Raw genomic sequence first — 50735 nt, 5'->3', positions numbered from 1 at the left:
GATTTCGCACCGTGTGTGCCGTTTAGTAGCTTGTTACCACCGAAAGAAGTGGTTTCTGCGATACGGTTTAGTTCGTCATTTAGCGCGGTCACTTCTTCTTGAATCGCAACACGTTCTGCTTTCGAGTTTGAACCGTTTGCTGATTGTAGAGACAAATCACGCATACGTTGAAGAATGTTAGTGGTCTCGTTCATTGCACCTTCAGCAGTTTGTGCAATCGAGATACCGTCGTTCGCGTTACGAACAGCCACATCCAGGCCACGGCTTTGTACGTTCAAGCGGTTCGAGATTTGAAGACCCGCAGCGTCGTCTTTCGCGCTGTTGATTTTGAAACCTGAAGACAAACGTTCCATAGAAGTTTGTTGTGCTGAGTTTGCGTTGTTTAGGTAACGCTGAGCGGTCATCGCTGATACGTTTGTGTTTACATTCACTGCCATGGTGATTTCTCCAATTGATTTTCCGATGTAGCGGTTTCCGACGTCTCGGAAAACCAAGTAGTTCTCTCAAAGTTACCTCTATTAACGACACCAAATTCAGAAGCTTTAGAAAAAAGTTTAAAAAAATAACATTGCGAGATTTAGCTAATAAAATTGAAGAAAAGTAAGAAAAAGTGCTCAAGTTTCCACAAATCGAGCCGAGAGGGCCAAATTGTATAGAAAACCAGCGAAAGGAAACAATTGAAGATAAGTTCGCAGACGATAGACGTAAGAATTAGAAAAGAAAAAGCCCCTTTTCCTTTGAGAGAACTGGGGCTAGGTTGGTCGCCAGAGCCTATGTGGAGATCAAGAGAAATGAACACATTTCCGGCATACCGAGTGCAACTTTACATTGAAAATGATTGGCAGGTGAGAGATGAGAGAGCCGCTCATTCTATTGTAAAGTTGCTTGCCAAAAGCCTGCATTCCCATCCACGTCTGAATGTATTGAGCACAGGCTAAGTAAACTACTGCAATAGTGACATTGCAGAGTTTGGCAACTGTTTCGCTTGAGCAAGAATCGATGTTCCTGCTTGTTGCAAAATTTGTGCTTTGGTCATTTGCGTGGTTTCTTTCGCAAAATCTGTATCTTTAATTCGGCTGTTCGATGCGTCAACGTTTTCTTGGATATTCGCCAAGTTGTTGATGCTGTGACTCAAACGGTTTTGCTTCGCACCTAAGTCTGCACGTTGCGAGTCTACGTATTTCAGTGCCGAATCCAGCACAGAAATCGCGTTTTGAGAACCTTGTACCGTGGTCATATCAATATCTTGTACTGACGTTCTGATAGGTTCATCACTCAGGCCAAGCTCAGATGCTAATCCACCAGAAATAGAAATCTCACCCTGAACGTTTGGATGCGCGACAAAAACTTGCAACTTGCCATCTTCACTTACAGACGCATTAATCATATCAGACTGACCATTAATGTAAGTGGCAAGCTCTTCGATGTCGTCGCCCGCTTTGGCATTAATGTTGATTTCTAGATCATCAACATTGCCGTCTTCGTCTTCACCCATACCTGGTAGCGTGATCTTCAAGTCAGATTTAGCTGGGTCAACACTCCAGTTTTTATCTTTACCGTTCTCAGATAAGAAGGTCACACCGCCCATGCGAGTATCGTCCGCACGAATGCTGGTGAGTCCCATGATCATGGCTTCACCTGAGCTCGCACCAATCTGGAATGCTGCTTCACCGAATGAGCCGTTCAATAGACGACGACCACCAAATGAAGTGGTTTCTGCAATACGGTTTAGCTCGTCAATCAATGCCATTGACTCTTCGTTGATCGCCTGACGCTCAGCTGGAGAGTTAGTACCGTTCGATGATTGAATCGCAAGGTCACGCATTCGTTGCATGACAGAGGTTGCCTCATTCATCGCACCTTCAGCGGTTTGTGCAATCGAGATACCATCGTTCGCGTTACGCATTGCGACATCTAGGCCACGAGACTGTGCAGTTAAGCGGTTAGAGATCTGTAGACCTGCCGCATCATCTTTTGCACTGTTAATCTTATGTCCTGAAGATAAGCGCTCCATCGACGTGTTTAATTCATCAGTCGCTTTGTTTAGGTAACGCTGCGCGGTCATCGCGGAGACGTTAGTACTAACTGTTACAGCCATTTTGCTCTCCTGTTGAGTTCGCAAGCTTTTGCGAAGCGGCCAGCTTTACTCTCATTTGGATAAGCACTGACCGTAAAAGTTACTTGCTAAATCTGCCTTAAACGCAGGGTTTAGAATCTCTAAATCTGTTCTGATATTTTCAATACAATTTGTGTGCCAACTTGCGTAAATTATTTAACTGCTTTTAAAAGAATCAAATAAACAATAAGTTAGCTTTATCATTAAGCTATTTCAGGTTTGTCAGACTCATCTTAGCCCAAGGGTATTGAACGCTGCCCTGTTGCCGCCCGACTTGCCTCCCGCCTCATTGCCGCTTTGGGTAAAATCGTGCCGCATGACATCTCAGACTCTCAGGTTACGCCGACTTATCGCGCTTAAGGCTTTGCACATAAGGCATCAAAATCAGACAATGTGTATGAGTGCCATACTAGATGTAGTTAAACAACGTTAGATCTTTGGTCTTACCGAATGCTTGTTGCGATGCCTGTAACGCTCGCGAGTTTTCACTGAACTCGATCACGGCTTTAGAGTAATCCAAGTCCTCAAAGTTGCTCTTCGCTTTTGCCAGAGAAAAATTAAAGTCTTCATGATTTTGCTCTTGGATATCCAGCGTACTCAATCGAGCACCGGCATCTGTACGCGCTTTATTCAAATGGATAAAAGCAGCGTGGAATTCTTCTGTCATTTGGTGCAATTTGGCGGTCGCCGACGTATCCGAAACCGATTTGTCTGACCATGCCATTGCATCCTTGAAGGTATCGAAAATGCTGAACTCTGCCCGCTTTTCGATCTCAATGCTGTCACCAGGCGTAATTTGGCCTTTTACGTGCACTTTCAGGCCTTTGTATTCAATCCCTTTCTCTGGAGAAAACTCATCGGCATCCACTACTTTGCCGTTACGCTCTAATTGGTAACCAAATTTGCCGTTATTCATATCGACAAATGTCACGCGATACGCCGCATCATCCTTCGTATCAACGTTAGTGGCTTTGTTTAGCAACAGCTCAGAGCCGTTTTGTAGATCGTAATTCGGCTGATAATCGCCAAATGGGTTTGGTATCTCCATAAACAGCTTGCTGCCAGGATCGTTCATTGGCATCTCGAGCATGCTAGAGACTTTCATTTTGCGCTGATAATCGTCCCCAGCGTATTGAACACTACCGTCTTTATCGCGATAGAATGGTTGGCTTTTTGGCTTAGTACCCGCAAACACGTAGTTACCAGATTCATCTTGCGAGTTCACTAAGTTAAGGAAGTTGTTCGCAATCTCTTCTAACTCACGCTTCTTTGCTTGTCGGTCTTCAGCAGAAAAGGCACCGTTAATCATCTCCATCGTTAAGCGCTTCGACTCGTCGGCAAAATTCTCCGCATTGGCGATATTAACTTCGTGGTTTTCTAGACGATTACGCACCAACACTATCGAGCTAAGATATTGTTGTAGCTGTTCTTGTTGCTGACTAATGTTTTGGATGTAATGCGCAGCGAGGGGGTCGTCACTAGGTTTCAGTAACTTTTTCCCTGAAGCAAGTTGCTCTTGGTTGTGGTGAACCTTATTCTCTTGACGACGCAGATCATTTTGTACGGACTGATAGTTATGGAAACTAGAAATTCGGGTTAGCACTTATCTCTTCTCCTTACCTCAGTTGTAAAATGGTATTGAAGGTATCATTCGCCGCTTGCATCACACGTGATGAAGCCATGTACGCTTGTTGAAACTTCATCATGTTGGCCGCTTCTTCATCGAGGTTAACGCCAGAAATAGAAGCAACGCGCTCTTGCGCCGCTTCATGCTCTAAACGAGCGACGGAGGCTAAACGGTTTGCTGTAGAAGATTTCAGTCCAACTTCAGTATTGAGGTTATGATAAACATCGATCAAGGTACTGGATTTTCCATCCATCATCTTGTCTGTTTGGATCTTCTGCATTTTTCTCAAGTTGCCGTTACCACCTTCAGAAGGCACCAAGTTTGCGGTGAATTTATCATTCATCAGTGCGCCTTCGCTCAACTCAAACACGGTTGCATCGCCGTTTTTATACAGCGGATGGCTTTTCGGCACTGAGATTTCAATCATCGGGTTATCTTTATCTAACGGGTATGAGTATTTGTCCGATAGTAAATTACCCTTGTTATCCGTGATCTTTAACCACGGCTTATCATGCTTCTCGTCGGCTGGTTGTACGGTAACCTCAAACTCTTTAACATCCCCCGCCTCACGAATTTTAAACTTGGCGTTACCTTGGGCAAAAGTGGTTGAGGCTTCATAACTTTGTGCGGCAATAGCTTTTGCGTCATTGGTTTCCATCTTTATGATGGCTGCACCACTTCTCGTTGGGCGGAGCAATACGCGCTCACCGGCGCCAAGGCCTTCACCAATTTGCACTTTCATACCATCCAGAACAAACGACGAATCCGAACGGTCGATGTTCAACGACATTTGCTCACCTTTCGGTGTTGTCACGCTGTATTGGTCGCCATCAAAACGCAGCGAATATTCACCACCTTTGATCGCGGAAATGTCCTCGATGTAAACCGCAACATCAGCTTGTGAGTCAGGCGCAGCAAAAACTCGAGATTTTGCCACCAGCTCAGAGTTCACGTCGGTAAATACGTCTTTACCTATCTTGCCGTTGAGATCCAGACCTTGAGATTGCAGCTGATTAATTTTGTAGGAAAAGCCCGTCGCTAAACGGCCCATTTCATCTTGCAGTTGTGGGATGTGTTTGTCGCGCATTTCAAGTAAAGCGCCGATTTTGCCATCCATATCATCAGACTTGATCGCTTTAATGCCATTCCCTTCCACCATTGCTAATCGTCTTTGATGAACATCCGGATAGCCATCGATCATTTTGAGCTGGCTTGCTTCCGTGCCAGAAACAAGAGTGTGTCCATTGCCGATATGAACATTAAACCCTTCCGCATTTTTGCGTGGGGTTACGGTAACTTTGGTGTACTCTGACAGCTCAGTAACCAGCTTTTCATGCTGATCCATCAGGTCATTATGTGGACCGGGAGTACGCATCATCAGTCGATGAATATCGCGAATTTCCAACGCAAGTTGGTTAACGCGCTCAATGCCCATATCCAATTTTTTATTGGTGACATCAGATTGCAGTCGCACGGTTTCGTGGAAATCATTTAATGTATCAGAGAAGATTTTCGCCTTTTCCAATACCACTTTTCGTGCCCCTAAATCGTTCGGGGTATCTGCCATGGTTTTTACCGCATCGAACCACTCATTCAGGTTCTCAGGAATTTTCTTCGATGCCACAGAGCTCAACATACTAGAGAGCATATCAAGATTGTCTTGGGTATCCGTTTTGTTGGCATTGTTGGTCGACGACAGGTTCAGTTCATTCACGGCAAACTGATCCCACGAGCGGCGAACATTTTCCACATGCACACCCATGCCGTAGGTAGAACCACCAAACATGCGCGGATCATTCGTGCCTTGGATAACAGACTGACGGCTATAACCCTCTGTATTAACATTAGAAATGTTATGACCAGTGGTGTTTAATTGTCTCTGAGCAGTAAGCACACTTTGAGTACCTACATTCAGAAGATCTGACGCCATACATGCCCCCGAAAACGAAATATAAATCGGCAAAACCGATCACCTAGACACATTAAAAGCAAAAGATGTGCCAAGTGATAGAAAGGCGTAGATGTTCAGATAAAGTGAAGGCTTGCACTATGGCAAGCCTTCGAGAACGTCATAAATTGTCGCAGAGACATTACATACTTTCGATTTTATCCTTCACCTGCAGGACTTTATCTGCGTAATTCGGATCGGTCGCGTAACCCGCACTGTGGATACCGCGAATAAACAACTCTGAATTCCCGCGTTTCTGCAATGCTGTCTCGTAACGTGGGTTGTCATTCAAAAATCGTACAAAGTCATTAAAGCTGTCTTCGTAACTTGAGTAGGAGCGAAACGCTGCCGTCTCTTTCACTGGCGTGTTATCGTGGAACTCTAAAGTTTGAGTCGTCACTTTGTCACCCTGCCAGCTTCGATCTGCTTTGATATTAAATAAGTTGTTGCTGCTGCCACGCGCGTTCTTCACGACCTTTTGTCCCCACCCCGTTTCCAAAGCGGCTTGCGCAAGTAGCAGAGATGGCTCGACTCCTAGGGCTTTCGCAGCTTTCTCCGCGTATGGCTTCATCGAGTTAACAAAGGATTCTGGTGAATCGAATCGAGTGGGTTCATTGCTTGGTCGAGATAGTTGACCAGATTCAATCAAGCGCTGTTCAATCTCGCGCGCTTTTTTCGGGTCAACACGACGATATTCCGCAGCATTGTTTGCCGCATCACGCATAGCCGTTTCTTTTTTGTCGTTCCCTTGCCCAGCCGTTAATTGCTTAACAATCATATCGGCCAGTCCCATTGAACCAGACGAACTCAATTCACTCGCCATCTGTTCATCCAACATTTGTCGGTAGAACTTCTCGTTTTGGCTGTTCATCATGTTGGACTCAAAGCCCTCATTGGCTTCACGCATGGATTTCAACATCATGGAGGTGAAGATCGATTCGAACTGACGAGCAGCCGCATGCAATGCTTCTTGCTCGCCATCTTTTCCCTCTTTCACTGCTTTTTGACGCAGAGTGTCCAGAGAACTGATGTCATGGATAAAACCAATGTCGTTAGGATTGTTCATTATACCTACCTCCTAACCATTAAATGATGATCAACTGGCCTTCAATGGCACCGGCTTGCTTCAATGCTTGTAAAATTGCCATCAAGTCCGAAGGCGCAGCCCCGACTTGGTTCACGGCACGGACCAAATCATCCAACGTTAAGCCTGGTTCGAACTTAAACATTTTGCCTTGCTCTTCGCTGACTTCGATATCCGAGTCTGGTACGACTACGGTTTGCCCACCAGAAAAGCCGTTAGGTTGGCTAACATTCAGGTTTTCTTTGATCGCAACCGTCATGCCGCCGTGCGTTACTGCTGCTGGTTTAAGACGCACATGCTTACCAACTACGATGGTGCCCGTGCGAGAGTTAACGATGATTTTGGCTGCACCATCTGCTGGGTCAAACTCTAGGTTTTCGATTGCCGATAAGAACGCAACACGCTGGCTGACGTCACGAGGAGCACGCACGCGCACAGATGTCGCGTCAACAGCGCTCGCCATTTGTGGGCCGAGGAAGTTGTTTACAGCATCCGCCATACGTTGAGCCGTTGTGAAGTCTGACTCAAGCAAGTTGAACGTGATGTAATCACCACGACCAAATGGGTTTGGAATTTCTCGCTCTACTGTCGCACCACTAGAGATAAGACCAACGGTTGGATTGTTACCTACGATTTTAGAACCGTCAGCGCCTTCAGCACTGAAGCCGCTCACTACTAAGTTACCTTGAGCAACCGCGTAAACTTGACCGTCGAGACCTTTGAGGAACGTTTGCAGCAAGGTGCCACCACGCAAACTTTTAGCACTTCCGATGGAAGAGACAGTCACGTCCACTTGCTGACCCGGTTTAGAGAAAGGCGGCAATTCTGCCGTAACCATGACTGCGGCAACGTTTTTAATTTTTGGCTTTGTGCCTGGCGGCATCTGAATGCCGAAGTTTTGCAGCATGGCGGCGAAACTTTGCTCTGTAAACGGGTTCGCTTCACCCGTACCAGGTAAGCCTGAAACCAAACCATAACCCACGAGTTGGTTGCTTCGTACACCTGCCACTTGCGCGACGTCTTTGATACGTGCGGCTTGGGCTACGGTAGAAAACAGAGCAACGCTCATCAGTACTAAAAGGAGTTTTTTCATGCTTACTTATCTCTTGCAGTCAAATTGCCGTCAGCACGGCGTGTTATAGCGCTACATTAAAGAATCGTGCCAAGAAGCCTGGCTCTTGCATATCTTGTTGCAAACCAGTCCCTGAGTATTGAATTCTTGCGTTAGAAACGCGATTTGATGCAATGGTGTTGTCGAAATTAATATCATCCGGACGAATAGTGCCACTTAAACGTATGTACTCATCACCCGTATTTAGCGTCATCCACTTCTCACCGCGGATCACGAGGTTGCCGTTTGCCAGTACTTCGATCACCTCAACAGTGATGTAACCACTGATGCTATTGCTCTGCTTTGCAGAAGAGTCACCTGCAAATGAGTTGGAGTTGTTTAAGTCATAAGAGAAATTATATTTTCCGCCAATTTTCAGCTCTTCTCCGCCCACTTGAAGCGGGTCCATTTGCGCTTCATTGGTTTTCGATAAATCGGCATTTGCGCTTTTCGTCGCACTGGTTGTCTCATCCAGTGTTACGGTAATAATGTCGCCAATACCACGTGGTTTAGAATCGTCGTATAGATCGGTAATGTGCTCGGCGCTAAACAACGAACCTGTTGCAGCAGCGTAATGCTCAGGCTTGTTTTTCGGATGAATTGGAGCCCAAGCAGGGTCGCCAGCAACCGGATCACTTCTACCACGTAAAGTATCTACAATACCGCTGCTCTCTTCTTTCGATTTATCGCCTTCTACTGCGTCGACCACAGTGGTTGCTTGTGTCACTTCATCCGTTTCAATCGGTTCCAACATGGCACAGCCCGACATCGTAGCAATCAAAGCGAGTAGGCAAATACGTTTCATCGTGAGCTCCTCAAATCTTGCTCTTAATCGTTACAATTGCTGGTTAACGAAGCTCATCATTTTATCGACTGACGAGATCACTTTTGAGTTCATTTCGTAAACGCGCTGGGCTTCGATCATGTTGACCAACTCTTCTGTTACATTCACGTTGGACGCTTCCAGCATGGATTGACGAATTTCCCCCAAACCGTCCAAACCAGGAACACCCTCTTGTGGATCGCCACTGGCACCCGTTGGTAAGTAAAGGTTCTGACCAATTGGCTCTAGGCCACCCGGGTTAACAAAATCTGTAATGGTTAGCTGACCAACGACTTGGTTGTCTTGCTGACCTCGGACGCGAACCGACACTTCACCATCCGTACCGACAGTAATAGAAATCGCATCTTCTGGAATCACAATTTCAGGCTCTACAGGGTAGCCAGAACCCGACGTGACTAACGTGCCTTCACCATTTAGCGTGAACTGACCGTTACGGGTATAACCGATGTTGCCGTCCGGCAATGTCACTTGAAAAAAGCCGTCGCCTTCCACCATCATGTCCAGTGCGTTGGTCGTTGTCTGTGCATTGCCGTGCGTGTGCACTTTTTGCGTCGCAACCACTTTAGAACCCGCACCTAGCATCAAGCCACTTGGCAGTTCCGTGTTCTGAGATGACTGGCCGCCAGGCTGGTTGATGTTCTGATAGAACAGATCTTCGAATACTGCACGGCTCTTTTTGTAGCCGACAGTAGAGGCGTTCGCCAAGTTGTTCGAAATCGTGGCAATGTTGGTTTGTTGGGCGTCTAGACCTGTTTTACTTACCCATAGTGCTGGATGCATAGTGAACCTCTAACTCTGTTAACTCATACGAAGCAGTGAATCTGAAGATTTATCCATTTCTTCAGCTGTGCTCATCATCTTGACTTGCATTTCAAACTGACGTTGTAAGTCAATCAATGCGGTCATTTCACCTACGGCATTCACGTTACTGCCTTCTATCGCTCCCGTCTGGAGGCTAACAGTCGCGTCTGCTTCGTAAGGTTGGTTTGGAGTTTTATGGCGAAATAAGCCATTGGTGTCTTTAAACAAGCTTTGATCATTAGGCTTAACAAGCTTAATGCGATCAACCGCTTGGAATTCTTCTGCCGGGGCACCTTGAGGAAGTACAGAGATGGTGCCATCCCGACCGATTTCAATTTTGGAGAGAGGAATAGGCAAAGTAATCGGCGCGTCGTTTTCACCCAGCACCAAATGACCACTTGCGTTGGTAAGCATGCCATTTTGATCGACTTTTAGGTTGCCGTTACGGGTCAACCCTTCTTTCCCTGTGTGATCGAGTACCGATATCCAACCGCTGCCTTCAATCGTCACATCCAGATCACGCCCTGTTGTAATCACGCTACCTTGAGCAAAGTTATGCCCTGGACGCTCTGTCATGCTGAACACACGTGAAGGATGGCCTTCACCATAAGCCTGCATTGAGCGAGCCTGTGCTAAATCAGCCCGAAATCCGGTCGTGCTTACGTTAGCCAAGTTATTAGCGCGCAATTGTAGTGCCTGCATATTTTGCTTGGCGCCACTCATTGCGAGAAACAGTGCGCGATCCATAAATTACTCCAAAAAATCTCTCTGTACACGGAGTAAAAGCAATAGTTATGCCAAAACAAAAATAGGCTTATCAATCAATACCTTGAATTAACAATCAACAATTAAAAGAGGTCAATAGGGGCAGAAAACTGTAACGAGAGGCAAGGTTTTGATCCATACGGCGGCAACAGCGGCAAATCGTAGATCAAAGCATGCTTAGCCTGAGTGAGGTGTATTCAGGCTAAGCATCAGATGAATGTCATGATGAAAGTGAACAAAGCGGTAATTACTAAGAAGCAATCACACGCCATTGCTTACTCAAGCAGAGTATCGAATGACCCAGCTAGTGCTCTAGCGGATCTGTAAGATATTCTGTTGTAGTTGGTTGTGTACTTCGAGCGAACGTGAGTTTGCTTGGAAGTTACGCTGAGCAGAGATCAGGTCCACCAACTCCTGCGTCATATCAATGTTTGACTGTTCCAGCATACCGTTATTGATGGTGCCGAAAGAGCCTTTATTTGATTCACCCCAGATCTTGTCACCAGAGAACTGCGTTGAATCCCATTGAGTGCCGCCTTTCTTATCCAGACCTTGCTCGTTTGGAACACGTACGAGAGCAACACGACCCAATGTAACGTTTTCACCGTTTGAGTAAGTTCCCAATACGCTGCCGTTTTCATCGAAGTCAACTTTGGTTAGGAAGCCCGTCGTTGCACCGTCTTCGTCAAACTTAGTCAGTTCGAACGGAGCCGCAAACTGTGTTGCTGAGCCTAAGCCGAAGTTAAGCGTCTGCGCAGGATCGGCACCATTCATATCGACTGGTGTCGTGTTCGTCGCCGGATCGCCCAGAGCCACAGAAGTGATTGGCTGACCATTGTTCAAGCTCGCCAACGTACCATCGTTGTTGAACTTCATGGTATGCCCCACATGACCTGTTGGCGTTTGCGCATCACCAGCCGCAACATTTAAAGGCTTTTCACCTTCTTTATCTGTCACGGTGTAGTAAGTGTTCCATGTATTTGGCTGAGTCTGATCTTTCAAGTAATACGTCGTTAGCTTGTAAGACTGACCCATCGAGTCATAAATTGTCGAAGAGGTTGAACGGTTGTATGTATCTGGGTCTGAAAAATCAAACTGCGTTGGATCTTTCAAATCGCCGTTCGCTGGCAAGTTCACACCCACTTCAATGTTTGCTGTTTGTTTTGGCTTACCAAATTCAGCAGGAATATTGATGGGTTGTGGCTCGTATGAAGAAACCTCACCAGAGCTTGGGTCCACTTGGTAACCTAATAAGAACTCGTCGTTCGCGGTCACCATGTAGTTTTCTTTATTTAAGTGAAATGCACCATTACGTGTCAGTTCATTCTGTTGTGGAGTTAGACGCTCTTTCGCTACAGCGAAAAAACCTGTCCCCGAAACACGCAAATCCATTGGGTTGTTGGTGTAAATGCTAGAGCCTTCATGGAACTGCTGTGCCACTTGGCTTGCTTGCGCACCACCACCCGGTGTGGTTTTTGCGTTAGTAAATAAAGAGTTAGAGTAGACATCAGCAAACTCAGCACGGGACTCTTTAAAGCCGTAAGTGTTGGCGTTCGCAATGTTGTTACTGGTGGTGTTCAAATCCAGTTGGGCGGCGGACAAACCGCTTAAAGATACATATGACATTCCAAAATCTCCTAATCTAGCGAGCTATGACTACGCTTTGCCGACTTCCAATACTTCTGCAAGTCGAACTGGCGATTCAAAACCAGCCAGATTGAGTAATACGTTTCCGTCACCTTTGCCAAGCAATACGCTGTTTACGTTGGCATACGTCGATACTGGGAACTCTTGCGACTCCCCTTCAACTAAGCCAGACGCTTTCACTTTGTATTTGCCAGCTGGCAGTGGATTTCCGCTTTCATCTTTACCGTCCCAAAGCACACGCGTGTCGCCGGCTGGTTTCGCCCCTACCTCAAAGGTACGAACCAGTTGGCCAGCTTCATCCTCTACACGAACAAACAGATTATCGATAGATTGTGAAAGCTTAACCATTGCCGCCATTGGTGCGTCGTCCTGCTTCACACCTGCTGCTCCTGGGACCAATACGTCACGCCCTACCAAAGAGGAAGCTTGTAACGCTTGATTTGATGTCATTGACGAATTCAAACTCTCAAACTGAGTGTTCATCTTGCCAATGCCATCAACGGTCGCAAATGAAGCCATTTGCGCAATCATCTGGTCATTACTTACCGGCTTAAAAGGGTCTTGCTGAGACAGTTGCTTCGTGAGCAATGATAAGAAGTCTTCCTGTTTTAGATCCTGCTTACCCGTGCTCTCTTCCGCTTTCTTGTTACTCTCTTGTAGACTTTTAAGCTGGTCGATATAGGACAAGCCGCTTTGACCAACGTTGTTAATTCCGGCCATACGCTACCCCCTTATCCTTATTGACCCATCTGCAGCGTACGCAGCAGCATTTGTTTACTAGAATCAGCGACCTGTACATTAGTTTGGTATGCACGAGAAGCTGAAATCATGTTTGCCATTTCTTCCATTACATTGACGTTAGGCTTGTAGATGTAGCCTTCTTCGTTTGCTAGGGGATGGTCTGGGTTGTACTCCGCATTCAGCGGTTTATCACTTTCTACAATACCCATCACTTTCACTGGCACCGTATCACCGCCACGCATGGCGTTACTTAACTCTGCACCAAACACTGCATGACGCGCTTTGTAAGTGTCTTTCGCAGAGCTGCTGACACTGTCGGCGTTCGCCAAGTTGCTTGAGGTAGTATTCAGACGAACGGATTCAGCGCTCATTGCGGAACCTGTCACATTGAAAACGTTAAATAAGCTCATCTAAATTATTCCCCTTTGATTGCTTTGGTTAAGTTCTTGAATTTGCTGCCTAGAAAGTCGAGTGATGCTTGGTGTCTGATTTGGTTTTGCATAAACAAGTTACGCTCTAAATCCAAGTCTACCGTGTTGCCATCTCCCGTATCTGGTTGCGTAGGAAGACGATATAACTTGTCCCCAACCAACGTTGTAGTGGCAGGAATATGCCGACCATCTGTGCGACTAAGACCAATGCTTGCCCCAGATGTTGCCGCTTGCAATTCCTTCGCAAAGTCTAAACCTCTTGCTTTGTAACCAGGCGTGTTTGCTTGTGCGATATTGGTGGAAATCACCTCTGCATTGCGCTCACGTACGCCCACCGTGTGCTGGTGGATCCCTAGTGCATTGTCAAAAGATATAGCCATGTTTGCCTCTACAATTAAGAACTGACCGTGATTGATAACCAAAAAGCAATTAGCATGCCAAAACCTAAAGCATTACACCAACCTAGTGGTTACCGTGAATTGAAATAGCAATAAGTGAGCCAAAGTAACTGGAATGTCATGTCGTATCACTTTGTTCACTTAATAAAGATACACCGTGTTGAGGGCACAAGGCAAAAACGCGCTTCAACTAATTGAGTGATACATGAAACGCTCGGCGCAGAAAGGTAACAAACAAAAAAGCCTGACACGAAGTCAGGCTTTTCTATCAATGAAGAGATACCGCTATTTAAGCTTGTAAATGATGCCCGGATTACAGCGCACCATTTCAAATTTATCAGTCAGACCAGTTAGCGACTCTGATGCCCCTAACAGCAAGTAGCCACCAGGGTTTAAACTGCTCGCCATTTGGTTAAGCACTTTAGATTTCATTTCTGGAGAAAAGTAAATCAATACGTTACGACAGAAAATGATGTCGAACTTACCCATCAGTGCGTAACTGTCCATCAAGTTTTGTGGACGAAAGTTCACCAAACGCTTGACGTTATCTTTGACTTTCATGCGACCACCGTCCGCATTTTCAAAGAAGGTGCGACGACGTTCTGGTGAAAGCCCGCGACCCAAAGCCAAGTTGTCGTACACCCCTGCACGACACATCTCGAGCATACTTGCCGAAATATCTGTGGCTGTAATGGACACGTTTGGTAACAAGCCCGGCTTGCGCTGTTGCGTTTCCAGGATCGTCATTGCAATAGAATACGGTTCTTGGCCCGATGAACTGGCAGCAGACCAGATCTTAATTGGGCGCTTGCTTGCCGCTACTTCTGGCAATAATTTGTCAGCTAAAACCGTGAACGGATAAGTATCTCGAAACCACAAGGTTTCGTTAGTCGTCATCGCATCCACAGCGGCGACTCGTAATTCTCGATTACGCCCTGTAACAACATCACGTAGCAAATCTGATAACGATGCGAGCTTAAACTTCGTCACTAAAGGACTCAGTCGGCTACGCACGAGGTATTGCTTGCTATCACCTAACACGATGCCACATTGCGATTCTAGAAAACGGCTAAAGTCACGATACTCTTGATCACTGATTGTAATAGCAGTCATTAATGTCTCTTTTATTGTGTTAATGCAGATTTAACCGCGTTACCCAACTCATCTGGGTTAAATTTCGCAATGAAGGTGTTGGCACCTACACGCTCAACCATAGCTTGGTTGAATACACCACTTAATGAAGAATGGAGGATAACATAAAGGTCTTTCAAATCGGCATGTCTGCGAATTTCAGCCGTTAAGGTATAGCCGTCCATTTCTGGCATTTCAATATCGGAAATAACCAACGAAATTTGATCGTAGATATTGCCTTCTTGAGCCATTTCAATCAACTTATTGTACGCTTCTTTGCCGTCTTTGACAGATACGACCTCAAAACCGATGGATGTAATCGCACGCTCTACCTGTTTACGCGCGACCGTCGAGTCATCAGCAATCAGTATGCGGCGTACAATAGGCTTTTCTTGTTCTGCTTGTGCGATTTCTTCGCCAATAGCGGAATCCATCGTTTCATCAACTGGCGCAATTTCTGCCAGGATTTTTTCAACGTCAAGGATTTCAACCAGCTCATTGTCAATGTTTGTCACGGCAGTCAAATAGTGCGCTTTACCTGCGCCGTCTGGCGGTGGCAAAATCGCTTCCCAATGCATATTGATAATACGCTCAACCGATGATACCAAAAATGCTTGGATCGTACGGTTAAATTCTGCAATAACAACAAAACATTTATCTAAATCAGTGGTTGGGCGGCCACCAATTGCCAGGCTCAAATCAATAACGGACACGGTATGGCCGCGGATATGAGCGATACCTTTAACCAGAGGGTGTAGATTTGGCATTGAAGTCAGCTTAGGGCACTGTAGTACTTCTTTCACTTTGAATACGTTAATGCCGTAGCGCTGTCGGCCCATCAGTCGAAAGGTCAATAATTCCAATCGGTTCTGACCGACGAGTTGCGTACGCTGATTCACCGAGTCAAGAATCCCCGTCATATGCTCATCTCCATCTCAAACTTTTTGTTTTTAAATGATACTCTACCACTGGCAAGCACGATACCAGGGAGACAGTATGGCGTATTTCACTTTCACTTCGACACCATTGACTATGACAATATGTAGAGCGCTAATTACAAAGTACGCTAAGTCTATCGGCATTTTGCTCAGTATGTTTAGCTTTTTTGTTCATTCAGCTTCAGATAATCAGATCGAGCAAATAAAAACAGCAGCAGAACAACATATTCTTGCTACGGTTGATCAGCCTGATGGTGGCGAGCTATCTGTTAATGCGGCAGAGATCGACTCGAGAATAAAAGCAACGGATTGCCCTGTTCCGTTAGATACATCTGCCTCTTCCACCAGCAGCACGAGAAGTAACATCAATGTGTTAGTGGAATGCCAACCGGATGACTGGAAAGTCTATGTCCCTGTGAGGATCTCTGTATCAGTACCAATGATCGTCGCTACACGAACACTAGGGAGAGGAGAAATCGTCAGCGCATCGGATGTTACCACTTCCATGATCGAGCTACAGCGCTTTCGTAAAGATGGATTTTCTAGCTACGATCAAGTGGTTGGGGCAAAGCTAAAGCGTAATGTTCGTTTAGGCGATGTCGTAGAGAGAAATGATGTTTGTGTGGTATGCCGAAATGAAAAGGTCATTATCAAAGCGGTGAATTCTGGCATGACGATCACAACGCAAGGCACAGCATTGCAGGATGGTTCAGCTGGCGATCAAGTAAGAGTGAAAAATGATAAGTCACAACGTATAATAGAAGGCATAGTGACTGACATTGCGGAAATCACTGTTAATTTTTAATACCCACTGGTAGCGTGTTTAAACTGATCAATAAAAATGCAAAAAATGACTAAAGTTATTTTTGCGCTGGTCGATAGTCTGGATACCAGTATTACGATACAAGGCAAAGGTTAAACATGGCAGGTATAGATAATATACGTTCAGGGCAAATGATGACGACAACAAGTCGCGCACCTGCACGTAACGATTCCAATGCTACCAGCACGACAGAATCAAAAAAAGCGCCAGCGCAACAAGACGCAGTATCACTCAGCCAGCAAAGTAAAGCCGTCAGTAAACTCCAGAAGGATATGGCAGCTTCTCCGGCATATGACAGCGCCAAAGTTGCAGCAATCAAAGAAGCTATCACAAACGGTTCATACAAAGTCGATCCTGAAAAATTAGCTGACAACATGATTAAGTTTGAAAACGAATTGCAAGGCAAAAGCTAACTGACTTAGGCCGAAGGTAAGTATTTTATGGCAGCATTAGTCGATCTCGTTAATTTCCAGCTAGAAAATGCTAAGGCACTTTCCGCTGTTTTACGCCAAGAAACACAAGCAATCACGGCGCGTGTCTCTACCGAGATTGAGAACATAGCCAAACAGAAGATGACGCTCATTGATCAGCTCAGAACAACTGATCAGCGAATCGCCTCTCACCCGCACGTCAATCAACTTACTGAAGATGAGCACCTAAGTCAGGTTGTTGCTCAAATCCAATCGATCGTCCTCGACTGTCAACAAGTTAACCAAGTAAATGGCGAATCGCTTAGTCGCGCACAGCTGAGTTTCAATAAACTCAATAACATGCTTCAGCGAACTCATGGCAAAGTGGGCATGACCTACAATGCCGGTGGCAAAACCCATACTATTTCGACACTTGGCACCAATATAAAAGCCTAAACGTCACTCCTGCCCCACCATCTCTAGAATGTAGATATAAAAAAGCGACTCATTGTTGCCAATCAGCCGCGGGAAAGATTATCTGGTCTTCTGAAGTAATGCGCTTAGGGCATTAGAACAAGGTTTGTTGACGCTTCTCAGGCACCTGTTGAACTTCTCCGTAATCACGTAGCTTATCCATTTTACGGATATCCAGACGCAGCTCAGTCACATAACTGTCTTCAACAAGATAACTACGCACAACTTCTGCACCACGAATTACACCATCGACGGCACCAGTGGTGCTTTCAATACCCAAACGTTGGTCTTGCAGCTCTGCACGTCCACTAACACGCATGCCATAAACTTGCTCTGCTAGCTCACGATAAGCATCAATTTTTGATGCACGCATCGCTCGTACACGCTTTTCTTCTACTGTGCGGCCTGTTTGCTCACTGACACTGGCGTAACCCACTGCCACTAAGATTTCATCTTGACGCATCTGTTGTAATGGCTGACACCCCACCAATATCAGTGTGGCAACAATAAATAATAACTTCTTCATGCTTCTATCCTATGGACGCAGAATCACAGTGTACGGCTGACGAATGGTTGGGTCTGAGCGAATCAACACACCATCTTGTGTGCGGATGCTATTTAACGTATCTAAGTCACGCCCAATACGGTCAGCCGGAAGGAAACCTTGCGCTGTCGCTACAACTACACGGCTTTGCATGCCAACCACGCGTGCATTGACAAGCACTCCGCCCTCTTGGCGCAGCATTGTTCCGGTCAGTACATACTGAATTTGCTGCTCTTGAGCTAAATCTTGCCAATCACGACTTAAAGCAAAATCGCCCTGCTGCGTCACTTGAATAGAGCCCGTAGTTTTGAAATCAACCACTTTAAACCCTCGGCGCTGAAACTGATGGATAAAACCTTCAGAGACCGAGTTACCTAACCAGTTTGTTGCATCCATATTTTGTAGATCAACAAACGAGGTAATCGCAATCGGTGTCCGCGCTGATACTGCCACATTAGAAACCATCAGGTCTTCTGTCATGCTCTCAATGAAAAAGTCCATCGTATGACGCGGACTATCCATCAGCATGAACTGGCTTCCCGAGTACGGTTCTTTACCATTGTAAATCGGTGAGTACGCGCACGATGTCAGAAGCGTCATCATCGATGCGGCGACAAGCCACTTTTTCATGGTTTGATTCTCCAGATAATCTTAGGTGATACCGTTCTTTATTAATTCCTTTCCAAGAAAGTGAATATTGGAACAGTCTTTGCTTTTCTTTGTTTGCCTAACGAAGAAAAACCCACCAAACTTCACTGAATTTGTTAAAGCAATATTTATACCCGAACGGTTGTAACCAATGAAAAAAATATTAAACAGTCTGTTTTCAATCACTTTAGTGATGCTTGTGCCTTTTAAGGTCATGGCATCTTGGTATGAAGTCACAGGCGTTGCCACCATCGTTTCTTCAGAAGAGACGGCAAGGCTCCATGCGTTGGAAGACGCGCTGTTCAAAGCCGTCAATTTTTCGGGCGCAGATATTGGCAGTATTAGCAACTTGATGCCGCTATTAGAAGAAAGCCGCAACGAATACCAGTTTACCAATCATGAAGTCCGTTACATTTTGGTCGAGTCTGAACGCAAACGTCGCGGTAAAGTCGAGGTAAAAATCCGCGTTGATATTTATCCATCGGCAACGGGTTGCCACACCGATCAATACAAAAAGACAATGCTGGTCGGCAATATTGAGGTCGCATCACCACAACAAGCAGTGATGGGACAAATTTATCAAGTTGGTGACGATTTTAGCCACGTAGTGAACCGTCAACTTGATCAAACCTCACGCAGCTTTGTGTCTGTTGGTACAACGGACTACTCAATAAGCAGCAACTATCCTGCTCGCACTCAAATGATCGCACAAGACAATGGCGCACAATACATCATTGGAGGGGTCATAACCGATCTCACTGCAACGGTCGAATCTCAACTATTGCAAGATGACATCATCAATCGTCAGTTTGCGTTAGAAATGAAAGTATTTGATGGTAAAACTGGCCATGAAATCTTCAACAAAGCCTACCGTGAGGTCGCGCGTTGGCCATTTGCTAAGACGAGTCAAGTGGACACTCGTAGTGCACGTTTTTGGGCATCGACCTATGGCGAGATGATGCTTCGCGTTAGTCGCAATATTATGTTGGATCTGGAGTCGGAGCTATCTTGCAAAATTACACTGCCAGAGGTTGTGGCAGTCTTCGGTAATACCGTAACGATGGATCTCGGCCGTATGCACGGCGTAAAAGAGGGAGACAAATTACAGCTTTGGCACACCGCGTCGTTTATCGACCAAAATGGATTGCCAAGAAACAAAGTCTCGCAAAGCGAAATTACATTAACGGTATCACGCATATACGAACACGAAGCGGAACTGACGATTGATCAGCCAAATTTAGCGTCTAGCGTTCAAATTGGCGACGTAATGAACAAGATCCTATAAAAGCAAACATTAAGTCTTGAGATATGCTCACTTTTGAATATCATAGGCAGCGCATCTTATTTGATTATACCAATGACCGTAGCGAATCGTTCAACGTGATGCTGATACAGATCTGGTAGATTGCTAGATTTGAACTCAGTAAAACAGTGCAATGAACTGCAACTATTGGTATTACGCCCCCATGGCACAGCTGGATAGCGCAGTCCCCTCCTAAGGGACAGGTCGTAGGTTCGAATCCTACTGGGGGCGCCATATCATAGCCTTAGCTCCCACTTGAGCTAAGGCTTTTTTGTATCTTCAATTTCAAGCCTCGCACTGCTCCCCCTAGTACATCGTGTTAGATAATCTTCCCAGTAATCAATATGATCGGATCGGGTGTTTCGGTTACGGGATAAACCCTTCTACTGATCTGACTTCTTCCCCTTGAAATCATTTCAACAAGCCCTATTTACAGTTTTGTATTTTATTACTTTAATTATCTATGAGTTTTGCTTACCCTTTTAGCTATTAATAAAATTATTAGTTAGCACTATGTCTAAGAGCAATTTAATAACTAACACTGGACACCGCTTTATTTCTAAAGGCAAGACAGCCTTTAAGATACATATCCATACCCCCGAGGATACGGTACTACACCGCTCGGTAGGATTTGTTCGTATTGGAGAAAAGAAAGGCTTACAAAAAGCCATTAAGCTGAGAAACGAGTTAGGCCGGCAAATGTGGGGCAAATTCTGGCGACGTCTTTTGAAAGACCCTTACCTAATGACTAGGCTTCCACATAGCGTTGAGCCTAAAATCGTTCACAAGCCTAACCCTACTCTTGAAAACCCTGACAACCGAGATACGTGTTACATCGCCAAGTGGCGAGAGTTCAATGATGACGGTGAGTATAAATATAAAACGGTGGTTCGCTCTATTAGTAAGTACGGCAAACTTGCCGCCTACATGCAAACCAAAAAAGCGTTGTTAGAAGCACATAAAGATAACTTGGAGATCCTGACATTTATGGGGCGTTTAAACAGCATTGATCTTAAGTAATACCTGGCCACTTTGAACATTTCAGTCAGTTTTTTGAAGAGAAATAAAAAGCCCCAAAGAGCGAACTCTTTGGGGCTTTCAGCTTCAGTCTTCTATACTACGGTCGAATAGGAGCTTATTGCTGAACTTGGTATTCAAATTCTGGAACAACGACTTCTACGCGACGGTTTTGTTGACGACCTTCACGAGTGTCGTTTGAAGCGATTGGGTTGTTTTCACCTTCGCCACGAGCTTGGATACGTGATGAATCAATACCTTTTTCAACGAGTGCGTTAGCAACAGACTCAGCACGTTTTTCAGAAACTTTTAGGTTGTAAGCTGCTGGACCAGACGTATCTGTGTAACCTACAACTTCAACGTTCGCTTGTGGGTGCTCGTTTAGGAAAGCAACTAGGTTATCAAGTTTTGCAGCGCTCTCTGGTTTTAGAGTTGTGCTGTTTAGATCGAAGCTACCTGTACCAATTGTTTGAGTTTCGAATGTTTTCGTAACTACAACTGGCTCTTCTACCACTTCTTCTACAACCACTTCTTCTACAACAACTGGCTCTTCTACGATTACTGGCTCATCGTTGCCGCCGAATTTGAAAGAAACACCTAGTGTTGCAGTGTTACCTGTCGCACGAGTTACATCGTTGCTGATGTCAGTCAGTGTTTGGTATTCCGCACGAGCTGTTACGTTTTGGCTTAGGTTGAATTCAAGACCAGCCGCGCCTAGGTAAGAGTAATCATCTTTGCCATCAAACATTACGTAAGCGCCACCCACTTTACCGTAAAGTGCGATGTCTTCAGTGATTGGTAGGCTAAATTTAGGAGCAAGAGTGATTGCTTCTACGTGGCCACCGAAAGAAGTTTGGTTAAAATCACCGATGTTGTCGAAACCCGCTTCTACTGCGAAGTATTTATTCATTTCGTAACCAACAAAAGCGCCAAGAGTAGAATCGTCTTTGTCACAAGCCTGGCCCGCTACACACGCGTCTTCCATCCATGACTTACCCATCTTACCACCAACGTATACTTCTGCTTGTGCTGCTGAAGCCATAAGTAGAGACGCTGAAATTACCGCTGCTAATTTTTTCATTATTGATTCCTCTAAAGAAGTTCTTTTGTTAGATGCCGAAATGCGCCGTCTGACTGACGTTGTATTTCAATTCTTTTTATTCATTCCTTGAGTGAGATACTTAGTCAGCTTCTTTTTATGCACATGCATTTTTTTTATGGAAGCAACTTACGTATATTTCCTGTTCAGTGATACATATCGCCATCTCGGTATCGCTGACGGGATGAACTATAACGCTAAGAAATCGCGAGAAAAATCCCAATTCTGTCAATTTATTGTCATCAAAAATCTCGACAACATGTGATCTTAAGCAAAAAAATCCCCACGCAATCACCACGCAAACGTTTGCTTTGTTTTTTGAAACAAAATAGCTAAAGCAAAGGTTTTTTCTTAAAAATGAGACAAACAAAATGGAACTTTAAGGAACATGGATAAAAATCAATCAGATATTTGATATATAATCGCTCGTTTTTTATTCATGCCAACGATATTTGGATTAAAAAATCTTATCCATATTGAGGTAAATTACAGGTGAAACCATCTCTTCATTCACCAATATGAGAGAAAGTTTCTCGTTATCTAAATTGAAGATACAAAAAAGCCGCGGTTGCTCACCGCGGCTTTGTGACTATTTATTCAAAAGAACGTTCAGTTCAAAGCAATTATGCGTTTGCTTCACGCTCAGCAATGAACTCAAGCGCCATCTTAATGCGAGCAATACAACGCTCTTTTCCAACCAGCTCCATTACTGCATCGACAGAAGGAGACTGACCCCCGCCTGTTACAGCAACACGTAATGGCATACCGATTTTGCCCATGCCGATTTCCAACTCTTCACATACTGCTGCGATAACGCCATCTTTGATGTTCGCTGTCGTCCACTCAGTTAGTGCTTCCACTTTCGCTAATGCAAGTTCTAGAGGCTCTTTAGCCACGCCACGTAGGTGTTTCTTCGCTGCGCCCGCTTCAAACTCAGAGAAATCTTCATAGAAGTAACGGATTTGCTCAGCTAGCTCAACTAGTGTGTTGCAACGCTCACCCACCAGCTTGATCACGTCAGTGATAGCAGGACCATTCGTTACGTCTAGTTTTTGTTGATCTAGATGCCATTGTAGATGCTCAGCAACGTACGCAGGATCTGAGTTCTTGATGTAGTGGTTGTTCAACCATTGCAGTTTGTCAGTGTTAAAAGCAGACGCTGACTTAGATACTGCGTTTAGGCTAAATAGATTGATCATCTCTTCTTGAGAGAAGATTTCTTGGTCCCCATGAGACCAACCAAGGCGCACTAGGTAGTTGTTTAGTGCCGCAGGCAGGTAGCCCATATCGCGGTATTGCATGACTGATACAGCGCCGTGACGTTTAGACAGTTTCGCGCCGTCATCACCCAGGATCATTGCACAGTGTGCAAATGTAGGTACTGGCGCACCTAGTGCTTCGTAGATGTTGATTTGACGAGGCGTGTTGTTGATGTGGTCTTCGCCACGAACAACGTGAGTGATACCCATGTCCCAGTCATCCACTACTACACAGAAGTTGTAAGTAGGTGAACCGTCAGTACGACGAATGATTAGGTCATCCATTTGATCGTTGCGGATTTCAATGCGACCACGGATTTGATCATCAAATACTACGCTACCTTCTTTCGGGTTACGGAAACGGATAACACATGGATCGCCATCTTTTGCCGCTTCGTTTGCTGCTTTGATTTTTGGATGGTTAGCATCGTAGCGAGGCATTTCTTTATTTGCTTCTTGCTCTGCACGGATTTCATCTAGCAGCTCTTTGGACGCGTAACATTTGTAAGCTTTGTCTTCAGCAAGAAGCTTATCAACCATTTCGTTGTAACGGTCAAAACGTTGAGTTTGGTAGTAAGGACCTTCATCCCACTCCAAGCCTAGCCATTCCATGCCTTCAAGAATTGCATCAACCGCTTCCTGAGAGTTACGCTCAAGGTCTGTATCTTCGATACGTAGAACGAATTCACCACCTTGGTTTTTAGCGTATAGCCAAGAGTAAAGTGCAGTACGCGCACCACCAACGTGTAGATAGCCAGTTGGGCTAGGAGCAAAACGAGTTTTAACCGTCATTTGAGTTCCTTAGGGGTAATGAGCAACGAGAGATCTCTCGTTGTAATGTCAAGGATAAAAGTGGCGACATTTTACCACCGTAAGTCAATTCTACAATCGGTTTGACACCAGAAATAAAAACAGGGCAGAACCAAAAAGGCACAGCCCTGCTATTTACTGTTAAAGCACGAGACGAAATTACTTCAGGTTACGCATTGCCCATTGCATAAATTCTTGCTGCTCTTCACGGCTCAATTCATTAAACGATGCTTTGATTGTTTTGGTTTCCGCTGGAGAAGACGCAATGCTTGCCTTAGTCGATTCTTTATTCATTGCGTTATTATAGTCGGCAACTTCTCGTTCGTAATCACGAAAACCTTGCAAACCACCTTTACGAAGTTGAACCATAGAGAATGCCACTTCTTTTCCGTTTTTGTCTTTCAATACCACTTTAGGATCGAGTTCGAAGGCTCTCGCCTCTTCAATAGTACGGAATGTTTGATAAGCCAGAGAAAGCTCGGTGTCTTTTTCTGCATCAAACTCTAATACCAGCGGCTGCGAATCGAATTTACGGCGCTTTCCATCTTCAAATACGATTTGTCCAACCGTTACCGCTAATTGGTTTTCCCCATCCTTTAACTCGATGCTGTTGTTCTTGGATATCCACTCAGGGTAGACGAACTCGCCGTTGAGAACGCGAGGAACTAATTCAGATTGCAGAGTGAGTTGAGCAGCAAAAGCTGGCGCCGAAAGCATTGCGCAAAGTCCGAGAAGTGTCGTTGTTTTTTTCATCATGGTTTCTCACTTTATACCAATTTAGATAAGACTCTAAAATTTACAGGCCAGTCATTTCAAAGGCTTATTTGAATAAGTATCAAGATAAAAAGGGCGTTTCCGCCCTTTTAGCTGCTTCTTTAGTTAGAAGTAGTATTCAACACCTACAGAGAACTCGTCGTAGTCAGCAGACTTCCAACGTGCTTCTGTTGGTTTATCTAATTGAGACGCACCGTCGCCAAAGTCTAGAGTACGAGCACGTACGTACAGCACTGCCGATGGGTCTACGAAATACATAACTTGTGCTGATAACACATCGTCCGCTGTATCGTTAATTTTCTTACCATCACGCTCTAGATCAAAGTTAGCGGCGTAAGCCAGTTTGTATTGCCAATCACCCGTGGTGTACATGATAGCGGCAGACATTGCATCTTGCTTTTCACTCACACCATTGCTTGCGTCCGCCTCCATGTATTTGTATTGCGCGAAGAAAGAGATTCCGTTATCAAACCAGCCTTGTGCCCCTACCAAGTACGTGTTGTTTTCCCACGTTTGGCTTTCCATCTTGATATTACGGTTACCTTCATATGCCGCATCTAACTGGATAGGACCAATTTTGTAGTGTGCTGCGATACCACCCCAGTAGTCATCCCCTTCACCTAGACCTGCTTTATCACCTGCACCAGCTGCGATATCTAGGGAGAATTTGTCAGCAAACATTGGAGAGTCCCAGCGGATAGTGTTTGATTGACGGTCTTGGTACTTGGCGCCTCCAATAGCACCACCCCAGTCGTATACATCGCCGAGACCAGGGTTAGATGCTGGCCAGTCAACCAATTCGTACATAGGTGTCAAAACGCGACCCAGACGAATTTGACCCCAAGATGCACTTTCAAAACCGACGAATGTGTCACGTTCACCAAGACCTGCGCCCTCGCCACCAAAGCTAGGGTCTACATAACCGCCTTCGATTTGCCAAATAAAAGTAGGGTCGAAGTTAGCAAATTGTTTTTTACCACGGAAACCAATACGAGATTCGTTGTTTAGCTGCATGCCACCCAAATCATCGTCCGTTGCTTTGCTGCCAGAATCGTAATCGCGGTACGCGGCCTGCATCGCGATGATTCCGTAAACTTCATAAGAAAATGAATCTTTGGTTAGAAACTCTTTTGCTGCGTCACTGTTTGCACCATCAGCAAATGCAGCACCACTGAACATCATGCCGGTAATTGCCGTGGCAAGTAGGCTTTTCTTTAGGTAAGACATTATAAACCCCTATATTTTTAGTTTTTTCCATTTTCAAATTCACTAACTAGGACATGGTAGGAACTTGAAACAGTGTTTGGACGGGGCAAATATGACAAACTTTTTTCGCACTAAAAAACTTTCGCTACAGCAATCTGAGCGACTTCAAAATGAGAAGATCAAAAATAAAATAAATCAATAAAAAACAATTGGTTAACATCAAATATAAAAAATAAAAAACGTTAAAAGTACGTTTTGACACTGAACTGACATTGAGAGTATCTAAAAAACGTGAGCGACTTCATTCATCTTTTAGGTGTTTTAACGGAACTTTATATTCAAAGAGAAAAAACCTTGAGATCACTCGCAAGTAAAATGACCGTGCACTTGTGGGACTCGAGAGATTTTGACGAAATTGTTGTGAGTAGCAAATGGGTATTGACCTTACCCTTGCAGGAAGGTTTAAGCTCATAGCATCACTACTATTGAGGTGCAGATTATGTATCAGTTAGTTATACCTTTATCAGGGCTCAACTGCATGGGCTGTGCGAGAAAAGTTGAGAAGGCTTTACATGCAAATCACGATGTGGAGATCCTCAATTTGTCCCCGACGCAAGTAGAGGTCAAAACCGAGTCTTCTCTTAAAGAGCTCGTCTCGTCGATTGAATCTCTTGGTTACCAAGCAGGAAATCACTACGAACTAAACCTTTCAGGCTTAAGCTGTGGCGGCTGCGTCAAAAAACTTTCATCTTTATTAGAATCTAATCAAGACGTTATTTCTTTTGAGGCTTCAACAACGCACTTAGAGATTCGTACCCTCCTCTCCGAGCAACAAGTGATCGACTTAATAGCAACACTCGGCTATACCGCCAACCTTGATTCTGTCGAAGTAGAGAACGAAAGCTCACCAGAGACCGAACAGGTAGAAAAGCAAAGCAATATTAAAGATACGCAGGTGCCACCAGCGAGTATTCAATTGCAAATGCTGATTCAAGGCATGACGTGTGCGAGTTGCGTCTCTTCAGTAGAGAAAGCACTTACTAACGTAGAAGGCGTTGAGAAAGCACAGGTCAACCTCGCAGAACAAAGCGCACTAGTATTCGCAAGCCAAGACTCTGATGACCTCCTTAACGCAATTGTTGAATCGGTAAAACAAGCCGGTTACCAAGCAGAGATCCTACAAGACGCCGCAACCCAGCAAGAAAAGCAAGCGCAGCAACAACGTCAGCAACAAAAACGCTTTAAACTGGATGCTATTGCTGGCCTTGTCGTCGGTGCCCCCTTAATGATTTGGGGCGTTGCTGGCGGCAATATGATGATTCGCAACACCAACGACCAATTAGCTTGGGGCGCGATCGGTATCGTATGTTTACTCCTTCTTGCCACAGCAGGGAAACACTTCTTCAGTAACGCTTGGTTAGCAGCTACTCACAAGCGCGCCACCATGGACACGTTAGTCGCGCTCGGTACTGGCGCAGCGTGGTTCTATTCGATGCTTGTGGTGATTTTCCCAGACTGGTTCCCTCTTGCTTCACGCCACGTGTACTTTGAAGCGAGTGCAATGATCATCGGCTTAATTTCTCTTGGGCACTATATTGAAGCAAAAGCCAAAGCAAACACAACACGTTCCTTACAAGCTCTGATTAACCTGCAACCTCAGCAAGCTACGGTAATCACGGAACAAGGCGACCAACAAATCGCGGTTGAGCAAATCACGCTAGGCATGAAACTGCGTATCAAACCAGGCGAGAAAGTGCCTGTTGATGGTGTTGTGATTCAAGGTGAATCATACATTGATGAGTCGATGCTCACTGGTGAACCAGTACCAGTATTAAAAGCGCAAGAGGCTCAAGTGTCTGCTGGGACATTAAATACCGATGGTGGATTAGTCATTGAGGCAACGGGCATTGGCGCAAATACCATGCTGGCTCGTATCATCCGCATGGTGCGCACAGCGCAAAGCAGTAAGCCAGCCATCGCGAAACTGGCAGACCAGATTTCATCGGTGTTTGTCCCTGTCGTTGTTGGCATAGCAATACTGGCCGCGCTCGTTTGGTTTGCCGTTGGTCCAGAGCCAAAAGCGAGTTATATGCTGGTGGTCACCACAACCGTCCTGATCATCGCCTGCCCTTGCGCTCTAGGCTTAGCAACCCCACTTTCTGTCACGGTGGGAGTGGGTAAAGCCGCAGAGCTCGGCATTCTGATCAAAGACGCCGACGCCCTTCAATTGGCAAGCAAAGTCGACACGGTTGTATTCGACAAAACTGGCACGCTTACCCAAGGTAAACCTAGCGTTCAGCAAGTGTTTACTCACGCCACCAGCCAAGAAGATCTATTGGCTTTAGCGTATGCGGCAGAGCGTCAGTCTGAGCACCCACTGGCAAAAGCGGTATGTGATTACGCCAAACGACACGACGCAAAGGATGTCTCATTAGACAAGTTTGAGAACGTTCGCGGGCGCGGCATTTGGGCGACGTATCAAGATAAACCGCTGCTCATTGGTTCGCTTCAATTTATGCAAGCAGAGAACGTCGAGACCAGCGCACTAAAACCCGCCATCGATGAATGCGCAAAAAATGCGTGGACTCCGGTAGCTGTGGCATTGAACGGCGAACTGATCGGTCTGATCGCCATTGCCGACCCGATCAAATCAGATGCGAAACAAGCGCTCTCTGCATTAAAATCGCAAGGCATCAAAACGGTAATGCTGACGGGCGATAACCAACACGTTGCCAATGCTATCGGCCAAGAACTTGGTATTGATGAAGTGATTGCCCAAGTAATGCCAGATGAGAAAGCTCAGCACATTGAGCAACTTCAATCTCAAGGACATGTCGTGGCAATGGTGGGGGATGGCATTAACGACGCCCCTGCTCTCGCGTTATCCAACCTAGGTATTGCCATGGGTAGCGGCAGTGATGTCGCCATTGAAAGTTCGCAAATGACCATCCTGAACACGTCACCAATGGCGGTAGTACATGCGATTGAACTCTCTCGCGCTACACTTAAGAACATGAAGCAAAACCTATTTGGTGCCTTTGTTTACAACTCGTTGGGTATTCCAGTTGCCGCAGGTGTGCTTTACCCAGCGTTTGGATTTTTGCTCAGTCCTGTTGTCGCAGGAGCGGCAATGGCACTGTCTTCAATTACTGTCGTTAGTAATGCAAATCGACTACGACTGTTTTCAGTAAAGTAACCACTTCTTTTTGAGGGTATTATGAAGTTGAAACTATTGACCTTTGCAATGCTTGCGACCGTGTCCGCCAACGTATTGGCAGCCGATGTCATTAACCACAAATCGCCATACTGTGGCTGTTGTGGAGAATGGACAAAACACATGGAAGAGAACGGCTTTACGGTCGAAGAAAAATTGCACGATGATATGAACGCCATCAAACGCGAGCTAGGCATCAAGAACGAACAGCTTTACTCTTGCCACACGGCAGAGATCAACGGCTATCTGTTCGAAGGTCACATTCCAGCCGAAGACATTAAAGCGTTTTTGAAAAATCCACCACGTAACGCAAAAGGCCTATCAGTACCGGGCATGCCAATGGGCTCCCCTGGTATGGAATATGGCGACAAAAAAGACAGCTACACCGTTTACGCCTTTAACGAAAAAGGCCAAGTGTTCGAATATAGCCACCACGAAGGCAACGACCAATAAAAACAAAGCCCAGCGAGATAAACCGCTGGGCTTTTTCTTAATGGACAGTTAAGACAAATATAAAATTAGAAGCCGTAAGAGGCACCAAATACAAAAGCGTTATTCACTAGGCTGTCACCACTCGCGTTTTCTGCACCGTGTGCTTGACTACGGAACTCAAAGTAAGGTTGAACACCTTTACGAGTCCACGTTGCACGAAGCTCGTGGTCCATGGTTTCCGCTTCAATCATGTAGACGTTGTTGTAGCTTAGCGTCACATCCTCATTCATCACGTAACCGATGCGGTTGTCCATGCGGTAATCTGTATCCGCATCTGCGTCTGTCGCATCAATGTGCGCACGAGTACGGTTACTTAAGGAGATGCCGTTATCGAAGTTGTAACCGATCTTAACCAATGGACGGTACTGTACATTCTCGCCAGCAGAGAACAGGTGTTGGTAACCAGCGGCAACCCATAAATGATCGGTAATATTAAATGACTGCTCACCACCCACAGTGATTGCTGGTGTTGTGTTACCTGCGCCACCGTTTTCTGTTTCCAGTTTACCCAACTGAATACCATCAAATTCGGTGTAAACCGTAAAGCCGCCGAATTGGTTATCAAAAGTATGACCAGCTTCCAGTGTAGACGTAACGTCCGAACCATGAATTCGACCATCATCGTGGAATTGAACATTACCTGTTACGTAAGAAGAACCAGCAAAAGCGCTAGAAGCGAAAGCGAGAGAAAGAGCACTCAGTGCAAAAATGTTTTTCATAATTACTGCCTTTATTTATTCACGTTATGCGATAGTTTTAGAGGGCATCTCTTCCCTTTTATCGCAAACTTTGGAATGTGCCTCCTTGGCGTTCGCAATATTGTTTCAATTAATTCGCGATGGAAAATAAAACATTTTAAAAAGTGATCTTGTTCAAACCGACGCTCAACAACCCTGATAAAAACATGGAAAATACAGTCACTTATCGTATTTTTATAAAATTATTCAAAAAATAGAAGTGTGATCGTAAACAGATAATTTATTGATATTTAGCAGATTAAGTCGATCCAGTTCACAATAACCTTGACCATTACAACCCAAAGCTTATTTATCAATGAAAAATAATTAGACATCGATCACGCTTAATTTCCTCAAAAAATAAAGAAAGCCCCAACATGATGTTGAGGCTTTGCCAAAAAATTAACTTACAAGAATTGAGTTATTTCACGCTGGTCACTCGACTTGCTTTCTCACCAGTTGCTGACACGGAACGGATAAACACTTCACCTTTCACATTTGGACGAGCATTATCTGCGTAAGTTAGCCAGTTCTTGCCGTCTAGAGAGTATTGAAGCTTCACCCCTGGGAACTGAACGTTCATTGCTAGCTTGCCATCTTCTACTTTCGCACCTGGTACAGGCAGGCGGTAGTCGATACCTGATTTTTCTAGCTTAGCCAGTTCACGTTGGCCAAGTACGTTCGCAAAGCGGTTGTAGTCTTGGTTTAGCGCGACTTTGTCTACTAGGTTAGAGTTTTGCGAGTATTCAACACCCACTTTGTAGTCGTTTTCCCAATCAGCACGGTGCCATGCACGCTCAGCGGCTGCTAGTACGCGAGGGAATACCATGTACTCGTATTGCTCATCGTTACGTACTGTCTCAGACCACAGCTGTGCTGATAGACCATAGAAAGGTTTCGCTTTGATTTCACCTTTACCAGTGAAGCCGTTACCATCGCGGTCTACAGAGGTTTCTGCGTTCTGAGGCATGTTCTCTGGTGCAAAACCAAACATCTTACGAGTATCTGTTGCACGCGTCGCCCAGTAGTAACCACGCTCTTTCGGGTCAACTTCGTACGGCATGTCCATGTATACGTAGTCTGGGTTAGAAACGATAACGTCGTAACCTTTCTTAGACCATTCGTACACTGATGATGTGCCACCCCAGTAAAGAACGTCCCAGAAGTTAACACGTGTGTTTTCTGTTGCGAACGCTTTCTCACCTTCACTGTACTTAAGGCCATCTTGCCAAGCTTGGAAGTTTGGAATGCCTTTCTCTGCCACCATCTTCGACACTTCTTCTGCGAAGTGGCTTGGTAGATGAGCAAAATCGCTTACCGTACCGTCTGCAATTAGCGTCTGACATTGTGGTGACTGTGCGAATGGCTTGTCTTGCTTAGACAAATCAATGTTACCCTTCCAGCTTACTTTGTCTTCTGCGTTGATGTCTTGCAGACCAGCGCCTAGCTTGATGTTCTTCGCTTCGTCACCACCAAAGTGCCATGTTGTTAGCGGCGTGCCCGCTTCTTGGTGCATTGCTGCTACTTCTGAAATCACTTTATCAACAAAGCGAGTTGAAGATTCCATACATGGGTTGATGAAGCTTTGCTTATTGTAGAACTGAACCGTCGTTACGTTCGATGTATCTTGAGGATCCATCAGGCGGTACTCGTTCGCTTCTGCTTCTTTACCTTCTTCCATTAGACGGTCGTAACGTGCTTCCATTGATACCACTGCTGCACGAGCGTGTGCTGGCATATCGATTTCAGGAATCACTTCGATGTTACGCGCTTTCGCGTACTTCAAGATGTCCACGTAGTCTGCTTTGCTGAAGAAGCCAGAACCAAAGTTGTCTGTCGTTGCGCCTGAGCCAAGCTGAGGCAGTAAACAGCTTTTCTCTTCCAAATCGAAACAACGGTTAGCACCCACTTCAGTCAGCTCAGGCAGACCCGGGATTTCTAAACGCCAGCCTTCATCATCCGTTAGGTGAAGGTGTAGTTTGTTCATCTTGTACGCGGCCATTTGGTCAAGCGTTGCAAGAATCGCGTCTTTAGAGTGGAAGTTACGAGCCACGTCCACCATCACACCACGGTAATCAAAACGCGGCGCATCTTTAATAGACAGTTGTGGTAGAGAATCAGCATTTTGGCTATCTACCAGGCCAAAGATAGATTGTACTGCGTAGAAAACACCTGCTTGGTCAAACGCTTTAATCGCAATACCGTCGCCTTTGATGCTCATTTCGTAAGCACCAGATTTTGCCAATTCACCGGTGAAATCTGCAGGAACAACAGTGATGCTTACAGGAAGATCACCACGAACATCCACACCTACCACTTCTGCACGACCTTGAATTGCTGCGTATTGAGTCGCATCGAATGCGTCTTTAGGCAGCGCAATACCCGCCGCGATATCTACCGTACCTTTACCTGCTTCAACAGACATTGGCGTTGGTAGTAACGTGGTTGATACGTCTTGTTTTGCTAGATCTTCGTTCTTCTCGAAACGAGACACAGCGCTCGCAAATACGTTGTTGTCATCTGGCGTACGTTTTAGGTTGTTACCCTCAAGGCCAGTCACGAAAGATGCAACGTCTTCTGTGTTAAGAGAAGCGATCATCTTAGGCTCTGCATTTGGTGCAGCAACGAAAGCGCCTGGCATGAAGTCAGTTTCAAATAGCTGCCAGTATTCAGCAACAAGAGGAAGCACAACCTCTTCACCCGCAGCAAAACCATCAAACTTATCTGTTGGTTCTAGTTTGTGTAGATCACCCGTTACGCGAGAGATTTTGAACTGTTCGTTTTCAACATCCAGAATCAGACGAATGCTGTGGAAGTAAATAGCCCAATCTTTTGAGTCAACCGCTTCACCTTGGTTAACCAGCGTCATGTTTACCTTGTTACAAGACGCCCACTCAGCCCCTAAGTCCTGACAAGCAAGACCTTCGTTTGCACCGTGGTTAGTCAACACTTGGTATTGAATATCAAGATTATTAGCCAACGAATTTACAACTTGTTGTTCAGAGCTTTTCAGCGCAGAGCAACCTGCTAATGTAGTGATAACAGAAACAGCAATCAGACTAGGTTTAAACATCTTACTTCCCCAAAAAAGTCAGTGGTTCAAAACGACAATGATAAAAATCTCGGCCCCTCAAATGCGAGGTACCTAACCGTTACATTCAACATACAACCTGTTATTTCTAAGCGTAAAATAAATAGAAATAGGAAGTGATCCAGTTCAAAAAATGACACTCAGCAAAAACAATAAAAACCTAATTTTCATGGAGTTACAATACACGTCAAAATCGAACAACTTGTTTTGACGAGTTTGCTGCGATCTAGGTCACTTATATTCATGAGTTACGACTGATTTTGTAAGATTTGGATCACGCCTAATTATTTTGTGAACCATTAGTAAGCGAATTACCTATTTACCTTTCGTGAAGTGACTCTCATTTATTCGTCGTCAAAACTCGTCAATATTTTTAGAAATGACGATTTTGTCGAATACCCCACTGGAGAAATTGCACTTAACCTCACGCTATTTTGCGTATAAAGTTTAAAGGTATCTTATCTGAGGACCATTCTATGTTTCGTCTCTTGACGCTCATATCATCTCTACTTGTTACTTTGACTCCTTTTTCCTCTTATGCAGAGCCACAGCATTGGTTAGCGAAAAAAGGGGAAACCGAACTTATGATTATTGGCTCGGTACATGTGGGGGATAAAACGATGTACCCACTCCCTAGAACGGTCATCCAGCATTTAAGCCAAAGCGCAGGGTTGATTATTGAAGCAGACGTCAGGAATTCTGAAGGCTTGGTTTACCCACAAACAACCATTCTTTCTAAAGATGTTTTAGACAGAGCTCAACGTCGCCACTTAATTGAAATTGCCCAAGATTTAGGTTTGCCAGAAACTCAACTCCTAAATTCCCCACCTTGGATGGCGGCATTCACCATCCAACTCGCTTTAGTCAACAAACTGGGGTATGTCTCTGATAAAGGGGTCGACATGCACTTAATAGGACTCGCTGATAAAAAGCAAATCCCGGTCATTCCACTAGAGTCCGTGCAATTCCAAATCGATTTAATCGCAGGTCAATCAGAAGGCGGTAAAGAGATGCTCCTCTCATCAATTGAAGAATATGATGGCGGAGAAGAGTTGGTTCAATGCTTGATAGAGAGTTGGAAGAGTGGTGATGGTAGCATGTTGGTCGAAGCCTCTTTGACCGATCATACAACAGAAGAGTTTAACCAAGCCTTTTTATACGAGCGTAATCGAGATTGGGCTAAAAAACTCGACACTGGCAGTGTTCTACCTCAACAATCGGGTCGCTACACCGTTGTTGTTGGTGGCTTGCATTTAGTAGGTAAAGATAACCTGATTGAACTGCTTAAAAATCGGGGATTTAACATCAAACCACTGGGTAAGACGCGCCAAGCAAATTGTGATATCTAGTGATTGTTTGAAAAATGCCATTTAAATACAATTATTTAAATACAACCATTTAAAATTCATTCAAACTTTCTTATTAAAACGCCGTTAAGCTAAGTGGATACAAAACAACTCATATGAAATTTAAATATTTATTCCTATACACGATTGGAATTATGCTCACTTCTTCGCTGTCTTATGCTAAACCGCCATGCAACGTAGAAGCTTTTCAAGCTATTGATATAACTCCGGAAGTAAAAGGCGGTGTTTTAGATAAAGAGAGTGGTCAATTTCTTATTACCGAAAAACCAATGATGCGTTGCGCGAACATCACGTTTTCAACAGCCCACACTCGAAATCGCGTTGCACATATGATGAACCAAGGCTTTGAAGCGGTTTACTATGATGGAAATACAAGCAAATCTCACTCAGTAACGTTTGATGAAGACGATTTAAAAGCGGGTTACGTCAAGATTGGGCCAAATCACCCAAAGACCGCTTATGTCTGTTTCACTACTTCTGAAACTCCTATCAATACTATCTCGTGTGACATCAAGTAATAAATTTACTCGCTCTTAAAAAATGAAAAGGCCCTACATTTCTGTAGAGCCTTCCTCTCAATACGTGTCGGTGAAGAGCCATGTTCTAACTTCAAGCGAACCCCATTTGGTTCGATACTATTGAAGTCTAAAATTACTAGCACTAAAAACGACGAAAGCCTGCTCATTGAGCAGGCTTTCTGAAAGTGGTCGGTGAAGAGGGATTCGAACCCCCGACCCTCTGGTCCCAAACCAGATGCGCTACCAAGCTGCGCTATTCACCGAGATGTTTAACTGAGGAATTGTCCCCGTCAACGAATGCGTATATTACGGATTCTGAACTGTGGCGCAAGTGCTTTTTACAAAAAAACCTTAGGTCTTAATTCGTTTGATGAATAACTGAACACTAGCACGTAAAATGTGACTGATAACTCACAACAAAATACAGTTTATTAACCTTAGCAACATAATTGATCCAGATCAGTGTGCAACAAGACACCGCCATTTAGTTTATTCCTGTCGGGAACATCTTGGAGGAAACGTATGGACTTTTGGCTTGATCTCCTATTTGGTAATGCAGTGGGTCTATCGTCAATGATAGTAATTTTTGGGGCAATTGGTCTGATGTTATTTTACGGCGGTTTCTTCATATACAAGATCATGAACGACAAATCTCCTCACTAGATCTCGCTTAGCTCTAGAAACGCTTTGCACCGGAGTCGGTTACTTGCCTACTCCGGTTTTTTATTTGATCTCAATGCACCACTCATTGATATAATCCTATTATTCTTCCCTGTTCTTAATGAGATTACTGCTATGTCTCACGACGACGATTTTGATCTATTTCAACAGATGATGGGCGATGTAAAGCCAATCACTCAAGACACCACCGAACACAAAAAAGTACACCAAGTAACAGAAGCACAGCTCGCAAAACGCGAAGCAGCAATCTGGTTAACGGAAGATGACCCAGAATACCTATCACTTGATCACGCTGAAATGCTCAAGCCAGAGGACTTTGTTGAGTTCAAACGTGATGGTGTACAGGACGGGGTTTACCGCAAACTTCGCCTTGGTAAGTATCCAATCCAAGCTCGCTTGGATTTGCACCGTAAAACATTGAAAGAAGCACGTGATGAAGTCGTGACGTTTTTAAAGCAATGCCTATCAATGGACATTAGAACGGTCGTTATCGTCCATGGTCGAGGAGAACGCTCAAATCCACCTGCAATGATGAAAAGCTTTGTTAGCAGTTGGCTACGACAAATAAAGGAAGTCCAATGCGTCCATAGTGCGCAACGCTTGCACGGTGGAACTGGAGCCGTTTACGTCCTACTTAGAAAAAGTGCGGAAAAGAAATTAGAAACCCGCGAACGTCACCAAAAACGGTTAGGCTAAATTTCACCCTAATGCTAGAATGCCCGCCCTTATTCTTCCTTCCCCTTAGAGGAAGGGAGCTTCATTCGCCGTTGTGAAACGTTAGGAGACAAAAATGTCACAAGACAACGCTAAACGATTAAATAAATTCATCAGTGAAACGGGGTTTTGCTCACGCCGTGAAGCAGACAGACTGATTGAGCAAGGCCGTGTCACCATTAATGGCAACAAACCTGAAATGGGGACAAAAGTGCTACCTGGTGATGATGTTTGTGTGGATGGTAAGCCAGTGGCAGCAAAAGAGAAGCCGATTTATATCGCTCTCAATAAACCAACAGGCATCACCTGTACAACTGAGAGAGACGTCCCTGGAAACATCGTTGATTTCATCGGCCACCAAAAACGTATCTTTCCGATCGGCCGCTTAGACAAACCCTCTGATGGTCTGATCTTTTTGACCAACGATGGCGACATCGTGAACAAAATCCTTCGCGCAGGCAACAGCCACGAAAAAGAGTACGTCGTACGCGTGGACAAGCCAATTACAGGCGAATTTCTCAAACAGATGTCGAGTGGCGTTAAGATTCTCGACACAGTCACCCTACCTTGTAAGGTAACAAAAGAGACTAAATTCTCTTTCCGTATTGTGCTCACTCAAGGACTTAACCGTCAGATCCGTCGCATGTGTGAAGCGCTGGGCTATGAAGTATTCAAGCTGCGTCGCGTACGCATCATGAATATCTCTCTTGATGGTATTCCGAATGGGAAATGGCGTTATCTAAGTGACGAAGAAGTGGCAGAGATCCTAGCAATGTGTGAAGGCTCGGTAGGTACAGAAGAAGCATCAAAAACAGACTCTAGAGGTCGCAACATTCGTAAAGCGACCGACGCGAAGCTGTTTGATAGCCGTGAAGAAAACCAAGATTCTACTGCTCGTCGTAACCAGAAGACACGAACTTTCCGTGGTAACAATGCTGATGAATTCCGTCATGCACCAAACTCGAAAAAAGGTCAACAAAAGCGTCGTCAGCGTGATGATGAAGGCGGACGTCCAGCTAAAGGACATTACAAAGTGAAACCACAAGGTGAACGCAGCAGACCGCAAGGCGAGCATGGTAAATCACACCGTAAACCAGATGCATCGAGCAATACGCATTCAGCAAACAAGCCTCAATCACCGAGTAAGCCCAAGCAGCATTACATGAACCCAAATGCCGCGAAACCAAGTAAACCAGCTAAACGCACTGGTGGTACATTGAGTCTGAAGAAGTAACGCTTCACTGACAGGCAAGATCAAAAAAGGACGCTCATGAGCGTCCTTTTTATTTGTCATGAGTTTACAAACAAAGAGGTGCAAACTGACCGCGAGTTAAGCTCAGCAAATCTCTCGGGGCTAACTCAATTTCTAAACCACGTTTACCAGCACTCACACAGATTGTGTCTTGCTCTGCTGCGCTTTCGTGCAAAAAAGTAGGTAAGGCTTTCTTCTGCCCTAGTGGGCTAATTCCACCAACGACATAACCTGTGGTCTTTTGGGCGATTTCCGGATCAGCCATATCGGCCTTTTTGCCCTTCGCTGCTTTCGCCGCCAGTTTTAGGTTCAGCTTTTGATCAACAGGGATAATCGCAACCGCAAGGTTCTTTGGCTCCCCGTTCAAGCAGAACAACAAGGTTTTAAATACTGTTTTCGGATCCTGTCCTAGCACTTCAGCAGCTTCTAAACCATAACTATCGGCTCTAGGATCGTGCTCATACTGATGAATCGTGTGTGGAATTTTTTTCTTTTTCGCAAGATTAATGGCCGGAGTCATCAAGATTCTCCTCATAAAAACAAAAAGCGCAGATTGAATTGGATCTGCGCTTTTAGTTAATGATATCAGCGAGTTTGAGTCAATCGCTTTTTCTCTGTTGGGTTACTGATCAATCGCCGTATCAACTAAATACGTGATTTCACCTGAAGGGGCATACTCATTAACATCAATAGGGCTATGTGTTTCTAAATAATCCTTCAAAACCTCAGCATCGGTAAAACCTGTATTTACATACCCTGGATGATCGTCGATTTTAGGGTAACCATCTCCACCAGCAGCATTATAGCTTGGTACGGTAAAGCGGTAATTACCATCTAAGCGAAGTTGCTTATTACCAATGAACACATTGGTTACCTCACCATTATTGATACTCATCGCAATGCCGGCAAACTGCGCGTAAGCTCCAGAGTCGACAGGTTTAGTTGCAACGACATTTAGGTAATCCAATACTTCTTTGCCCGTCATATCAACGTAAGAGACCATATTGCCAAATGGCTGAACAGTCAGCACATCTTTGTAGGTAATCTCACCTGCTGCAATCGAATCGCGAACGCCGCCAGAATTCATTACGGCGAAATCTGCTTTCGCACGTTCCATGTGAGCCGTTGCAATTAATCGACCTAAGTTTGTTTGCTGGTAACGAACCACATTGCGGTCACCCTCAAGCTTACCGTTAGATTCTGCAATCTTCACGTTTAGTTTGCCCTGACCTTTTTCTTGATAAGGACGAAGAAACTCAAGCATCATTTCGTCTTGTTTAATCTCATCTTGGATCAAGACTCGTTGCGACTGACCATCAACTTTAACTTTCTTTTTCAAGTTTACAGGGATTAGATCGTAGCTCACCATCGAGAGTTCGCCATTACGAAACTCGTAATCGGCGCGTCCCACATATTTCCCCCACTCATGTGCCTGAACAATAAAGGTACCATTTTGTTTATCGGGCTGACATTCATCACCTGGTTTAAAGTTCTTTTTGATAACGTTTGGACCTTCCATGCACACAGGTTCTTGTGAGTGTCCTCCAACGATCATGTCGAGATCGCCGTCATTCAAATAACGAGCTAACGCCACATCGCCAGGAGCATTGATGCCTCTATTACCATTTTCATAGTGTCCCATATGCGTGACAGCAAAAATCAGATCTGGATACTCTGTCTCTTTCAGTTCTGCAATCAACTTCTTGGCTTCTTCTTTTGGGTCACGGAAGTCAATTTGTTCAATGAATTCAGGGTTGCCAAGTTTCGCAGTGTCTTCGGTTGTAAGACCAATGACCGCAATTTTAATGCCTTGCTTGTTAAACATCGCGTATGGTTGAAATAAACGCTTGCCAGTATTTTTATCGTAAATATTGGCAGACAACATCGGAAAGTTTGCCCACTCTTGCTGCTTGAATAGCACGTCCAATGGATTATCAAACTCATGATTACCTAGAGCCATCGCATCGTAACCAATTTTGCTCATGCCTTTAAAATCCGGCTCGGCATCTTGTAAATCAGACTCAGGTACTCCTGTGTTGATGTCACCACCAGAAAGCAGTAACACGCTGCCCCCCTCATCCTGTATTTCTTCGCGCAAATCATCGATTAACGTTTTACGCGCCGCCATGCCATATTCACCGTATCGATTTTGCCAAAAGCGACCATGATGATCGTTAGTGTGCAACACGGTCAATTTATAGGTTGTATCGGCATTCCATTCTGGTGCAGATTGCGTAGCACACCCAGCTAACGAGGCCAAGATAGCGGCACTCAAAACAGTTTTGATCATCAGACGCTGATTCATTTATTTACCTTTTTCTTATTGGGATTACTGACGCACATTTTAAGCATTCGATCTATTTGAAAACCACGTGCACCCTAACACATTGATTTAATAATTATGATGCATTGTTTAGCAATAACAAATTCATCAGTAACAAGTTTGAGAATTTACAGTTTTTCAGATAAAAAAATAGCCAACACTCGGTTGGCTATAGTATTTGTTACCACCAGTCATCTGGCGTTTACTTGATATCGATATCTGCAAAGCTCTTGATTAGATCATCAAGCGATTTCATTTGTGCTAAGAATGGCTCTAACTTGTCTAGAGGCAGTGCAGATGGGCCATCACAACGCGCTTGGTCTGGGTTTGGGTGCGCTTCGATAAATAGACCTGCGATGCCTGTCGCTAGACCCGCTTTTGCAAGCTCAACTGTCTGCTCACGACGGCCGCCAGATGCTGCGCCTGATGGGTCACGCATTTGTAGTGAGTGCGTTACGTCAAAGATGATTGGGCTACCTTTCGAAGCATTTTTCATCACACCAAAACCAAGCATGTCTACAACTAGGTTATCGTAACCGTGGCAAGAACCGCGCTCACATAGGATGATCTTGTCGTTACCGCATTCTGCGAACTTCTCAACGATGTTACCCACTTGACCTGGGCTCATAAATTGAGGTTTCTTCACGTTGATAACCGCACCTGTTTTAGCCATAGCTTCAACAAGGTCAGTTTGACGAGCTAGGAATGCAGGAAGCTGAATAACGTCTACCACGTCAGCGACAGGTTGAGCTTGTGCTTCAGTGTGAACGTCCGTGATGATCTTTACACCAAAAGTGTCTTTCAGCTCCTGAAAGATTTTCATACCTTCTTCCAGACCTGGACCACGGTATGAATGAACAGAACTGCGGTTTGCTTTGTCAAACGACGCCTTAAATACGTAAGGAATACCAAGTTTTTCCGTTACTTTTACGTAGTGCTCACAGATCTGCATCGCAAGATCACGAGACTCAAGAACGTTCATACCTGCAAATAGGGTGAATGGCTTGTCGTTAGCAACCTGAATGTCGCCGATATTAACGATTTTCTGTTCCATTTTGATTCTCTTTTTCTGTCCACGATACGCCACAGTTCGGCACATCGATAAAATTAGTGAAGTGTGACGTGCGTTTCACTCATCACATTAACTTGTGATTTTAGTAGCTCGGAAGCCGGATCGTCAGGGCATTGGTCAATAAAGTACTGAAAATCTGATACCGCTACTTGAGGGCACTCTAGCTGTTGGAAAATAAAACCACGGTCACGAATTTCGTATGGATCATCTGGCACAAACGTTAGAGCAAGATTCGTACAACGTAATGCCAGCGTATAATGCTCTTCGCGCAACATCGCACTTTTAATCAACGCCAACCAGCGACCAATAATTGTTGGGTTGTCAGCTTCCTCAAAATGTTCAGGCTTTAGCTGAGCTAGCGGTCCTTCCTGGCCAATAAGCCAAGCTTGAAGAATCCTTTCACCTACATACTCACCATTAAATGGGTTGATGTAGTCTGGCTTCTTATGCATCCAGTCGACTTTTAACAGGAACTGAGTAGGGAAAGTAACTCCCTTCAACGGGAACCCCAGCTTTTTGCCTAGGTATAACAAAATCGAACCTAAGCTCACAGGAATACCTTTTCTGCGCTCCAACACTTTATCGATGAAGCTGTTGTCCGAAATAAAGTATTCCTGCTCGTCGCCTTTGAACCCCCACTCGTGGAAAAACAGTCGTAGGAATGCATCAAATCGTTGCTCTTCATCGGTTTCATGAACAAGCGTGGCTTCTGCATCTTTGTAAAGACGCTCTAACTCTTGTTTCGCCCAATGTACTTTGGTTTCTGGGTTAATCGCTTTGTTGAGCTCAAGCGCACCTTCCACCAACGGTATATTGTCAAAATCTTCGTCAAAAAACTCTAACATGACGTCTATCCAAATAACGTAGGGCTCTTAGACACAGCAATGTTTGCAGCCATGACCAACCAACCCAATGCGCCGAAAAAGCCAAATATCTTCAGTAGGTTGTTTTTCGCAAGTTTCAATGAGAAGAATCCAAGCGCAATGTACGCCAGTACGCAGGTGATTTTGTTTGTTAACCACGGTGCGGCATCGGTAAACGGGATGAAACCAGTAATGAAAATAAGCGCGATACCTGACACTAGCAATGCAGTATCAACGATGTGGGGAAACACTTTCAAAAAGCGATTATTTCGCTTCGGTGAGTTCATCATCATTAACACGAATCGGATCGATAATAGTGTCGCGCTGAGCGCAATCGTCACTAAGTGTATGTGTTTTAGAGCTACGTACATTTTTCTTCTCTTTTTAGTTAGTGTTTGCTGACTTCCGTGATTAACAGGCAAAACAACCGAGCGTTACTCGATCGTTACCACCGTAATCTTTTTCCGTAACGACCTGTTGGTAACCAAAGCCACGCATTATCTCACGCACCGCCTCACCTTGATCATAACCATGTTCAAATGCCAGCCAACCGCCCACTTCAAGATACTGACGAGCAAGATCCGAGATATAACGAATATCAGCTAAGCCATTCTCTTTAGCAACTAATGCAGATTTTGGCTCAAAGCGCACATCACCTTGGGATAAATGTGGATCTTTTTCATCAATATATGGCGGGTTGGAGACAATTAAAGCAAACTTCGTACCTTCTGTAATAGGCTCAAACCAACTGCCTTGAGCAAAGGTCACATTTTTGATGTTTAGCTGCTCAGCATTGTACTCTGCAAGTGCTTTCGCTTCTTGCTTAAGGTCTACGCCCGTCACTTGACGCTTTGGCATTTCAGATGCAAGCGCGATGGCGATAGCTCCCGTACCCGTTCCAAGATCTAAAATAGGCCCAGTTTGCTCGTAGGTTTTATCGAGTGCAACCTCGACCAAACGTTCTGTATCCGGTCTTGGGATCAAGGTAGAGGGAGAAACTTTGAACGGTAGAGACCAAAACTCTCGCTCACCAATAATATAAGCGACGGGTTCACCAGTTAAACGTCGTTCAAGTAGAGCGTCAAACTGAGATTTTTGCTCTGCTTCTAATGCTTTTTCTGGCCAGGTCAGCAGGTAAGTTCGTGGTTTGCCAAGGACATGGCAAAGGAGTACAGCTGCATCGAGAGAAGGCGACTCTTTGCCGCCTTCTGCCAGTTTCGCCGTCGCACTTTTCAGTGCTTGCTCAATCGATTGAACTTGGCTCATCGATTAGCCGTTCTCTGCGAGCGCCGCAAGTTGGTCTGCTTGGTGCTCTTGAATCACAGGATCAATCAAGCTCTGTAGGTCACCTTCCATCACTTCGTTCAAACGATAGATGGTCAGGTTGATACGGTGATCAGACACACGACCTTGTGGGTAGTTGTAGGTACGAATACGGTCACTACGGTCACCAGAACCTAGAAGGTTACGACGTGTATCAGACACTTCTGCGGCACGACGCTCTTCTTCCGCTTGAACGATACGAGCAGCAAGAACCGCCATTGCTTTCGCTTTGTTCTTGTGCTGTGAACGCTCATCCTGACACTCTACTACCGTACCAGTTGGTAAGTGGGTAATACGGATTGCAGAATCCGTGGTGTTAACGTGCTGACCACCCGCGCCAGATGCACGGAACGTATCGATTTTCAGGTCTGCTGCTTTGATTTCTGGCAGATCCGCTTCAGGGATTTCCGCCATTACTGCTACTGTACAAGCAGAAGTATGCACACGGCCTTGAGATTCAGTTGCAGGAACACGCTGTACACGGTGACCGCCTGACTCAAATTTCAACACGCCGTATGCACCGTCGCCGCTTACTTTCGCGATCATCTCTTTGTAACCACCGTGCTCTGCCTCGTTTGAAGACATGACTTCGATGCGCCAACCACGCTTTTCTGCGTACTTGCTGTACATACGGAATAGATCACCCGCGAAAATACCCGCTTCGTCGCCACCCGCACCTGCACGAATTTCTAGGAAACAGTTACGATCATCGTTCGGATCTTTTGGCAGAAGAAGAATCTGTAACTCATCAGTAAGACGCTCAATCGTCGCTTTCGCTTCTTTGATTTCTTCTTGCGCCATTTCACGCATTTCTTCGTCGTCTTCGTTTGCCATCTCTTCAGCGGCGACAAGATCTTCTTGTGCTTGTTGATAAGCTTGGAAGCACTTGGTTACTTCTTCTAGCTGAGAGTACTCTCTTGATAGAGCACGGAATTTGTCCTGATTTCCAATTACATCAGGATCACCAAGAAGATGTTGAACTTCTTCGTAACGTTCTACTAGCGTTTCTAGCTTAGTCAGAATAGAGGCTTTCATAGTGTCGTTTTCTTAATAAAAAGCGTGAGTTATAGATCATCCAAGCCAAGTGTTTGGCGGATAATCGTTAATTTTGCTGGTTCGCCTTGCTCAGCTGCACTTTGCAATGCGCGAGTTGGAGCGTGAATCAGTTTGTTGGTGAGTTTATTACTCAGCTCGCGCAGCACTTTCTCCGGATCTGCGCCTGCCGCTAAAGATTGCAAACTTTTGCTCAGTAACTCTTCACGAATTTCGTTGGCTGATTTGCGATAGTCGCGAATACTATCGACGGCTTGCAGTGAACGCAACCATGTCATAAATGCAGCGCTTTCTTCACTAACAATCGCTTCAGCTTGAATCGCTTCGACTTTACGCTGCTCAATGTTGCTGTCGATGATAGATTGCAAGTCATCAACAGAATACAGATATGCGTCGTTCAGTTCACCGACTTCCGACTCCACATCTCGCGGCACCGCAATATCGACCAACAAGATAGGTTGATGCCGGCGCTGCTTTAGAGCCGTTTCGACCATACCTTTGCCAATAATAGGCAATGGGCTCGCCGTTGAGCTAATCACAATATCCGCTTTCGCCAAATGTTCAGGAATTTCGTTCAAACTGATCACTTCTGCGCCAAATTGGTCCGCTAAGCCTTGCGCGCGCTCTTTAGTGCGGTTCGCGACAATCATTTTTGTGCAACCGTTGGACGCTAAATGCTTCGCGACCAATTCAATCGTCTCACCCGCACCAACTAAAAGCACGGTTGAATCTGATAACGACTCAAAAATATGTTTTGCCAGTGTACATGCCGCATAAGCCACGGACACGGCATTACCACCAATATCTGTCTCTGTTCTCACCCGTTTGGCGACTGAGAACGTCTTTTGAAACAGTTTATCAATCGAGGCATCGACAGCTTGATGATCTCGCGAGTCAGAAAATGCTTGCTTTACCTGCCCCAAAATTTGAGGCTCACCCAACACCAGAGAGTCAAGACCGCACGATACGCGCATCAAATGCTTTATTGCAGCTTGTTCTTCATGAACATACAAACTCGGCATTAAATCTTCGCGGCTCACTTGATGAAATTGAGCAAGCCAATCGATCAACTTGTTTCGCGCTCCTTGCTTAACATCGCAGTACAACTCAGTTCGGTTACAGGTTGAAACAATCACACTGCCGTTAACTGCTTCGTGCTCTCTAAGTTGCTCGAGTGCAGGGCCGAGTTTATCCGGACCAAACGCCACCTTCTCTCGCAAGTCGACAGACGCTGTATTGTGATTAATTCCAATAGCAAGCAAGGACATCTAACGTGGTATCTCTGGGATAGGTTATAAAATAGGTCCAGAATTTTACTGTAAGCACGCATTTATTGAAAGGGTAAGCCGGATTTGTTTTCCTAAGTGCGACTTTTCAATGCTATAGTTGTGAGCGATTCCCGATGAAACTGATTAATAAGCCATCAAACATGACGTTACGCTCCTTTATTCTTTTTTTCTTGTCGAGCTTACTGCTCGCTGGTTGTTCGTCCGTTCCTGAAAGTGTTACCAGCGTTGAATGGCAAGCTCATGAGCAGCGACTCGAAACCATCCGAGATTTTCAAGCAACGGGGAAACTTGGTTATATTGGCCCAGACCAAAGACAAAATTTAAACTTCTACTGGAAACATTCTTCAGCACTAAGCCAGTTGCGTTTAACAACGATTCTCGGACAAACGGCATTAAAGCTCACCATCACCCCACAAGGCGCCACAGTAGAAACTTACGATGATCAGGTCCTTTCTTCTCGCAGTGCTAATCAGCTGATTTACCGTCTTACAGGGTTGATGATGCCCGTCGATCACATGCCTGACTGGCTATTAGGTCTACCGACCGATGCCGACAAATTCCAACTGTCTCCAACCAATACACTGCAAGCGTTAAACAAACAAATTGGTTTAAATGATTGGAGTATTGCATATCAAAGATATGGCGACGTTCAATGGCATGAACAGTCTCTCCCTCTGCCAAATAAGCTGAAACTCACCACAGCTGATGTCAAAATAAATCTAGTGATCACAAAATGGAACATCACCCAATGATTGAACTTTCAACACGCTGGCCATCACCAGCGAAATTGAATCTCTTTCTACATATCAACGGCCGTACAGAGAATGGCTATCACGAGTTACAAACGTTATTCCAATTCGTCGATCACGGCGATGAGCTCACCATTCAAGCGAACCATTCTGGTGATATTACGATTTCTCCAGAGATAGAAGGTGTGCCTCTTCAAGACAATTTAATTTGGAAAGCTGCAACCGCGCTTCAAACTTACTCAAACTGCCCTTTTGGCGCGCATATTGAGCTACAGAAAGTGCTGCCTATGGGTGGAGGCATTGGTGGGGGCTCATCGAATGCAGCTACAGCATTAGTGGCACTGAATTACTTATGGCAACTGAATCTAACTGACGACGAACTGGCTGAAATAGGTTTAAAACTAGGCGCAGACGTGCCCGTATTTGTGCGCGGATTTGCAGCTTTTGCTGAAGGTGTTGGTGAAAAACTCTCTCCTGCTTATCCCGAAGAAAAATGGTATTTAGTCGTCAGACCGAATGTATCTATCGCAACCGTCGACGTTTTTTGTCATCCAGATCTGACGCGAAACACCCCAAAACGAGATCTAGAAACACTTTTAAATACGCCAAGCGTAAACGATTGCGAAAAAATTGTACGAATGCTCTACCCAGAGGTTGATAAGCAACTTTCTTGGCTGCTACAATACGCGCCGTCAAGATTGACGGGGACAGGATCTTGCGTTTTTGCTGAATTTTCGAGCAAATCTGAAGCAGAAACTATCCTTGCACAACTCTCTGATAAAGTCTCGGCATTTGTCGCTCAAGGGCGCAATATTTCGCCATTAAAAGAGACTTTGGCTGAATACCAATCAGCCTCACACCGACCTATTTAAACTGGACGCAAACCCGAGGTTTCCACCGTGCCTGATATGAAGCTATTTGCTGGTAACGCAACACCTGAACTAGCCCAACGTATTGCTGATCGTCTTTACATCTCTCTTGGTGATGCATCTGTTTCTCGCTTTTCTGATGGCGAAGTTGCAGTTCAAATCAATGAGAATGTTCGTGGTAGCGATGTTTTCATCATTCAATCCACTTGTGCACCGACTAACGACAACCTAATGGAATTGGTTGTTATGATTGATGCAATGCGCCGTGCTTCAGCAGGCCGTATCACTGCAGTTATCCCTTACTTCGGCTACGCTCGCCAAGACCGTCGTGTACGTTCTGCGCGTGTGCCAATTACTGCAAAAGTTGTTGCTGATTTCCTATCTAACGTTGGTGTTGACCGCGTTCTAACTATCGACCTACACGCAGAGCAAATTCAAGGCTTCTTCGATGTACCTGTAGACAACATCTTCGGCACGCCAGTGCTACTTGAAGATATGCAGGCTCGCGGTCTAGATAACCCTGTAGTGGTATCTCCTGACCTAGGTGGCGTTGTTCGTGCTCGTGCAACAGCAAAAGCACTAGGCGACATCGACATCGCAATCGTAGATAAGCGTCGTCCACGTGCAAACGTTTCTGAAGTAATGAACCTAATCGGTGATGTTGAAGGTCGTGACTGTGTGATCGTTGATGACATGATCGACACAGGTGGCACACTATGTAAAGCAGCTGAAGCACTAAAAGAGCGCGGTGCTAAGCGTGTATTCGCTTACGCTACTCACGCAGTATTCTCAGGCAACGCTGCGGATAACATCAAGAACTCAGTTCTTGACCAAGTTATCGTAACTGACTCTATCTCTCTGTCTAAAGAGATGGCTGCAACAGGTAAAGTGACAACACTAAGCCTATCTCGCATGCTGGCTGAAGCGATTCGTCGTATCAGTAACGAAGAGTCAATCTCTGCAATGTTCAACTAATACGAACATTTCAGTTACACTGATTTCAAAAGCACCCCTCTTTGGGGTGTTTTTTTATTTGTATCGATAGGCAGAAAATCCCTTGGTCGCCCACCGCGAGTTTTCTGTGCTATCATACTGCGCTTTTTGAGATTCCAGAGAGATCCTAACCTTGAGTCAACAAATCAAACTTCTTGTTGGTCTTGCTAATCCAGGACCAGAATACGCCAGAACTCGTCACAATGCGGGCGCTTGGGTTGTAGAAGAATTAGCACGCGTTCACAACGTTACACTGAAGAACGAACCAAAGTTTTTTGGTCTAACAGGACGCATTATGGTCAATGGCCAGGATCTCCGTTTGCTTATCCCAACCACCTTCATGAATCTATCAGGTAAATCGATCGCTGCGCTTGCGAAATTTTATCAAATTAAACCTGAAGAGATCATGGTTGCTCATGACGAGCTAGACTTACCGCCAGGTGTCGCTAAGTTTAAAAAAGGTGGGGGTCACGGTGGACACAACGGTCTGCGTGACACCATTAGCAAACTGGGCAATAACAAAGATTTTTATCGTCTTCGTATTGGCATTGGTCATCCGGGACACAAAGATAAAGTGGCGGGTTTTGTATTAGGTAAAGCGCCAGCTAAAGAGCAAGAGCTTTTAGATGCAGCAGCTGATGAGGCTGTTCGTTGTCTAGATATCCTGATTAAGGATGGCCTATCTAAAGCACAAAATCGCCTCCACACGTTCAAAGCTGAATAAGGTTACTATCATGGGTTTTAAATGTGGCATCGTTGGTCTACCTAACGTAGGTAAATCAACTCTGTTCAACGCACTAACTAAAGCGGGTATCGAAGCAGCAAACTTCCCGTTCTGTACCATTGAACCAAACACTGGTGTGGTTCCTGTGCCAGATCTACGTCTAGACGCACTAGCTAAGATCGTTAACCCACAGAGAGTTCTTCCAACGACGATGGAGTTCGTGGACATCGCTGGTCTTGTTGCTGGTGCATCACGTGGTGAAGGTTTAGGTAACAAATTCCTAGCTAACATCCGTGAAACAGACGCGATTGGCCACGTTGTACGTTGTTTTGAAAACGAAAACATTGTTCATGTTTCAGGTAAAGTTTCACCTATCGAAGATATCGAAGTGATCAACCTCGAACTTGCAATGGCTGACCTTGATTCTTGTGAGCGAGCGATTCAACGTAACGCGAAGAAGGCAAAAGGCGGCGATAAAGACGCAAAATTTGAACTAACCGTACTAGAAAAACTGTTACCAGTACTTACTGAAGGCGGCATGGCACGCACAGTTGAGCTATCTAAAGAAGAGTTAGCAGCAATCGGCTATCTAAACTTCCTAACACTGAAGCCAACTATGTACATTGCAAACGTAAACGAAGATGGCTTCGAAAATAATCCATATCTAGATGCGGTTCGTGAGTTCGCAGAAAAAGAAAACAATGTCGTTGTACCTGTATGTGCAGCTATCGAATCTGAACTATCTGAACTAGAAGATGAAGATCGCGAAGAATTCCTAGCAGATATGGGGATCGAAGAGCCGGGTCTGAACCGTGTAATTCGCTCTGGTTACGAACTACTGACTCTACACACCTACTTCACAGCAGGTGTTAAAGAAGTACGTGCTTGGACAATCCCTGTTGGTGCAACTGCGCCTCAGGCGGCAGGTAAGATCCACACTGACTTCGAGAAAGGCTTTATTCGTGCAGAAGTAGTCGGTTACGACGATTTCATCCAATTCAATGGTGAAAATGGCGCAAAAGACGCAGGTAAATGGCGTCTAGAAGGTAAAGACTACATCGTAAAAGATGGTGATGTTGTACACTTCCGCTTCAATGTTTAATTAAATGAATGAATTCTAAACACTTCATTTACACTAAAAGCCAGCTGTTAAGCTGGCTTTTTTAATACCTTAAGTAAATGAACAAAAATAAATTACGCAACTGCAAGCTAATTTATTTCCAGTTTTAGATCATAAACACGCCTCTTTGTTTAAAAAGGAAGCGAACGAGGTTTTTTCCGAAATTTATTAAAAAAAACTGTTGACGGATCTCACTCAACTTCGCATAATGCGCGCCGTTCCCAACGACAAGGCAACAAAGCGTTGAGAACAAAAAATATGGTTTTGGCTACGTAGCTCAGCTGGTTAGAGCACATCACTCATAATGATGGGGTCACAGGTTCGAATCCCGTCGTAGCCACC

General features: G+C 45.0%; 48 protein-coding genes and 3 tRNA genes. 19 read left to right on the top strand and 32 right to left on the bottom strand.

Features of this window, described 5'->3' with window-relative positions:
- The 15 genes from R7P69_RS22940 to R7P69_RS22870 form a co-directional block, all read right to left on the bottom strand.
- The coding region (locus R7P69_RS22940) for a flagellin (RefSeq protein WP_140374088.1) at window positions 1–437 on the bottom strand (437 nt) is incomplete at its 3' end.
- A gap of 506 nt (window positions 438–943) precedes the next feature.
- A complete protein-coding gene (locus tag R7P69_RS22935; protein WP_005382038.1) occupies window positions 944–2098 on the bottom strand; it encodes a flagellin in 1155 nt (384 codons plus the stop codon).
- Window positions 2099–2525: 427 nt separating this feature from the next.
- On the bottom strand, window positions 2526–3719 hold the full coding sequence (gene flgL, locus R7P69_RS22930; RefSeq protein WP_238952232.1) for a flagellar hook-associated protein FlgL: 1194 nt from the start codon (window positions 3717–3719) through the stop codon (window positions 2526–2528).
- A gap of 13 nt (window positions 3720–3732) precedes the next feature.
- Window positions 3733–5673 carry a flagellar hook-associated protein FlgK gene (flgK, locus tag R7P69_RS22925; RefSeq protein ID WP_085570131.1) on the bottom strand — a complete coding sequence of 647 codons (1941 nt, stop codon included), beginning with the start codon at window positions 5671–5673 and terminating at the stop codon, window positions 3733–3735.
- Window positions 5674–5833: 160 nt separating this feature from the next.
- The gene (gene flgJ, locus R7P69_RS22920; RefSeq protein ID WP_042522768.1) at window positions 5834–6760 is read right to left on the bottom strand and encodes a flagellar assembly peptidoglycan hydrolase FlgJ; all 927 of its coding nucleotides are present in this window, start codon (window positions 6758–6760) and stop codon (window positions 5834–5836) included.
- Window positions 6761–6776: 16 nt separating this feature from the next.
- Window positions 6777–7868, bottom strand: a complete 1092-nt coding sequence (locus tag R7P69_RS22915; RefSeq protein ID WP_005393118.1) for a flagellar basal body P-ring protein FlgI — start codon at window positions 7866–7868, stop codon at window positions 6777–6779.
- Window positions 7869–7911: 43 nt separating this feature from the next.
- Window positions 7912–8691, bottom strand: coding sequence for a flagellar basal body L-ring protein FlgH (gene flgH / locus R7P69_RS22910; protein WP_017634834.1), 780 nt, complete (start codon window positions 8689–8691; stop codon window positions 7912–7914).
- A 30-nt stretch (window positions 8692–8721) separates the two neighbouring features.
- Window positions 8722–9510 carry a flagellar basal-body rod protein FlgG gene (gene flgG / locus R7P69_RS22905; RefSeq protein WP_005382032.1) on the bottom strand — a complete coding sequence of 263 codons (789 nt, stop codon included), beginning with the start codon at window positions 9508–9510 and terminating at the stop codon, window positions 8722–8724.
- An 18-nt stretch (window positions 9511–9528) separates the two neighbouring features.
- On the bottom strand, window positions 9529–10278 hold the full coding sequence (gene flgF / locus R7P69_RS22900; protein WP_005382031.1) for a flagellar basal-body rod protein FlgF: 750 nt from the start codon (window positions 10276–10278) through the stop codon (window positions 9529–9531).
- Between the two features lie 330 nt (window positions 10279–10608).
- Window positions 10609–11922, bottom strand: a complete 1314-nt coding sequence (gene flgE, locus R7P69_RS22895) for a flagellar hook protein FlgE (protein ID WP_005382030.1) — start codon at window positions 11920–11922, stop codon at window positions 10609–10611.
- Between the two features lie 30 nt (window positions 11923–11952).
- Window positions 11953–12663: a flagellar hook assembly protein FlgD gene (gene flgD, locus R7P69_RS22890; RefSeq protein ID WP_005382029.1), complete on the bottom strand. Its 711-nt coding sequence runs from the start codon at window positions 12661–12663 to the stop codon at window positions 11953–11955.
- A gap of 17 nt (window positions 12664–12680) precedes the next feature.
- Window positions 12681–13094, bottom strand: coding sequence for a flagellar basal body rod protein FlgC (flgC, locus tag R7P69_RS22885; protein WP_005382028.1), 414 nt, complete (start codon window positions 13092–13094; stop codon window positions 12681–12683).
- A 5-nt stretch (window positions 13095–13099) separates the two neighbouring features.
- Window positions 13100–13495: a flagellar basal body rod protein FlgB gene (gene flgB, locus R7P69_RS22880; RefSeq protein WP_005382026.1), complete on the bottom strand. Its 396-nt coding sequence runs from the start codon at window positions 13493–13495 to the stop codon at window positions 13100–13102.
- Window positions 13496–13798: 303 nt separating this feature from the next.
- Window positions 13799–14626 (bottom strand): CheR family methyltransferase, encoded by an 828-nt coding sequence (locus R7P69_RS22875; protein WP_005382024.1) that lies wholly within the window; start codon window positions 14624–14626, stop codon window positions 13799–13801.
- A gap of 11 nt (window positions 14627–14637) precedes the next feature.
- Window positions 14638–15564, bottom strand: a complete 927-nt coding sequence (locus tag R7P69_RS22870) for a chemotaxis protein CheV (RefSeq protein WP_005382022.1) — start codon at window positions 15562–15564, stop codon at window positions 14638–14640.
- 76 nt (window positions 15565–15640) lie between these two features.
- Between R7P69_RS22870 and flgA the strand changes: the two genes are divergently transcribed.
- The 3 genes from flgA to R7P69_RS22855 all read left to right on the top strand — a co-directional run bounded on the left by flgA (window position 15641) and on the right by R7P69_RS22855 (window position 17271).
- Window positions 15641–16387, top strand: coding sequence for a flagellar basal body P-ring formation chaperone FlgA (gene flgA, locus R7P69_RS22865; protein WP_005382020.1), 747 nt, complete (start codon window positions 15641–15643; stop codon window positions 16385–16387).
- 116 nt (window positions 16388–16503) lie between these two features.
- The gene (gene flgM, locus R7P69_RS22860) at window positions 16504–16818 is read left to right on the top strand and encodes a flagellar biosynthesis anti-sigma factor FlgM (RefSeq protein ID WP_005382018.1); all 315 of its coding nucleotides are present in this window, start codon (window positions 16504–16506) and stop codon (window positions 16816–16818) included.
- Between the two features lie 27 nt (window positions 16819–16845).
- A complete protein-coding gene (locus R7P69_RS22855) occupies window positions 16846–17271 on the top strand; it encodes a flagella synthesis protein FlgN (protein ID WP_005382015.1) in 426 nt (141 codons plus the stop codon).
- Window positions 17272–17383: 112 nt separating this feature from the next.
- On the opposite strand, the gene flgP is transcribed toward R7P69_RS22855, so the two are convergent.
- The gene (gene flgP, locus R7P69_RS22850) at window positions 17384–17815 is read right to left on the bottom strand and encodes a flagellar assembly lipoprotein FlgP (RefSeq protein WP_005382014.1); all 432 of its coding nucleotides are present in this window, start codon (window positions 17813–17815) and stop codon (window positions 17384–17386) included.
- A gap of 9 nt (window positions 17816–17824) precedes the next feature.
- Window positions 17825–18463 (bottom strand): FlgO family outer membrane protein, encoded by a 639-nt coding sequence (locus tag R7P69_RS22845; RefSeq protein ID WP_005382013.1) that lies wholly within the window; start codon window positions 18461–18463, stop codon window positions 17825–17827.
- 169 nt (window positions 18464–18632) lie between these two features.
- Here R7P69_RS22845 and R7P69_RS22840 point away from each other — a divergent pair, with 169 nt between their 5' ends.
- The 3 genes from R7P69_RS22840 to R7P69_RS22830 all read left to right on the top strand — a co-directional run bounded on the left by R7P69_RS22840 (window position 18633) and on the right by R7P69_RS22830 (window position 20804).
- Entirely contained in the window at window positions 18633–19766 is a 1134-nt protein-coding gene (locus tag R7P69_RS22840; protein WP_005382012.1) for a flagellar assembly protein FlgT, read from the top strand.
- 175 nt (window positions 19767–19941) lie between these two features.
- A tRNA-Arg gene (locus R7P69_RS22835) sits at window positions 19942–20018 on the top strand.
- 279 nt (window positions 20019–20297) lie between these two features.
- Window positions 20298–20804 carry a hypothetical protein gene (locus R7P69_RS22830; RefSeq protein WP_005382011.1) on the top strand — a complete coding sequence of 169 codons (507 nt, stop codon included), beginning with the start codon at window positions 20298–20300 and terminating at the stop codon, window positions 20802–20804.
- Window positions 20805–20919: 115 nt separating this feature from the next.
- On the opposite strand, the gene R7P69_RS22825 is transcribed toward R7P69_RS22830, so the two are convergent.
- From R7P69_RS22825 to chiP, 4 genes are all read right to left on the bottom strand, one after another.
- Complete coding sequence (locus tag R7P69_RS22825; RefSeq protein WP_005382010.1) at window positions 20920–21882, bottom strand: OmpA family protein; 963 nt, start codon at window positions 21880–21882, stop codon at window positions 20920–20922.
- 641 nt (window positions 21883–22523) lie between these two features.
- Entirely contained in the window at window positions 22524–23951 is a 1428-nt protein-coding gene (gltX, locus tag R7P69_RS22820) for a glutamate--tRNA ligase (protein ID WP_005384075.1), read from the bottom strand.
- 177 nt (window positions 23952–24128) lie between these two features.
- Window positions 24129–24725 (bottom strand): DUF2057 domain-containing protein, encoded by a 597-nt coding sequence (locus R7P69_RS22815; protein WP_031780870.1) that lies wholly within the window; start codon window positions 24723–24725, stop codon window positions 24129–24131.
- Between the two features lie 123 nt (window positions 24726–24848).
- Window positions 24849–25970 carry a chitoporin gene (gene chiP / locus R7P69_RS22810; RefSeq protein ID WP_005382007.1) on the bottom strand — a complete coding sequence of 374 codons (1122 nt, stop codon included), beginning with the start codon at window positions 25968–25970 and terminating at the stop codon, window positions 24849–24851.
- Window positions 25971–26448: 478 nt separating this feature from the next.
- Between chiP and R7P69_RS22805 the strand changes: the two genes are divergently transcribed.
- Window positions 26449–29145: a heavy metal translocating P-type ATPase gene (locus R7P69_RS22805; RefSeq protein ID WP_213890057.1), complete on the top strand. Its 2697-nt coding sequence runs from the start codon at window positions 26449–26451 to the stop codon at window positions 29143–29145.
- Between the two features lie 21 nt (window positions 29146–29166).
- Complete coding sequence (locus R7P69_RS22800; RefSeq protein ID WP_047102912.1) at window positions 29167–29616, top strand: DUF411 domain-containing protein; 450 nt, start codon at window positions 29167–29169, stop codon at window positions 29614–29616.
- Between the two features lie 65 nt (window positions 29617–29681).
- On the opposite strand, the gene R7P69_RS22795 is transcribed toward R7P69_RS22800, so the two are convergent.
- Window positions 29682–30374, bottom strand: coding sequence for an oligogalacturonate-specific porin KdgM family protein (locus R7P69_RS22795; RefSeq protein ID WP_005382004.1), 693 nt, complete (start codon window positions 30372–30374; stop codon window positions 29682–29684).
- A 439-nt stretch (window positions 30375–30813) separates the two neighbouring features.
- Window positions 30814–33465 (bottom strand): beta-N-acetylhexosaminidase, encoded by a 2652-nt coding sequence (locus R7P69_RS22790; protein WP_238952231.1) that lies wholly within the window; start codon window positions 33463–33465, stop codon window positions 30814–30816.
- A 494-nt stretch (window positions 33466–33959) separates the two neighbouring features.
- On the opposite strand from R7P69_RS22790, the gene R7P69_RS22785 reads away from it, so the two are divergent.
- Window positions 33960–34832 carry a TraB/GumN family protein gene (locus R7P69_RS22785; protein WP_149192429.1) on the top strand — a complete coding sequence of 291 codons (873 nt, stop codon included), beginning with the start codon at window positions 33960–33962 and terminating at the stop codon, window positions 34830–34832.
- A 152-nt stretch (window positions 34833–34984) separates the two neighbouring features.
- Entirely contained in the window at window positions 34985–35368 is a 384-nt protein-coding gene (locus tag R7P69_RS22780; RefSeq protein WP_005384085.1) for a hypothetical protein, read from the top strand.
- 186 nt (window positions 35369–35554) lie between these two features.
- Here R7P69_RS22780 and R7P69_RS22775 read toward each other — a convergent pair.
- Window positions 35555–35631: transfer RNA gene (locus tag R7P69_RS22775), tRNA-Pro, on the bottom strand.
- A gap of 259 nt (window positions 35632–35890) precedes the next feature.
- On the opposite strand from R7P69_RS22775, the gene R7P69_RS22770 reads away from it, so the two are divergent.
- The 3 genes from R7P69_RS22770 (at window position 35891) to rluF (ending at window position 37997) form a co-directional block, all read left to right on the top strand.
- Window positions 35891–36031 carry a DUF3149 domain-containing protein gene (locus R7P69_RS22770; RefSeq protein ID WP_005382236.1) on the top strand — a complete coding sequence of 47 codons (141 nt, stop codon included), beginning with the start codon at window positions 35891–35893 and terminating at the stop codon, window positions 36029–36031.
- Window positions 36032–36163: 132 nt separating this feature from the next.
- Window positions 36164–36745, top strand: coding sequence for a DNA endonuclease SmrA (gene smrA / locus R7P69_RS22765; protein WP_318121699.1), 582 nt, complete (start codon window positions 36164–36166; stop codon window positions 36743–36745).
- Window positions 36746–36839: 94 nt separating this feature from the next.
- On the top strand, window positions 36840–37997 hold the full coding sequence (rluF, locus tag R7P69_RS22760; protein WP_238952230.1) for a 23S rRNA pseudouridine(2604) synthase RluF: 1158 nt from the start codon (window positions 36840–36842) through the stop codon (window positions 37995–37997).
- A 64-nt stretch (window positions 37998–38061) separates the two neighbouring features.
- On the opposite strand, the gene ybaK is transcribed toward rluF, so the two are convergent.
- The 8 genes from ybaK to hemA form a co-directional block, all read right to left on the bottom strand.
- Complete coding sequence (gene ybaK / locus R7P69_RS22755; RefSeq protein ID WP_005382231.1) at window positions 38062–38535, bottom strand: Cys-tRNA(Pro) deacylase; 474 nt, start codon at window positions 38533–38535, stop codon at window positions 38062–38064.
- A gap of 102 nt (window positions 38536–38637) precedes the next feature.
- The gene (gene ushA / locus R7P69_RS22750; protein ID WP_238952229.1) at window positions 38638–40320 is read right to left on the bottom strand and encodes a bifunctional UDP-sugar hydrolase/5'-nucleotidase UshA; all 1683 of its coding nucleotides are present in this window, start codon (window positions 40318–40320) and stop codon (window positions 38638–38640) included.
- Window positions 40321–40540: 220 nt separating this feature from the next.
- On the bottom strand, window positions 40541–41392 hold the full coding sequence (gene kdsA, locus R7P69_RS22745) for a 3-deoxy-8-phosphooctulonate synthase (RefSeq protein ID WP_005384095.1): 852 nt from the start codon (window positions 41390–41392) through the stop codon (window positions 40541–40543).
- Between the two features lie 53 nt (window positions 41393–41445).
- Window positions 41446–42255, bottom strand: coding sequence for a SirB1 family protein (locus R7P69_RS22740; RefSeq protein WP_005384098.1), 810 nt, complete (start codon window positions 42253–42255; stop codon window positions 41446–41448).
- A 5-nt stretch (window positions 42256–42260) separates the two neighbouring features.
- Complete coding sequence (locus R7P69_RS22735; RefSeq protein WP_005382225.1) at window positions 42261–42644, bottom strand: SirB2 family protein; 384 nt, start codon at window positions 42642–42644, stop codon at window positions 42261–42263.
- Window positions 42645–42684: 40 nt separating this feature from the next.
- Complete coding sequence (prmC, locus tag R7P69_RS22730) at window positions 42685–43539, bottom strand: peptide chain release factor N(5)-glutamine methyltransferase (protein WP_115385795.1); 855 nt, start codon at window positions 43537–43539, stop codon at window positions 42685–42687.
- Between the two features lie 3 nt (window positions 43540–43542).
- Window positions 43543–44631: a peptide chain release factor 1 gene (prfA, locus tag R7P69_RS22725; protein ID WP_005382222.1), complete on the bottom strand. Its 1089-nt coding sequence runs from the start codon at window positions 44629–44631 to the stop codon at window positions 43543–43545.
- A 29-nt stretch (window positions 44632–44660) separates the two neighbouring features.
- Window positions 44661–45917 carry a glutamyl-tRNA reductase gene (gene hemA / locus R7P69_RS22720; protein ID WP_005384104.1) on the bottom strand — a complete coding sequence of 419 codons (1257 nt, stop codon included), beginning with the start codon at window positions 45915–45917 and terminating at the stop codon, window positions 44661–44663.
- A gap of 134 nt (window positions 45918–46051) precedes the next feature.
- On the opposite strand from hemA, the gene lolB reads away from it, so the two are divergent.
- From lolB to R7P69_RS22690, 6 genes are all read left to right on the top strand, one after another.
- On the top strand, window positions 46052–46690 hold the full coding sequence (gene lolB / locus R7P69_RS22715; RefSeq protein ID WP_017819988.1) for a lipoprotein insertase outer membrane protein LolB: 639 nt from the start codon (window positions 46052–46054) through the stop codon (window positions 46688–46690).
- Window positions 46687–47559: a 4-(cytidine 5'-diphospho)-2-C-methyl-D-erythritol kinase gene (gene ispE, locus R7P69_RS22710; protein WP_025768957.1), complete on the top strand. Its 873-nt coding sequence runs from the start codon at window positions 46687–46689 to the stop codon at window positions 47557–47559. Before lolB ends, ispE begins: the two co-directional genes overlap by 4 nt.
- A 27-nt stretch (window positions 47560–47586) precedes the next feature.
- A complete protein-coding gene (locus tag R7P69_RS22705; protein WP_005393176.1) occupies window positions 47587–48531 on the top strand; it encodes a ribose-phosphate pyrophosphokinase in 945 nt (314 codons plus the stop codon).
- A gap of 151 nt (window positions 48532–48682) precedes the next feature.
- Entirely contained in the window at window positions 48683–49273 is a 591-nt protein-coding gene (gene pth / locus R7P69_RS22700; RefSeq protein WP_005384112.1) for an aminoacyl-tRNA hydrolase, read from the top strand.
- A gap of 10 nt (window positions 49274–49283) precedes the next feature.
- Entirely contained in the window at window positions 49284–50375 is a 1092-nt protein-coding gene (ychF, locus tag R7P69_RS22695) for a redox-regulated ATPase YchF (protein ID WP_005393178.1), read from the top strand.
- 284 nt (window positions 50376–50659) lie between these two features.
- A tRNA-Met gene (locus R7P69_RS22690) sits at window positions 50660–50733 on the top strand.
- Window positions 50734–50735: the final 2 nt, after the last annotated feature.

It is taken from the genome of Vibrio sp. 661, assembly GCF_033339315.1.
Taxonomy (GTDB): domain Bacteria; phylum Pseudomonadota; class Gammaproteobacteria; order Enterobacterales; family Vibrionaceae; genus Vibrio; species Vibrio alginolyticus.
Note: the sequence above shows the minus strand (reverse complement) of the source record. Positions and strands in the feature narration are given on the sequence as shown.

What these genes read in the sequence shown, in the direction of transcription:
- R7P69_RS22935 (WP_005382038.1), bottom strand. Translation starts at nt 2,098, where the DNA reads ATGGCTGTAACAGTTAGTACTAACGTCTCCGCGATGACCGCGCAGCGT.
- flgK (WP_085570131.1), bottom strand. Translation starts at nt 5,673, where the DNA reads ATGGCGTCAGATCTTCTGAATGTAGGTACTCAAAGTGTGCTTACTGCT.
- R7P69_RS22915 (WP_005393118.1), bottom strand. Translation starts at nt 7,868, where the DNA reads ATGAAAAAACTCCTTTTAGTACTGATGAGCGTTGCTCTGTTTTCTACC.
- flgH (WP_017634834.1), bottom strand. Translation starts at nt 8,691, where the DNA reads ATGAAACGTATTTGCCTACTCGCTTTGATTGCTACGATGTCGGGCTGT.
- flgG (WP_005382032.1), bottom strand. Translation starts at nt 9,510, where the DNA reads ATGCATCCAGCACTATGGGTAAGTAAAACAGGTCTAGACGCCCAACAA.
- flgF (WP_005382031.1), bottom strand. Translation starts at nt 10,278, where the DNA reads ATGGATCGCGCACTGTTTCTCGCAATGAGTGGCGCCAAGCAAAATATG.
- flgE (WP_005382030.1), bottom strand. Translation starts at nt 11,922, where the DNA reads ATGTCATATGTATCTTTAAGCGGTTTGTCCGCCGCCCAACTGGATTTG.
- flgD (WP_005382029.1), bottom strand. Translation starts at nt 12,663, where the DNA reads ATGGCCGGAATTAACAACGTTGGTCAAAGCGGCTTGTCCTATATCGAC.
- flgC (WP_005382028.1), bottom strand. Translation starts at nt 13,094, where the DNA reads ATGAGCTTATTTAACGTTTTCAATGTGACAGGTTCCGCAATGAGCGCT.
- flgB (WP_005382026.1), bottom strand. Translation starts at nt 13,495, where the DNA reads ATGGCTATATCTTTTGACAATGCACTAGGGATCCACCAGCACACGGTG.
- R7P69_RS22875 (WP_005382024.1), bottom strand. Translation starts at nt 14,626, where the DNA reads ATGACTGCTATTACAATCAGTGATCAAGAGTATCGTGACTTTAGCCGT.
- R7P69_RS22870 (WP_005382022.1), bottom strand. Translation starts at nt 15,564, where the DNA reads ATGACGGGGATTCTTGACTCGGTGAATCAGCGTACGCAACTCGTCGGT.
- flgA (WP_005382020.1), top strand. Translation starts at nt 15,641, where the DNA reads ATGGCGTATTTCACTTTCACTTCGACACCATTGACTATGACAATATGT.
- flgM (WP_005382018.1), top strand. Translation starts at nt 16,504, where the DNA reads ATGGCAGGTATAGATAATATACGTTCAGGGCAAATGATGACGACAACA.
- R7P69_RS22855 (WP_005382015.1), top strand. Translation starts at nt 16,846, where the DNA reads ATGGCAGCATTAGTCGATCTCGTTAATTTCCAGCTAGAAAATGCTAAG.
- flgP (WP_005382014.1), bottom strand. Translation starts at nt 17,815, where the DNA reads ATGAAGAAGTTATTATTTATTGTTGCCACACTGATATTGGTGGGGTGT.
- R7P69_RS22845 (WP_005382013.1), bottom strand. Translation starts at nt 18,463, where the DNA reads ATGAAAAAGTGGCTTGTCGCCGCATCGATGATGACGCTTCTGACATCG.
- R7P69_RS22840 (WP_005382012.1), top strand. Translation starts at nt 18,633, where the DNA reads ATGAAAAAAATATTAAACAGTCTGTTTTCAATCACTTTAGTGATGCTT.
- R7P69_RS22830 (WP_005382011.1), top strand. Translation starts at nt 20,298, where the DNA reads ATGTCTAAGAGCAATTTAATAACTAACACTGGACACCGCTTTATTTCT.
- R7P69_RS22825 (WP_005382010.1), bottom strand. Translation starts at nt 21,882, where the DNA reads ATGAAAAAATTAGCAGCGGTAATTTCAGCGTCTCTACTTATGGCTTCA.
- gltX (WP_005384075.1), bottom strand. Translation starts at nt 23,951, where the DNA reads ATGACGGTTAAAACTCGTTTTGCTCCTAGCCCAACTGGCTATCTACAC.
- R7P69_RS22815 (WP_031780870.1), bottom strand. Translation starts at nt 24,725, where the DNA reads ATGATGAAAAAAACAACGACACTTCTCGGACTTTGCGCAATGCTTTCG.
- chiP (WP_005382007.1), bottom strand. Translation starts at nt 25,970, where the DNA reads ATGTCTTACCTAAAGAAAAGCCTACTTGCCACGGCAATTACCGGCATG.
- R7P69_RS22805 (WP_213890057.1), top strand. Translation starts at nt 26,449, where the DNA reads ATGTATCAGTTAGTTATACCTTTATCAGGGCTCAACTGCATGGGCTGT.
- R7P69_RS22800 (WP_047102912.1), top strand. Translation starts at nt 29,167, where the DNA reads ATGAAGTTGAAACTATTGACCTTTGCAATGCTTGCGACCGTGTCCGCC.
- R7P69_RS22795 (WP_005382004.1), bottom strand. Translation starts at nt 30,374, where the DNA reads ATGAAAAACATTTTTGCACTGAGTGCTCTTTCTCTCGCTTTCGCTTCT.
- R7P69_RS22790 (WP_238952231.1), bottom strand. Translation starts at nt 33,465, where the DNA reads ATGTTTAAACCTAGTCTGATTGCTGTTTCTGTTATCACTACATTAGCA.
- R7P69_RS22785 (WP_149192429.1), top strand. Translation starts at nt 33,960, where the DNA reads ATGTTTCGTCTCTTGACGCTCATATCATCTCTACTTGTTACTTTGACT.
- R7P69_RS22780 (WP_005384085.1), top strand. Translation starts at nt 34,985, where the DNA reads ATGCTCACTTCTTCGCTGTCTTATGCTAAACCGCCATGCAACGTAGAA.
- R7P69_RS22770 (WP_005382236.1), top strand. Translation starts at nt 35,891, where the DNA reads ATGGACTTTTGGCTTGATCTCCTATTTGGTAATGCAGTGGGTCTATCG.
- smrA (WP_318121699.1), top strand. Translation starts at nt 36,164, where the DNA reads ATGTCTCACGACGACGATTTTGATCTATTTCAACAGATGATGGGCGAT.
- rluF (WP_238952230.1), top strand. Translation starts at nt 36,840, where the DNA reads ATGTCACAAGACAACGCTAAACGATTAAATAAATTCATCAGTGAAACG.
- ybaK (WP_005382231.1), bottom strand. Translation starts at nt 38,535, where the DNA reads ATGACTCCGGCCATTAATCTTGCGAAAAAGAAAAAAATTCCACACACG.
- ushA (WP_238952229.1), bottom strand. Translation starts at nt 40,320, where the DNA reads ATGAATCAGCGTCTGATGATCAAAACTGTTTTGAGTGCCGCTATCTTG.
- kdsA (WP_005384095.1), bottom strand. Translation starts at nt 41,392, where the DNA reads ATGGAACAGAAAATCGTTAATATCGGCGACATTCAGGTTGCTAACGAC.
- R7P69_RS22740 (WP_005384098.1), bottom strand. Translation starts at nt 42,255, where the DNA reads ATGTTAGAGTTTTTTGACGAAGATTTTGACAATATACCGTTGGTGGAA.
- R7P69_RS22735 (WP_005382225.1), bottom strand. Translation starts at nt 42,644, where the DNA reads ATGTACGTAGCTCTAAAACACATACACTTAGTGACGATTGCGCTCAGC.
- prmC (WP_115385795.1), bottom strand. Translation starts at nt 43,539, where the DNA reads ATGAGCCAAGTTCAATCGATTGAGCAAGCACTGAAAAGTGCGACGGCG.
- prfA (WP_005382222.1), bottom strand. Translation starts at nt 44,631, where the DNA reads ATGAAAGCCTCTATTCTGACTAAGCTAGAAACGCTAGTAGAACGTTAC.
- hemA (WP_005384104.1), bottom strand. Translation starts at nt 45,917, where the DNA reads ATGTCCTTGCTTGCTATTGGAATTAATCACAATACAGCGTCTGTCGAC.
- lolB (WP_017819988.1), top strand. Translation starts at nt 46,052, where the DNA reads ATGAAACTGATTAATAAGCCATCAAACATGACGTTACGCTCCTTTATT.
- ispE (WP_025768957.1), top strand. Translation starts at nt 46,687, where the DNA reads ATGATTGAACTTTCAACACGCTGGCCATCACCAGCGAAATTGAATCTC.
- ychF (WP_005393178.1), top strand. Translation starts at nt 49,284, where the DNA reads ATGGGTTTTAAATGTGGCATCGTTGGTCTACCTAACGTAGGTAAATCA.